Raw genomic sequence first — 55,466 nt, 5'->3', positions numbered from 1 at the left:
GGTTCAACGCCTTTTTTTATTGCTTGCTTCGCTTCCCTATTAATCCAGTTTTTAGAATCATTTAACGCTTCCTTACTTGGTTCGCTTCTAGTATTTAAAATAACCGTAACTTTCCCAACTTTTACAACGATCTGCTTGTTTGTATTCTTTAATATTTCCACAACAATTCCCCCTTTTTATACTTTCAAGGGAAAGTGTTGTAGGAATCATAACTATTGTGACGCTTTACGCCAAATTTCTTTCGAATCTCTTTGATCGACTTTCACTTGTTCGATTGATCGTTTGTTCGCTTCACACCAAAACGTAAATTCACGAAGTTCTTCAACCGTTAAATCATTTTATTCTGCGATATATGAAACAAGTGCATTCCAACGTTCTTCATTAATCTTGTCATGATTTGCTTCGAACCATACAAACGGATTTTTATGACGTTTACAACTATTCAAGGAAGCGTCCAACGGATATACATTTTCAATCGTTAAACCTCCATGTCCCCACGAAACAGGAATAAAATGATCGACCGTAAATTTTTTTGAATTGGTCAACGCACATTGTCCGCTAAAACGTTCAATAATCGAAACCTGATAGAACCGGAATAACGAATACTTAGAGCCGTGAAAATCGTCAATACTTTCGTAATTAAATTCAACTCCTGCGGCGTTTTTATGTCCGCCACCGCCAAGACGTTTTGCAATTTCACCCACGTCAATATTCGGTTTGCTACGCATTGAAATCTTTCGATTATTGGCATCAATCATGATAATTGCGTCCAAGTTCAAACGGTTCAATAATTCGTGACCCACTTCGGATAACGGTCAACAAATACAACACCAACTTGCTTATCACCTGTTAATTCATAGATAACGATTCCTTTTTCAAGTTTGTAAATATAACGTTCAATTGTTTTGTCTTCCAACTCAAGAAGTAGTTCTTCGGATTCCGTGAAATTGACAGGATTCGTAAGTCTAAAGCAACGATCTTCAAAACGATCTATTCCTAAAATATAAAAAAGACGATTTAATCGTTTTGAATCAGGGTGTGCATGTACCTAACGGGAATGCCTTTGATATAATTGTAGACTAACAATGTTCCGCTTGCATCTTCGTTAATAATTGCCCAATCGTATTTTTCCTGAATCCAACGATTCGTTTTATGATGATCAAGCAATATTTTTTCACCTATATAACGATCAATTCGTTCCGCCGTTTCAAGTTTGATTCCCAAGTCGGATATGATAATTTGTGGACGTTCATTTGTACGTCTTTCAATATGATCTAGTACTTTTACGATTTTTTCATCAACATGGTGATACCCGCAATAATAAACTTCACCACCGTATCCTGCGACCGATTGGAAAAGGATGCCACAACCAATTCTGTGGTTATGCGTAAACATGATTGCGATAGGTCTTAGTTTCATTGTGTTCAAAGTAAGTCACCCTTCGAAATGTTTTGTCTTACAACCGAAGGTGTTGTTTCGAAAGGGTGATATGTGACAGCTTAAATAAAAAAAATCGAAACCTAAGTTCCGATAATAAATTCAAATATATTTTCTTTTCGTAAAAATGTGAATTGGAAAAATGTTCGACAAATACGCGGATTTCGCATGACCACTGGGGGAAGACCATGCAATTCGTTTATTGATTTTATCGTTTGATAATACATTCAAGATATCCGTCAATTCACGGTGGAACTGCGGGGCGTCTTCAATCGTGACCCCCTTCGGAATCAAATTCCCTCCATTCTCGGGATTCATTTCTTCGGAAAAGTATTCATAAGCAAAGAACAACGAATCCTTTTCGCTTTGGTCAATTCGCTTCAATGCTTTTAATTCTTCGATATAATCAAGAAGTTGTGTTAATTGTCGTTCCTCAACTTCCCTTCGATCTTACGAAGACGGTTTAATAATTCGATTGCTTCCGCAATCAATTTCATTCGCTTCTTTCGTTCGTCACGATCTTCGATATATTTACGATCTATAATTCCAATCGGTTATTCCATTTAATCCCCCTCCTATCGGACAAATAAAAAGACGCCATTCCCGCCTTGTTTGGCATAAGAATAACATCTTGTTAAATTCGCTTAACTCATAATGAAGCAGCGCTAACATTTGTCAGTAGGATTTTGAGAATATCGGATAAAAAAAAGCGTCGATCGTAAGACCAACGCTTTGAAAGAAAATATGTTTATTAATTCTATTAAATTGTACTCTTTCCTTTAGCTCTGTACCTTAATAGGTCAAACATACTAAAAGTGAGTCAAATTTTATGCTTTGGATAAGACCGTAAAATTCCTAACCTCTTAAATTTTTGAATTTAACAGATATTACATCTAATTGTTATAATGAATCTATTCATAGAGCCCACCACTAATTGAGCCATCAGGAAAAACATAATGTAAATAAATTTTATTCTCACCAGATTTATTTGCAACGAAAATGCTATTAATTTTATCTTCTTTCAAACCAATATAAAGTTGAGCTTTAATATCACCTTTTTCCAAGCTTTCAATATCAGCAGTCCTAGATTTCTCTTCGAATTCATATCCTGAAATTGCTCCTATGTCATATCTCCATACCGTGTCAGAATTATCTTCATCATCAGAAAAAACTAAAGATGGTTCTTCTCCAAGAAGTTCTATTATATATTCTTTACTATATCCAACTTTCATAAGATATTTTATTTCCCAAACTTTTATTTCAGCTAAATCAGTATTATTCGGTTTTGACATGATAATAAGTTCGTTTGTATTATTTGAATAGATCACTCCTGCATCAAGGTTTTCGGATAAAAACTGAACAGGTAGATAATACTGACTGTTATAAAATAATGGTTTAATATTATCTGGATAATCAATGATATTTCCATTAATAAGTAGATTTACAGGTCGTTCCTTCACTCCCTTAGATTCTCCGTCTTCTGCTTCAATTATTTCTCTCTCTTCTGCTTCAATTATTTCTCTCTCTTCTGCTTCAATTAATTCTCCCTCTTCTACTTTTGTATAAGTATTTAAGGAAAATAGTGATGAAAAAAATAATGTTGATAATACCCCACCAATTAGAATTCCAAATAAAATTTTTTTCATATAGCCCTCTCCTCTCCTTAATTTGCTATAAGAAAACATTAAAAAAAGCATTAAGAAAAAATGTTAGGAGTCATTATTTTTCTTAATGCCAATACTATCACTACTTATCAGATTCCTTGCTTTCCTTTAATTTTTCCTTTTTTTCCTTTAATTTGTCCTCCTTTTCCTTTGACATAGGTTGTAATGTCGACTCTAAGCTTAATCCATATGCTAATTCATCTTTTAATTTTTGACCAGAAAGTTCTTTGAACTCCTTACTTGTTACATATATTCCTTTAGTTACTTCATTACACTCGCCTTCTTCACAAAGTAATGCTTCAGGTGACCACCTTGTAGGCGCATCCCTAAAATGTTTATCTACAATATCCTCATCAACAATGAATATACCTAATGCTTCTTGAGGTGCTTGCTCAATTCTTCTTGGTTCATATATTCCACTATATATAGGATGTACTGCGTTCTCATCAATTAAATGAGGGGAAAATGAACAATTAGCAATAACCTCAAGAGTAATACCCTCATATATACCTTTAAACTTATGATTTTGTTTAAATTTGTCTATTGATTGTTGTACCTTTTTTATCATTTTATCTGAGGTTAAGTTGTTACTGTTATCATGTGAAAAATTCTCAACACAAACAAGGTACTTATCTCTATTGGTTGTTTGCAAAATTCCAGATTTAAATTTACTTTTTTTATGCTCACTGCTAATTTCGTTAATTCCAACCAAAGTATTGTCATTTCCGAGTACATATCCTGCTGTCATAGTTAATATTAATACAACAATGCTAGTTAATAACAAATGTTTACGCATATTTATCCCCCCTTAATTAGATAGTATTTCTTGAGCTACAGTTTCCAGATCATTCGAAGTTGGTCTTGATGGATAATTACAAGCATAATGCATTGTGCTACCACCAGAAGGACAGGAACTATATCCATCTATCATTCCTAACAGATGCCCTAATTCATGATAAATAATCCCATCAGGAATTGTATTAATAGAGTACTCTCTAAAATTTATAATTCCGTAATCTGCATGCCATGTACCATCGGGTAAATATATTCCGCCTACACGATCAATACAATTAACTTGTTTACCGTCTACTAATCCACATTCTGCTGTTGTATCTTCCTCAATATAAAATCTGTAATTTATTGACGATAGATCACTAGAAGACTTTTTACTGCAATCACCAGAATCTATCAAAAAGTAAAGTTCACCATTAATCATTCCATCATAACCGGAATTATCATATAGGACATCTTCAAATAAAGATACGGCTGCTGAGTTAGTCATTCCAACTCTGGAATCAGATGTATCTATACACACAAGCTCAATAACTTGATTTTCATGAAAACCGCTTATATGCCTTTTAGGACTGTAAGGATGATGTGCAAATACTGTACTGCTAATTACAAAGAACAACAAAAAAAGAGAGACAATTAATTTTTTAGACAAGATTAAATACCTCCTAATTTAATAAAAATATATTGAAAACAGCGCTAGTTAACAAATGGGTTAATTTGTCGTAATATGTATAATTATAGTATTTATTCTATATCTTTTGTAATATTTTGTCTAGTATTATTTTCCTTAACATGTAAATAAATTTAATACTATTATGGGATAATTTAACTATATTTTATGGACAATAGTACCTCATTTGTATTACCTTCTTACTAAATTAATAAATTAGTAGGTTTGATATAAGAAGAATATTTAAAACCGTACTTAATATTTTATAATCATTTCAATGAATTTTAAAAAATTAACTGTCTATAAGATATTATGCATTATTAATCAAAAAAACACATTTATTTTACCGTAAATAAATGTATTTACTCAATTTTATTAATTGAAACTGCCTCTCTTTTTGAATTAAGCCTACGGAAAGTGAAGTTTGTAACATCAAATTTATTCAAATTTTTTTAAAACACAGATTATTTATCTTGATTAACTAAAAAAAATAAAAAAGAAAAGAACGCTTTTAACGTTCCTTCTCTATGTGTGCTTTCGCATTGTCCTTCTTACGTTATTACCAACCTGGATCATAACCGTTTAATGTTGGTGTTATTTCAATAAATTCAATAGGTAACGTACCTGTTGCAAGAAGAGTAACGAGAAGTAAGAACTTAATCATTCTTATTTTTTTCATTTTTTATCCCCCCTTCTTATTCTGAGGTATTCACTTTGTAATCAAGATTGTTGCCTAGTTTCTCAATAGTTGAGACGTCGATCATCTCTTTGTTATTAGTATATAAATCCATAATGAACTTTAAACATTCGCTTTCTCTAGCAATTAGGTCAACCTTGCCATATCGCTTCGCCGCTTCTAAATAGAAATTTATTCCTTCTTCTACTCTTTTTGTATGTATATAATAATCTCCTTTAAGTCTGAAATAGCGGGCTAACTCAGCCTTTTTAAATGGTGTAACATATGTAATAGATAACAGTCTTTCTTCCAGTTGAATAAGTTCTTCAATTGCTGATATATTTTTCGAATGCATGTATAGGTTGATTAATTGGTTCACATCATGTAGTAAGGTATTATCCCCACTATGAGGTAAATTCTCTTGGAGTAATGAAATAGCTAGAAGTTGATTTCCATTCGCAGAATTCCTTTTACATTGTCTTCCACTTCGGGAAGTGAAAATTCCTTATATTTTTCTAAGTATTCTTTTGTTTGTTCATAATTTTCTAAGAACTGCTCTTCACTCGTAAGGAATTCCTTAAAAAACAAAATACCTTTGCCCGATTCATACGTCGAACGAAGTTTGGAAAAATCATCTCGTTCGTAATAACTATTACATATAGCAAAAATAGTATTTGCCCTCATTCTAGTTTCCGTAATCGTTTCATTCAATGCATTTATGCCCATATCTACGCTATCTTTAAATAAACACAGGTTATAAGCATGAACCGAAAATTTATAATACATCACCCCAATAAGATAGGATTGCAACATACCCTTAGCAAGATAAGGCATGATTCCGTGTGCTCGTGAATATTCTATCATCACTTTATAGAGAGTTAACCTAATAGAAGGATTATTAATATGATCTATTTTATCATAAAACTTCTCTACTAATTCTAAACTATCTTCTACAGGAGATTGAAGGGCTTTCATAGCGACTTTAGTGATAATAGAAAGATTATTTTTTTCTACACTTTCATTAAGAATAGTAAATAAAACATCGGCTCTATCTTCAATCCCTATATATTGTTCAATCATTTCTTCATATGAAATGTTTAGTACAAAACCTAATTTTTTAATAGTTTCCCATGTTGGACGTTTAATTTGTCCCGATTAATTCGTGATATGCTAGCCTTGTCAACTTTAGATAATTCTTCTAATTGTACTAATGTCATTTCTTGATGTTACTCATTTTCTCGAGACATGATTTCTTATTTACAAATAAATCCAAAAAGTATATACTTACAATGAGTGATTACTCACTTTTTATAATAATTAGGGAGGGATGGTTAAATGACTGAATCTTGTATCCAAATAGAACAGCTTACTAAAAAGTTCAACAAAAAAACGATCCTTAATGAAATAACTTTAGACATTCCATGTGCTAAGATTACAGGACTATTAGGTCCATCAGGTGCAGGAAAAACAACTCTAATCAAGCAAATTGCCGGTATGGATACATCTGATCAAGGACATATTTACGTTTTATCCAAAAAAATGCCTTCATTAGATATAATTCATCGAATCGGGTATATGGCTCAATCGGATGCTTTGTACAATGAATTGTCTGCCTATGATAATTTAGATTTTTTCGCACAACTGTATGGTTTAAAAGGAAAAATTAAGAAGCAAAGAATCTATGAAGTCATAGAGCTAGTGGACTTAACTGCTGATTTAAGAAAAAAAGTAAGCAAATACTCAGGTGGGATGAAACGGCGTTTATCTTTAGCTATAGCTTTGGTGCATCAACCAGAAATTTTATTGCTAGATGAACCTACTGTAGGCATTGATCCAGTGTTGCGTCAATCCATATGGTCTGAACTTGAGATATTAAGTAATCAAGGAACAACGATTATCGTAACTACACATGTTATGGATGAAGCTGAAAAATGTCATCAATTAGCTATGCTTCGCAATGGAAGAATTATCGCTTTTGATACACCAAATAAGTTATTAGAAAATACCGAAACAAAAAGTATTGAAGAAGCCTTTCTTTATTATGGGGGGGTTAAAGCATGAGGATACGAGCTCTTGTATTACGTATAATAAAACAATTCATGAATGACAAAAGAACATTAGCCATGATCTTAATTGCCCCTATGTTTATATTATGGTTAATGTCACAAGTTTTTCATACTGATCAATATGAACCTACCATCGCTCTAGTAGATGTACCAGAACAAGTATCCATCCTTTTAAAAGAGGAGGATGTGGAATTATTATACTATACTTATTCAGACGCCGAGGTTGTCTTATCTAAGAGAGAAATAGATGCTATATTAACTTGGACATCCATAGGACCTGAAATTATGCTAGAAGGCAGTGATCCTTCTGCCAACAAATCTGTGTTAATGATCGTTCAAAATATAGCCAACGAAATTTCTCCAACATCAAATTCTTTACAAGCTTCTATCACTTACTTACACGGTTCTGAAGACATGACAGCATTTGACTCTTTTGGTCCGGTATTGATTGGAGTTTTTGCATTTTTCTTCGTATTTCTTACATCGGGTATTTCATTTTTAAGGGAACGAACAACAGGCACATTAGAACGTTTATTGGCAACACCTGTGAAACGATGGGAACTTGTAATAGGATATGTAATTGGATTTGGAATATTTTCTGTTATTCAAGCGGCACTCATTGCCTGGTTTTCCATTCAAGTACTTGATATGCTAATGATGGGGTCCATTTGGTTTGTTTTATTAGTCACTTTGTTATTAGCCTTAACTGCACTCACATTAGGCACTTTATTATCTGCATTTGCAAATAATGAGTTTCAAATGGTGCAATTTATCCCACTTGTGATTGTACCACAAGTATTTTTGTGTGGACTTTTCAATTTGGAAAGCATGTCAGAATGGTTGCAGTGGTTAAGTGTTTTGATGCCATTATCTTACGGTACAGATGCCCTGAGAGAAATTATGGTACGCGGAAGTGGATGGAGTGAAATCGCAATTGATGTTTATGTGCTCGTAGGATTTTCTATCACTATTATGATTACCAACATTTTTGTTCTAAAAAAATATAGAAAGATATGAAATACTCCAAAAAGTGAACAAAATTAAATAATGTATAGTCAGTTAAAAAAATTATAATACAAGGGAGGAAGCTTCGTGTCAGAATCAATGGAACAATGGATCGAAGAACTACTAAAAATCAACGATGAAGATGAAAAGAAAACAGATAAACAAATGAAAATTATTACTGCAGCCATTGAAATTTTTGCTAAGAAAGGATATTCCGCTTCCTCTACAAATGAAATAGCGAAGAAAGCAGGTGTAGCTGAGGGAACGATTTTTCGCCATTATAAAACGAAGAAAGAATTATTGATTTCGATTGTCGCACCAATGATGACAAAACTTGTAGCTCCATTCATATTACGAGATGTTGAAAAACTCTTAGCTAGTTCACACCACTCATATGAGCATTTTTTAAGAGAATTAATGAGCAATCGAATTCAGTTTATTAAAAAAAATACTTCTATAATAAAAATACTACTACAAGAAATTCCCTTTCAACCTGATTTACAAGCTTTATTTGTTAAATATGTAGCTTCAAACGTCTATACGAAACTTTATAAAATTGTAGAACATTTTCAAAGTAAAGGAGAAATTATATCAGTCCCCCCTCCATCCGTCGTTCGATTTACAGTAACCACAATCATGGGACATTTGTTAGTAAGATATTTTATTCTTCCTGATTTGAAGTGGGATGATGAAAAAGAAATAGATCATACGATACACTTTATTATGTATGGTATAAGTAATACCCCAAAAGAGGATGAAAGCTCTTAATTCAGTTTTATAAGGTAAAAAAAGAAGCTATCTTATTGGATAGCTTCTTTCTGGTTGAATATTAATTTAGGCAGGCTCAGTATTCATTTCTACTTTTTTGTAAGTTATTACAAGTTGAATTGCGGCAACACTTATAACTGCTCCTATAATAAAAGGTAAAGTTACGTTTATTGCGAATAAAGCCGAAGCAAAAAGGGGTCCTGCTATTCTACCTAAACTATCCATAGAAGAATTTAAACCTGTTGCAACCCCCTGACCTACTTTTGTTTTTTGAGTAATTAAAGAGATGACACAAGGCCTAATAAAAGCGTTACCTGCAGCAAAAACAGATAAATATAAAGAGGCTGTCCATAAATCTTTTGAAAAAAGCAATAATATAAAACCAAGTGCTGATAGTAATAATCCAAATTGTATAAATTTAGATTCAGAACCTGGTTTAACATATCTACGTATTACTCCACCTTGAATCAGAGCTCCAACAATTCCACTTATCAAAAACATAATGCCAATCTTTTCAGACGTTGCATCAAATCTAAGATCCACATAATAGATTAAAGTTCCCTCAAGCCCAGCTAAAGTAAACGTTACAAGAAAGGACATAATGTATAAATATTTCATCGGACCTGTAAATGCTGACCAACGTGAAACCTTTTCTTTTGCTTTATTCATCCTTTGCTCTTTAGATAAGGATTCTGTCAGATAAAGCAACACAAAGATAAAAGTTATAAAGGCAAGACCGGAAGAAACAAAAAATGGCGTTTGCGTGCTAATTGTACTTAATAATCCCCCGATAGCAGGTCCAAATATAAAACCAAGACCAATGGACATCCCAACGAGTCCCATTGCTTTTGTCCGTTTTTCATTTGTTGTAATATCCGCTACATACGCTACTGCACATGAGGTTACAGCACCAGAAAAGAATCCGCCCAATATTCTAGATATGTACATTAACCATAAACTTTCTATCGAAAGTGCAAAAATAAAAAAACTTATACTGAATCCTAGAATTCCAATTAAAATGATCGGCCTTCGACCCCAACGGTCAGAGAGTTTTCCCCAAATTGGAGACATAATAAAAGAAACCGCAGAATATAGGGCCAACATCATATTCATGTGAAACACAGTCACTATTTCTATTTTGGGTAGTACTGGGATAATAATAGCAAAGCCAATAAAAGTCGTAATCAGTAAAACCATGATGATACCAATCTTTTTCTGCAACTTAACTCCTCCAAGTTCCAATCAACATATAAAAAGCCTTATATTATCGTACCATATTTTTTTATTTTGTAAAAATGAATATGTGTTGAACAATCCCACCACTTAACACTTTGCGTTTAGAGTGGGGGATTCCTAAGTACAGAAACCTAGAAAAATTCATATAACCCCTCATCAAAATATTGAAACTCTTCATTCGATACCTTATAACGTTTATAACCCTCATAAAAAGCACTTTTGTATTCTTCATTATTCACAAAGCTACTAATCGCTAAGGATTCATCATATCGAGGGTCCCCAACCGTCATTCCAGCTACATCAATAAATAATCTGACTTCACCATCTAATACGAGTACATTATCAGTTGTACAATCTCCATGAATCATCGTTTGCTCTAATGATAGAGGTTTATTCAATTTTAATTGCTGCAACAGTTCTAAGCTACCCTCTGTTTGTCCACTTTCCACATAATTCTCAGCCTTTATCAACTGCTCAACTAACCAATCATTTTTACGATTTAGTGATTCAATTATATTTGTTTCATGAAGACAATAAAGTAGATGACCAAAGCTCCTAATTAAGGATTTCTTTTCTGTTTTATTTTTCGCTTTCTTTAAAGCAGAAGATAGTGTAATTCCATTCTCAAACGACATAATTAAATGAGAACTATCTCTTTCCTCAATTATTCCATAGTATATAGGGACTGGAATTTGGTTACTATTATTTAGCTTTTCTAATACCTGAGCTTCATTTATTAACCACTCTCGGTATTTTTCCTCAAACGAACTTTTTAATAAATAGGATCCATTATCTGTAATTATTTGACGTACTTCTGAAGTACAGCCTTGTTCATCAAGTACATTAACTCTATGTATTTGACCTACTATTTTTTTTAACTTCACTTCTAATTGTTTATTCACTGGTCCTACACCTCCACTTTACACTTGAGTATTAAAATGTAATGTTTTATATCTATTCTTTATTTCCCTCTATCATTTCAACTTCTCTTCAACTAACGCACTCTTTAGTTCAATAAGATGTTAATATGTATTCAGTCATTTTCCCATCTTCATTAAGCACCTTTTCTACCCTCATGAATATCCCCGCTCTTACTTAATTAATTAACTATATAAAAAACTACTATTATACCAACCTTAATTCATGTTTAGTTAGTATATTACATAGATAATCATTTAATCAAGCGTAAAAAAGAGCATACATGATTTATATACTAACTTAGTTTAACCTCTTATACTATTATGTATTTAACTCTATTATTATTAAAATCTATTATTACATATATAACTCGATCAATGAATATGGCAAGATGGGCATTCCCAGCATTTAGAACAAAATTGCCTTTAAGTGAATGTTGTAGATACAGCAATCACATCTTTGCCATACCATTTTGCTTTAAAACAAATAGATAGTTAAACTATTCAACATAAAGAAAACTCGCCGATTGACGAGTTCAAAACTTTTATTGAATGAACAATTAATATCTATCAGAGGTTGTTCAAGAAACCTTGAGATTTTTGAAAAAACATCATTATTGTGCTAATAATAGTTTTACTTCTATATTACCTCTCGTTGCTTTAGAATATGGACAGACTTGATGAGCAGCCTTAACGAACTCCAATGCACTTGCTTGGTCAATACCTTCAATTTTCACTAGTAATTCTACTGCTAATTTGAATCCCCCATCATCTGGATCCTTGCCGATTGAAACTTTTCCAGTCACTGCAGTTGATTTAACTTCCACTTCTTTCTTCCTAAGCACTACTTTTAATGCACTATCAAAACAGGCTGCATAACCAGCGGCAAATAATTGCTCTGGATTTGTAGCATGTCCCCCTGAACCTCCTAACTCTTTAGGAGCTGTTAACGGTATATTTAAAACACCATCATCTGAAACAACCTTTCCATCTCTTCCTTCTGTAGCAGTTACAGTCGCTGTGTACAATACATCCATGTTTGTTACCTCCAAAATATATTTACATCGTACAAATATCATTGTCTATTTTATGCAGTTTTCAAAGATCTACTCATTTGAAAGTACATCCTCCATGATCTGAAAAAAAGGTGAAAATTCATTTTATTTTTGGTATACTCTAGCTTGTTTAGTATTAATTTAAATTTTGAAGGAATGAAGCAAGTTGATGAATCAACAACATCGTACCCCTCTATTTACATCTTTAGTTAAACATGCACAAAAGAAACCTTATCAATTTCATATTCCTGGTCATAAGACAGGGGAAGGTATGGATGAAGAATTTAAGGACTTTATTGGAAACAACGCTCTTTCTATTGACTTAATTAATATTGCACCTTTGGATGATCTCCATCAACCTACTGGTATTATTCAGGAAGCACAGCAATTGGCAGCGGAAGCTTTTGGTGCAGATTATACCTTTTTTTCAGTACAAGGTACTAGTGGAGCGATAATGACGATGATTATGTCCGTATGTGGACATGGTGATAAAATCATTGTTCCAAGAAATGTTCATAAATCCATTTTGTCTGCAATTATTTTTGCAGGAGCGAAACCAGTTTTTATCTACCCTACTATGGATGAAAAATTAGGCATTGCACATGGGATAACAACTCAAGCAGTACAACGAGCATTAGAAATTCATCCGGATGCAAAAGCAGTGCTTGTTATCAATCCCACTTACTTTGGAATTGCAGCAAACCTAAAAGAAATTGTTAATATCGCACATTCTTATGCTATTCCAGTGCTAGTCGATGAAGCTCATGGCGTGCATATTCATTTTCATGACAAACTACCTCTATCTGCAATGCAAGCAGGAGCAGATATGGCTGCAACTAGTGTTCATAAACTCGGGGGATCTCTTACGCAGAGCTCTGTTTTGAATGTAAAGGAAGGACTGGTTGATGCGAAAAGAGTCCAATCCATTATGAGTATGTTAACTACAACATCTACCTCATATATTTTATTAGCATCATTAGATACTGCCCGTAAAAATTTAGCTATGAATGGAGCTCAGATGGCTGAGTTCAGTTTATCCTTAGCTGATTATGCGAGAAAACAAATTAATGAAATCAAAGGGTTTTATTGTTTTGGAGAAGAAATACTTGGAAGTGAGGCAACTTATGATTACGATCCGACTAAATTAACTATTCATCTGCAGGGAATTAAACTATCTGGATATGAAGTTGAAAATATATTGAGGGATAAATATAACATTGAAGTAGAATTAAGTGATATGTATAATATTCTTTGTATTATTACACCGGGTGATACGATTGAAAAAATAAATTGGTTGATTGAATCTCTTCGACATCTCTCTGTAAAACACTATAACCAAAACGAATTAAAAAATTTATTTGTAAAAACACCAGAAATCCCGCAGCTATCTCTCTCACCACGGGATGCCTTTTATGCAGACACTGAGGTAATACCGTTTCAAGAATCTGTAGGTAGAATAATTGCTGAATTTATTATGGTATATCCACCAGGGATTCCAATACTGTTACCAGGTGAAATTGTGACTCAGGAAAACATTGATTATATAAATGAACATTTAGAGGTTGGTTTACCTATTCAAGGACCTGAAGATAAAACAATTAAACATGTGAAAGTTATCGTAGAAACGTCAGCCATTCGTTAATGTTAATACCTTATAAAAGGTGAGGGGCTTTGAGGACATGAAACTAAATGATCAATATTGAGCAAGATTAGGTACAGAAGGTATTCTATGTTTTAAAAAGTCTGAAAGTTCCTCTGCCTCCACCTCATTGATGCCAAAAATACGTTGTAAATAATCTAAATTGTCTAAATCATCAAAGCATAGTAGTGAAGATCTACCTGTTTGCATACAAACTACAAGTGGTTTACCAAAAAAATTATCAGTGTAAACAAAAGCAAAATCGTATCGGAAATTTTCAGAAGTAAATCCAATAAAATTAACATGTGTATTTTCATTTACATCATATAATTTATCGAACATACTTTCACCTCCTATTATTTTCTGAAGATTGTTTACAATTCATTATATCATAAATCTATACATAATTTATAATTATTAATAAATAGTAACAATATATTCATATCTTCAATATATTCGTTGTAAATGTTACCATCTGATGTTATGATGTTTATGAAAAAAAGCTTGTAGTTAGGTATAAAATTAAGGCGGGTGTCTAATTTGAGTCAAAGCGCATACATAAAATTCAAAGAGAAATCAACGCTAACATCTATAACCTTAGATGAAGTAAAAGCGCAATTATTAACTTATAAAGAACAAGTCAATAATACGGGTCAACAATTGGGGTGGGATTATGGTGAGGCTGCATTTCCCTATACAATTGAAACAAAATCAGATTCTGAAGGAAAATGGTTTTATCTTAAAGGAATCAATCATCTGTATAAGTATATTATTGTAGGGGTTGGCAATATGACTCAAGATGATGATGAGCAATCATACATACAAGTTGTTTTACCCGATGGTTGTACCCATGGAGATAAAGCAAAAGGTAATGAATTATGTAAATATTTAGGAAAAAAATTCAAAGCTGAACTTCAATTATTTAATGGACGTAAAATGTACTTTAACCCACGTAAGTAGAGTAAAGTCTATATGAAAATATTCATTTAGCCATTTAATATGTATAAAAAACCGTTTAATGAAGTATAAACAGTTCATTAAACGGTTTTTATATTTATGATTTTTTATTTTCTTCTGCAACAATTTCCTCATAAATCGTTACAACTCGTTGCCATTCTTCATCACTCTCAATGGGTTCAAGAAAAGTTTCTTCATCTTCTTCAACCAGTTTAAAAATAACGCCATCACCTTCTGGATTGTTATTATCAATTAATACAGCATATTGATCATCAACTACCGAAAATGTATAAACAATTGACATTTCATATTCATTACCTTGGTCATCTGTAATAATAAAACTTTGTTCATCATCTTGATGGCTTAATTCTTCCGTCATTTTTACCTCTTTTCTAGTAGATGTTCATCATACTATGTGTTTTGTGTATTTTTCTAAAAATCACGTATGTACACACATATCGTACCATGAACAGTTAATGAAATCAATTTGCTTTATTCTGCAGTAAATACTTTTTGACCTACAAGAGAAAACTCATTGTTTGCAGACAATTTCATATAAACATTTACAGTATATTCGCCTGTGATTTTAGCTGTAAACTTAATATTCGGAGTGTACAACCACATATTTTCATTTTGTTCAGTCAAATCTGGCTCAGTATATTTATGCACAATAGTACCAAATGGATCAACAATTTCATATTTTAGAGAATCTATATCTTTTAATAAAGTATCAATTTGAGTAAAGATAAAAAACTCATTTTCATCGTTTTTAGGTACTGTTCCAAATGTACCTAATGACCCATCTTTTAGTCTGGTTAATAATGATACTTGGACATTTGGCTTGTAGATGGAAACAGTATCTGTATCTTTGTCATATTCAACCATTGCGTGAAGTTTATTCGCTATATCTCGAAGTGGCAACATGGTCGTCCCTTCAATATTTAAAGCGGGTTTGGATAACAGTTGCCCATTGACTTCTACAGAAATTTCCTTTCCGCTGTATTGTTTAATTTTACTGTCGGCAGCAACAGTTGCAGCCCCTAAAACGGATAGACCTATTATAAGTAAAAACGTACGTTTGAATTTCATACTTGTCAAACCTCCAAATAATTTCTTCTTAATAATGTTATACTCTCATATCAAACAAGAGTTGCGTAAATACCTAAATTTTTTTAAAAGAAGATTTAGAAAATATCAGATTTATATTAATCAGATATTTTATTAAAAAATGATATGACTTTATTTGTGTATTCTTCTGGATATTGTTGAAATGAACGAACATGTACTCCACATTTCGTTTTCCAAAATTCAAACTTATCAGGGTGTTTATTAAACATCTTTTCACTTTCTTTATAAGAAATAGATTGATCGCCCTCACTATGAATAAATAAAATAGGTCTTGGATAAACATCATCCACAGATTTGATGGGTGAAACTTCCTCTGGTTTAATCCTAACTAGAGGTCTTAATAAGTTTATAATTAAAGGTGTGAATATAAAATTTGGTAAATTAGACCATGTTGCTAAATTAGTTCTTAAATAAGTTTTCAGATCATGGTAAGGACTATCTGCTATTATTCCTGTCACAGAAGATTCTTTAGCCGCTGCTTGAATTGCAGTAGAAGCGCCCATGGATACACCAAGCAATCCAACTTTCCCTTTTTTATTTTGTTGTATCCAATCAATGGCTCCTAATACATCATACTTTTCAAATTGCCCTAATGTAGTTAAACTCCCACTAGAGTCACCAGAATTTCTTAAGTCAAATAAAAGAACATTATAACCTGCTTTAACTACCGATTGAGCTAAACATAAAAATGGAAAATTGTCTTGTTCCCTATTTTTTGTATAACCATGGACAAAAATGATGGTCATCTTGGCAGGTTCAGTTGAATGATTAGGTATAAACCATCCCTTTAGTTTAGTTATCTGATCTCTACTTTTAAACTCAACATTTGTATGATGAAGATCATAGCTTAGAGGAGAATCTAAGATGAGTTGCTTTTTAGGGTGAGTTAACTGCCACCCTACATACATGGCAATGAAAACACACCCTATCAACACGAATATAATAATAATACTTATAACTATAATCAATATGTTAACAACTCCCGTAGAATGTATTATTTAATCATTAAAGCATCTAATTTTTCTTCACATTTACTTTTTAATACGGCAGGCATAATCTCACAATGATGTTCATAACCTTCAAAAACATACATGACATGAACATTTTTGTTATTTAAAACTTCTTCAATCATAATTTTACAGCCAATCTGCTTTATTCTTTTTTTTATACGTATATGGTCATGAAGCACCACTTTATGTAATCGATCAAGAAATGTATTCCAAAAGCGATTTAACTTCATGAATTCAATTACTTTTTTATCAAAATCCATTGCTTTTAACAAATACAATGATACTATATATTCATGAATCATTCGATTGATATTTGATTCTTTCATTTTCATCCAACCTTAAAGTGTTTTCATCAATTATTATATAGAACATATGTTTGTTTTATCAATGTTAATATATGCTAATAAAAGGACTTTCATGTACTTAAAAAATTCTGTATTTTAAATATTATTATGGTAACTTTATAAAATGAACCTTTACGGGAGAAACAAATTGAAAAAATAAGTGGGGAGGGGACATATGATGAGCATACAAATACAAATGATTGGAACGGGAAGTGCTTTTTCAAAAAAATACTTTAATAACAATGCATTGGTCTACGCTGATGATTTTACCCTTTTAATTGATTGTGGCATCACAGCCCCTATGGCTTTACATCAATTAAACAAAACAGTTCAAGAAATCGATGGGATATTAATTACTCATTTGCATGCTGATCACGTAGGTGGATTAGAGGAATTAGCCTTTCAAGCGAAATACTTATACAATATAAAACCAAAACTTTTTATTTGCTCTAAATTGTTACCTATTTTATGGGAAAACAGTTTAAAAGCAGGGTTAAGTGATGGAAGAGGAAATAAGTTAGAAGATTTTTTTGAGGTCATTCCGATAATTGAAAATGAAAATACGATGATCACTCCGTCTTTAAATATAGAAATGATACAAACAAAGCATATTCCAAATAAATTAAGTTACTCATTATTTATTAATGATCACATATTTTATAGCGCAGATATGCAATTTGATCCTGACTTGCTTGCACAAATTCATAAAGAAAGACATTGCAAAACCATTCTTCATGATTGCAGTTTAGAGGAGCCTGGAAAAGTCGAAGTACATGCTAGCTTGAGCCAACTTTTAACTCTTCCCGAACAGATTCAAAATAAAATCTTACTTATGCATTATGGCGATAATATGGAGGAGTTTATTGAGAAAACAGGGAGTATGTCATTTATAGAGCAACAAAAAAAATATACAATTATTTAAATATTATTCATTTAAAAATTAACTAAAAGCCAGCTAATAGTTAGCTGGCTTTTTCAATATATTAAAATATAGGTAATTGATCTAAATTATTACTTGGATCACCATCCGCATCTCCACGTAAATAGGTTTCACCGTCTCTCCCTTTAAATGCATTCACTCCACTAATATTCCCATTTTGTACTTCTTGCAAGGCTTGTTGATAACCTAACGTTCTTCCATCGGATGTTTTAAATTCAGTTAAATCTCCATCTCCATTTTTTCTTACAGCTACAATTTCAACACGGTTTCCTTGATTTTGATTATTTTGCATTGAACTCATCCCCTTAGTTGAAAAATTGGTATTGCTGTTACATTTATATTTTTTACAGAAAGAAGAGATTTATGCTAGTATTTATTTCCGACTCTTTGTCATCTGTTGCCAAACAGTTCCAGCGGCTTCTTCACCGCTTTTTATTCTTTCCAAAGCCATTTTCACTTGTAAACTGACTTCAAATTCTGAATCATTTTCAGCCTCTTCCAATGCTTCTATAGCTGTTTCATTTCCTACTTCATACAAGAAACGAGCTGCTCTCCAACGAACTAATTTATTTACATCTTTTAATGCTTTTATCATGGGGTCAATTGCTTTTGGGTCTCCAATATCTGAAATTGTATCACCAGCTGTTCTTCTTACAGAAACAGACGTATCATTTAAAGCTTCAACCAACAAAGGCAATACCTTATCGTTTTGAATTTCTCCTAAATAAACAACAGATAAACGTCTAATTGAGGCTTTAGAATCCTTTAAAGTTTTTGAAATGATGGGGAGAATTTCAACAGCAGGTTCCATTTGATCTAAGGCAGCAAATCTTTTTCTCCAATCTGGGTCATTCAATGCTTTTTTTGCTTCCTCTAAAGTCAATTTACCAATAATCATTGGGGTATCATCAACATTCTTCTGTTGTGCTTGTTGTAATAACCCTTTTATTCTATCATCGTTATAAGTTGCTTCTAATTCATCTAATACTTCCATAGCGATTTCTTTAGGTTTTCCATAACGAATTCCCCATTCCTCCAACTTTCTTTCTTTTATTAAATTTGGAGAGGCTAAACCTGCTTCAATAGCAGCACTGGTAAATCTTTCAGGTAAGGTTTCACGAGCTTCTTCCATTTCGGATTTCACTCTAATTTGCATAGGAATCTTTCGAAAAGTTTGTACATAAACTTTCACTTCTCCAAAACCTTGATTCATTGAATCAAAATCATTTATAGCTTGTCCCTCTCCAAATATATCCTTTACTTGTTCTAATATTTTTTTCCAATCTGCGTTTGGTACTCGATCAACTGCCAAAAAATCCACAGTATGAAAAATGGAAATAACTCCTTCTATATCTAGTATTTGTTTCATCAATTCAGGTGCGTTTTCTTTATTTTCTGAAGTATAAGTTTTTCGTATCCCAGTTGGAAGAGACTCATCTATATTGATTTTCATAGAATTTGGACTTGGTGTAGGTTCTATTGAAATGATTTTCATTATATTCCTCCTCTAAAATTTAACAAAATTAATAGTGCCTAAATAAGACACGTATAAAAAAACTTACTGGTGTAAAAATAATATTTATCGCTGGGGAATAGCCAAGTGGCATGGTGTATATGACAATGATAGTCATTATCTAGGTTCAAATCCTAGTTCCCCAATTTAATTACATTAAAGTATTATTTTTACCTTATCATAATTATAAACAAAACAGAGGAGATAATAAAATGAATTCAAACGAATATCAGATTGCTCAATTAAGTAATGAACAGATTAAAGAAATAAAACAATTAGAAAGCAAAATTAAAAAGAAATCAGGAGATGAGGTAACTTTGATTGCCTATTCTAATACAATTGAAAAAACTCCATAAAACGTTATAACTTCTTAAATTAAAAAAAGTCCTTCAAAAGAAGAACTTCTTTAACAAAATAGATTGGACTTTCTGTCCAATATAATTGGAGTTTTTTATTTATGGTCTAACTACTATGTACAACAAAATCATTTAAAACGGTTTTAGTATATGCATAAAGCGCAGGGGAACCACCAGTATGAACAAAAAGAATTTGATCATCTGAATTAAAATATCCTTGTCTAATTAAATCAATCATTCCTGCCATTGTCTTTCCTGAATATACTGGGTCAAGTAAAATCCCCTCAGTTCTGGCAACTAATTGAACTGCCTCAATCATTTCATCTGTAGGTAAGGAATAGCCAGGTCCTACATAATTATCAAAACAAACAACCGTATCTCTAGGAAGTTCCTCTCGAATACCAACATGTTTTGCAACTTGTTTAGCAAGGTCATAAATCAAAGTTTCCTGTTCATCTTTATTTCGACTTACATTAATCCCTATAATTGGAATCTGACTATTTGTTCCAAAAAAACCTGCAATAAGCCCAGCATGGGTACCTCCACTACCACTAGCTGTAATGACATGGTCAATTTGTATCCCTTTTTGAAAAGATTGATTTTGAATTTCTTCTGCACAAGCTACATACCCCGTTGTCCCGATTTCATTTGAACCTCCCCCAGGGATAATATAAGGTGTTTTTCCCTGTTGCTCAAGATTCTCTTTTACTTCCTCCATGACTTCTTGAAGATTAGATCCCTTAGGTACAACAGTAACATGATCCACTCCTAACAGTTTATATAAAAAATTGTTGCCACTAGCATCTGGATCGTATGTATTAGGTACATGTTCTTCTAACACAAGATGACAACCCATCTCTTCCTTCACAGCTGCTGCTAATGTTAGTCTACAATGGTTGGATTGAATCGCTCCACATGTAATTAAAGTATCAGCTCCATTAAATAATGCATCTGCCACTAAAAATTCAAGTTTTCTTGTTTTATTCCCACCAGAAGTAAGACCAAGTAAATCATCTCTCTTCATGAATATAGCAGGGCCACCCAAGTGTTTTGATAAATTATTTAATGGTTCAATCGGTGTATCAAAATGCGTATATCTTCTTCTAGGAAATTTAGCTAAATTCATCTTTCTTTACTCCTTTACTTAGGAAATTTTTGAATCGATAAAATATTAAGTTTTTCCATTTTTGTAATCTTAAGCCTTATGATTATTTTAATGTGAACAAGCTAAATTTTCTAATAATAACTACTTATAGTCATTATAAGAAATTATTTTTATACCGATGGTTGAATAAAAATAACATGAAAAACTAAATGACTATTTGAGTATACTATAATATAATTAGATTAATTAAATATAGGAGGAACCTAAGATGGAAGCATTAGAGGTAATGAACCCAATTAGTGGTGATACGATTGGCTTTGTGAATACTACTCCACTCCATACTACGACTCTTATGTATGATCAAGCCAGAAAAGCATTTAATATTTGGCAAAATAAATCAATTAAAGAACGTTTGCATTACATATCAAAATTAAAACATACTATCGTTGAACAATTAGAAGAGGGTATTGATATCATACATCAAGATGCGGGAAAACCTAAAGTAGAAGCGATTACAGCAGATTTATTTACTGTATTAGATACGATTGCCTACCTAGAAAAACATGCAGAAAAAACTTTGAAAATACAAAAAGCAAAAACACCTATTGCACTTATTGGGAAAAAATCCTACACTTCTTATCATCCCCGAGGAGTTGTTTTAGTCATCTCCCCTTGGAATTACCCCTTCCAGCTTGCAATGAATCCAGTCATAAATGCACTGCTAGCAGGCAATTGTGTCATACTTAAACCTTCAGAAGTTACTCCACTTGTGGGACAGTGGATGGAAAGTTTATTTGAACAAGCAGGATTTCCAGAACATGTCATACAAGTGGCACATGGAGGAAAAGAATTAGGTGCGAAACTAGTCTCTGAAAAACCTGATTATATCTTTTTTACAGGTTCAGACCGAACAGGAAAAATGATACAACAAGAAGCAGCAAAGCACCTCATACCAACATCCTTAGAATTAGGAGGAAAAGACCCTATGATTGTGTTCCAAGATGCTCATTTTGATCGAGCTGTTAGAGGTGCATTGTGGGGATCATTAACGAATTACGGTCAAGTATGTATGTCTGTTGAACGTATTTATGTAGAAAAAAAAATTTATGAATCATTTATTTTAGAATTAAAAAATGAGCTTCAGAAATTAAAAACAGAACCCTCAGATGATGCTGACTTAGGGTCAATGACATTTGAGAACCAACTTCAAGTTGTACAAAATCATGTTACTTCTGCTGTTTCAAAAGGGGCTAAAATCTTTAGCGGAAACCGTTCTACACTACATGAGCAAAAAGGGATGAGAATTGAACCGGTAATATTAACTAATGTTAACCACGAAATGGAAGCCATACAAGAAGAAACCTTTGGTCCAGTAATTAATGTCATTCCGTTTGAAAATGAAGCGGAAGTGATTCAGTTGGCAAATGACACTCGTTATGGACTCAGTGCCAGTGTTTGGAGTAAAGATCTAAATAAAGCCAAAAGAGTAGCAGGGAGATTAGCTGCTGGGAGTGTTGTAGTTAATGATGTCATTATAACCATTGCAAATCCATATCTACCTTTTGGCGGCATAAAAGATAGTGGTATAGGAAGGTATCACGCGCAGGTTGGTTTACAAATTTTTTGTCATCAAAAATCAATAATGGTTGATAGGGGCATCAAAAAATCTGAAGTGAACTGGTTTCCCTATGAAGGAAAACTACCTCATTTTAAAAATTTTATAACGAGCTGGTATGGAAAAAGAAAAAATGTGATTAAATTTCTCTCATCTTATTTTCAACTACTTAGAAAATCAAAATGATCGAGCCTCAAAGGAATTGCCAGTTATGGTTAATAAAAAAAGTTGGAGGTTAATATGATGAAATATATTAAAGAGTTTTTTAGTATCAGAGACATTCAGATTACTTCTATTACTTTTCTTACCTTACTCCTCATCACAGTGCTTAATTTAACAAACGGTAGATTGTGGATAGCTATGCTTCTTGGGATTATTGGATATGCCATCACTGAATATTTGATACATCGATTTTTGTTTCATATGAAACCCCCCCGAAAAAACTTTCTTTTAAACTTAATGAAGCGCATACATTATCACCACCATGCTCATCCAAATGATTTGAACTTATTATTCCTTCCTGTATGGTATAGCTTTCCTATTTTTATAACTGCTGGGATCATTGTATTTCTTATCACATTTGAACTATTGATAGCGATTGCATTTACTACTGGAGTCCTATTTTATTTATTATATTATGAATGGTCACATTATGTTGCACATCGCCCAATCACACCCATTACTCCTTGGGGGAAATTTATGAAACGAATGCATTTATGGCATCATTATAAAAATGAACAGTATTGGTTTGGCGTCACTCACCCCACATTTGACGTGTTATTTAACACGTACAAAAATGAAAAAAAAGTAGAAAAAAGTGACACCGTGCGTGATTTGGAAAAACGTGATTTAAAAGCTTAAACTTAAAAAACATGGTAGATATATAACTTATTAATGCCAAACTCTATCTAGTTTATCAGAATAAAAATCAATAGCCCTTTTATACTCACCAATTTTATGATCATTTGTAGTTTCTGTTATATTTTTCAGAAGAATTTCCATGGCTTTATGATGTTCGTTTAAGTTATACAAAGTCATACTATAAAACACTTTTAACGCATTATTATTTGGGAATTCTTCTATTGCTTTTTGAAAAAGATATTTGGACTTTTCATATTCACCTAGTGTTCTGTATGTACTTCCTAAACCAAGGTATGCATCCTCTAATTCTTCTTTAGACAATCCTAGAGCAATGGCCTTTTCATAATAAGGTACCGCTTCTCTCTCTTTCCCCATCACATCAAAACTCCATGCTACCTGATAGTTTATTGTAGCATCATTGGGATGCAACACAACCAACTGCATTAATATGCCATTGGACTCTTCATTTTTACCCTCTTTTCGTAGTTGAATTGCTTTTTCAATATTCATATTATTTTTAATACCTCAGCTTTTTATGTTTTTTTATAATTTCTCCATAATAAAATCAAATATTTTTTGTTCAAGGGAAACTTTATGTTTTTGGATGCCTTGATTTCCAAATAAAATATTAAATTCTAAAATATATGGTTTTTCATTATCGAAAATCACATCAAAACCAGCATGATTAATCCCAAGTTTCTGAGACACGTCTAATACTAGTTGAATTGTTTCATCTGGTATATTGTCATACAATACCATTCCACCTTGTGCTACATTATGATGAAAACCGCCAGTTTCCACCACTCTCCAATAAGCAGTCACAACTTCGTTCCCAATCACACAAATTCGTAAATCTCGATCATTAGGTATGTATTCTTGTATGTATAAAACATCTACTTTCTCTGCGTATTTCTGTAAATCTTGTTCATTCCGTATCAAAAACACACCTTGCCCCATTGAGTTTTTAATTTCTTTAGCAACAAATGGAAGAGGAAAGGTTTCCATTATATAACGTCTATTTTCATCTGAGTTACTTAATATTTCTGTATATGGGATCTGTTCAGGGCAAATGGCCTTCAATACACGAGTCATCTCAATTTTGTTATGACCTAAATGGTAAGACTCAATGCTAGGGAAAATCTTTTTTTTCAAACCATAAACTAGAGAATTCACCTGCCAGTATTCAGGAAATAACAGAAAATCCGCCTCTTTAATTTTTTCAATATCCTTATACATATTTAGTGGTTTTATATAGGAAATATTAGGAATACCTATCGTTCTCAGGGGGTTAAAAGTAACTAGTTTCATATTTTGTTGTATCCTCTCTTAAAGCTTTCCTTCAAATTTTAACAGAAAGAAATCGTGTCAGCAATGGAGGTTTTGCTATTGAATTTATTGTTCCTAAAAAAAGAAGTAGCCAGTAATGTCAAGACTACTTTTCCCCTATATTCTTGTTTTTATCTCCTCAATATATATAATTATCAATTTGCTTTATTAAATGAAGATATTCTAAATAATTTCTGCCACCATCTTTTCTTCTTATTTCTTGTTGGTTTTTTCATTGAGGTTTCTTCAATAACTTCTGTCTTTAATTTTTCTTCAGAATCTATAGTTTCTTTAGCTTTTGTTACTAATTTCTTTGGATATTTATTAGTAGTTTCTATATTCTCTTGTTTTATTTTTTTTGATATAGATAAATTTAGAGCCTTTTGATTCTCATTCATTTCCTTCAAAACTGTTAAAAAAAGTTCATCTCTTCTATTTATTGTTTTGTCTAAATTTTTCAACTGATAATCAAGTTTATCAACTATTTTACTCATTTCCTTAGAAAATCTTACATCGTTAACTTTAGTATTACGTCGTCCTTGTAGTTGAATATTTTCAGTTGCAGTTGGTTCAAACGTCTCTATACGATCCCTATTTTTAGTTTTTATAGACCTAATTTCTGTATCGTAAAATGAGTGCCTTCTTATATCATGATTTACTTTTTCCCGATCAAGTTTAGTACAAACTGTGAAAACAAAATCAAGTTGAACAGTACCTGTACAGTTGTCTGTATTAGAGCCCATGCATACTATATCCACTCGTATGATATCCGCTAATGTAGTTGTAAAGGATGATCTTGGTTCAATTTCTGTAATTAGAGGTGTCATGGAGTATAAAATTTCAATTGCTACTTGCATCGTACATGTATCGCTTGTATTCACAATCGTAATGGCACCTGAAGGCAATGATATTCCACTTGTTTTTTCTCCTACAAAAATAGGTGTAGGCATAATATCGTCACAGGCTTTGTTGATAGGAATACAACGACTGATCTGTAAGGTTCTTTTACTTGGTTTTTTTTTGCATTTTTTTCTACACTTTCGTTTTTTACGAGTAGATTTTGTAGAGCAGTGAACATTGACGTTTACACTACAATTATTTTTCCTCATTCTACTCAAAGCAATCACCTCCTAGATGACTGAATTGGTTATTATGTACCATACTATTATGCTTATCACTTATTTGATTTAGGACAATCGCACATTTGTTAAAAAATTGGCGAATGACGCATGGGAATTGCCCTGTATTTTAGTAGCAATAGAGATTTATAGGAATATATTATATTAAATAAACAAGCACTCACTTTACTAGAAACTAAAAAGTAAGAATAATCGATGAGATAGGAGTGAAATAACATGTTCATAAATCGATTTACAACAAATACTTGTGGTGCGATGACTTTTACTGGAAATACCTTGGGTTTAAGCCAAGAAACAAATATGAATGCAGCCGGTACAGCAGGAAGTATCGGAGCTTTTATTACATTAGATACTAGTCAGCCTATGGTAGATGCCTTTCCTATAGATCCAGTCCCACCTGGTGCAACTACAACACTTTCTATTGATATAAATAGTTCTGCAGCAAATTTAGTAATTCCAGCGGGGAGTACGGTACTTTATGCAGAATTAATCTGGGGGGGAAACTATTTATCAAGAGATGAAGATATCACTAGTTTAATTAATAACGATGTTCTATTTACTGTACCAGGTGGAAGTGTTTTTTCAATTACACCTGACCCTCTAACAGCAAATGAACCCACTTTTGACCCTCTTCTAGCAGTTGATCCCTTTTTTTTAAATGCAAGCGTTAATCTTCGAGGTTTTTATATGCGATCAGCAGATGTAACAAATATGGTACAGAACTTTGGCGCAGGTCAATATGCTGTTGGTCAAGTTCCTGGTTTATTAGATCCGTTAATTGCTTCTACAAATAATACAAATCATGCTGGTTGGACACTAGCAGTTATATATGAAAATTTTACTTCTTTTCCTTTTCGTAATATGACCCTTTTTGTAGGTGCACAAGGAATAGTAAACGCAAGCACAAATCCAATCATTGATGTAGCTGTATCTGGTTTTACTACTCCTACCGCTGGAATGGTCTCTGCTAGAGCACTAATAAGTGCTGGAGAAGGAGACGCTAATATTTCAGGAGATCAATGTCTGTTTGGTCCAAATGTAGGGACTTTAGTTAATTTATTTGGAGCAAACAATCCCGCAATGAACTTTTTTGGATCACAAATTGAGGATGATACAGGAGCGGTAGATACATCTGGTACTTATGGATCTAGCAATCAGGTGCCTGGAACCCCAGGAATGAATATAAGTGCTGGGCGTCAAGGATGGGATATAGCAAATGTAGATGCTTCAAGTGCACTAGTAAACAATCAGAATTCCGGCGTTTTTCGTTTCACATCTACACAAGATGCCTATATGCCTAATGCGCTAGGATTGCAAATTGATCAACTAGATAGCGTATTAAACGTAGAAAAAAGTGTAGATATATTTCTTGCTAAAAAAGGAGATATTTTAACCTACACAATTGAAATTACTAATCCAGGTCCTTCAATAGCAACCAATATAATATTAACTGATGTAGAACCTATAGGGAGTGACTTTATTGAAAATAGTGTAACTATTAATGGGGTTTTACAGCCAGGAGCTGATCCAAACGCTGGAATACAGTTAGGGGATCTTGTAGCTGGAGAAACAACCACAGTTCAATTCAGAGTTAGAGTTACAGCAGGTAAATGTTTTGTCACCAATGTAGCAATCGTGAGATTTAGCTGTAATCAAATATCAGAAAGCAATCAGGCTCTGACCACGATTTGTCATCATTGTCCAGGTTGTGCAAGTTGTCAAAAAAAAGGGCATTAAATTATTCTAATAAGTAGATTATTATTTTCTGTAATCCTGTATAACACTCTGATTATATATGAAAATGTGCATTTCAATCAGTAGATTCGCACAGACAGCAAGTACCTCAATCACATATATTAAAACATAAGGGGTTTCAATAACACCTTAAATACAATATAAACATTAGGAGTTGTTTTTACAATGAGTTGTTATAGTTCTAAAAGTGACGTTTGTTGCCCTATATCGTGTGCAGGTATTGAGTTAATTCCAAAACAACTAATTTTAATTAAAAGATGTACCCCAATTCGTAATCCTTGTGATGATGCTACTGTTGCTACATTATTCACAACAGAAATATCAACAACATCTTCACAACTTCCAAAAGGCATAATTACGATAGTAAATACAAGTACGGATTGTACCATGGACGTTAATGTGACTGAAAATGGAAACGCCGCAGTCCCTTACACAGTATTGGCTCAATCATCTATCAATATCGAGGTAAATAACTTAGTATTAGTTGACTTGACATGTACTGGTCCAGTTACAACAGATTTCTGTACAGGTACATTCGATGCAGATTTACAATATTCTATTAATAAATAAACTGTCTGATCAAGATAAATTTTAGTTTAAAATTAAGTAAAAAATTTCTACTGACTTCATCCCCTGTTTATGAAATAGGGGATTTTTAGAATCTATACATATTGATAATGATATGAATGTATCTAATTTTTTTAATTTTGGTAAAATAAAGATCTTTTCTTCATATAATTAATGTTAAAATCAATCAAATGAATGATCAACTCAACTAGGGAGGGTGTTACCATGAGCAATGGGATAAATACAATAGAACGAGTTCGATCCATTATTAAACGAAGTTCTAATATTGTTTTTTTGGGTGGGGCAGGTGTATCTACGGAAAGCAACATCCCTGACTTTAAATCCAATAAAGGTTTGTTTCAACAAGGACGTTCAGTTGAAGAGATTGTAAGTTCTAGTTTTTTCAAAAAATACCCAGAAGAATTCTATTCATTTTATAGAAAGCATTTGATTCATGAAAATGCTCAGCCTAATTTAGCTCATCAGTCTCTAGCACGTTTAGAACAGCAAGGAAAAATTAAAGCAATAATCACACAGAACATTGATGGGCTACATCAGCATGCTGGAAGTCATATCGTTCTAGAATTACACGGTTCTGTGCATCGAAACTTTTGTATAGATTGTGATATGTTCTATGGACTAGATAAAATATTAAATAATGAAGAAACTATTCCTAGATGTGAACAATGTGAAGGGATTATTAAACCCGACGTTGTTTTATATGAGGAAAGATTAGACGAAGATATTCTTGATAGTGCTGTAGACTTTATTTCAAAAGCCGAGATCCTCATCGTTGGAGGGACTTCACTTAGTGTATACCCGGCTGCTGGATTAATTGAATATTATAGAGGGGATTACTTTATTCTAATTAATAAAGCACCAACCCCCTATGATTCTATGGCGAATTATGTTATTCATGATCATATCGGAAAGGTTATGAGTAAACTCGTTTAGCGGAGGATTAGAATTCCAACAATTGTAACGATCATCGCTCCAAAAGCTACTACAACGCCTGCCCATGCTGGAACAATGGACTTATTGTTTCTTTTATCCTGGCGTAAATCATCAATTTGTGAGTTCAAATCATCAATTTCTTTATCTCTTGCTTTGAACATTTCATTAAGTTCTGGTCTTGGAACAAAACTCTTATTCCAAGTATCTAGCTTAGTATCCATTTTAACAACTACGTCACGTATTGATTTGAGCTCAGCTTCCAATTTTGCCATGCGTTCAATATCTTCTTTCTCCACGTTCATCTCCCCCGTTTCTATTAAAATTTCATTAGTTTTTATATACTGATATACTTTATCATATGATACTTATGAATGAATGGACTGGATGGATGTCCAATAGAATTAAAAATCCGCTAATATCATTTTTCATAACCACAATTTTTTACATCACAAAGTTATACATATTAAAAAATGCTTCCCCAGTATTGGAAAAGCATTTTTAACGTTTAGATTTTCAATTCAATGAATGTACCAACTGTTTACGCACTATGAAATTGAGCTTCCTCAGTTGATCCTTTTAATGCTGTAGTAGATGATGTACCACCAGAAATCACTTGTGATACTTCATCAAAATATCCTGTCCCTACTTCTCTTTGATGTTTAGTTGCTGTATAACCATATTGTTCGTTCGCAAATTCTGCTTGCTGCAGTTTGGAATAAGCAGCCATACCGTTTTCTTTGTATCCTTTTGCAAGTTCAAACATACTGTGATTTAATGCATGGAAACCTGCTAGTGTTACAAATTGGAACTTATATCCCATTTTCCCTAATTCCTGCTGAAACTTTGCAATGGTAGCATCATCAAGCTTTGCTTTCCAATTAAAAGATGGGGAGCAGTTATATGCAAGTAATTTATTTGGATATTTTTCATGGATAGCATCTGCGAATCGTTTCGCCTGATCTAGGTCTGGAGTGGAAGTTTCACACCATATTAGATCTGCATAAGGTGCATAAGATAGACCTCTTGCTATCGCCTGTTCCAATCCCGGTTTTGTTTTAAAGAATCCTTCTGATGTTCGCTCACCTGTAATAAATGGTTTGTCAGCATCATCAATATCACTTGTTATCATATCTGCAGCATCAGCATCTGTTCTCGCAATTAAGATTGTTGGAACCCCCATTACATCTGCTGCTAGTCTAGCTGAGATTAAATTACGTACAGCCGTTTGTGTAGGCAATAATACTTTACCACCTAAATGACCACATTTTTTTTCTGATGAAAGCTGATCCTCAAAATGCACACCAGAAGCACCTGCTTCAATCATTCCTTTCATTAATTCAAATACATTTAACTGACCTCCAAAACCTGCTTCAGCATCTGCAACAATGGGTGCGAACCAATCTATACTATTATCCTCTTCTAAATGACTTATTTGGTCTGCACGCTGTAAAGCTTGATTAATTCTTTTTACCACATGAGGTACACTATTTGCTGGGTATAAACTTTGATCAGGATACATTTGTCCAGCTAAATTAGCATCTGCTGCGACCTGCCATCCACTTAAATATATCGCTTTTAACCCTGCTTTCACTTGTTGAACAGCTTGATTTCCTGTTAATGCTCCTAATGCATTAACATAACTTTCAGACTGCATTAATTTCCAAAGTTTTTTTGACCCTTCTTTTGCTAATGTGTATTCAACATCCATAGACCCACGTAATTTGATTACCTCTTCTGCTGTATATGGTCTTGTTATATCATTCCAACGTTCATCAATTTGCCAACTTAATTCTAAATTTTGTATTCTTTTCATCATTTCTAATTCCTCCAATTTGTTTTTTTATTTTATATATAAAATTATTTCTTTATAAATTTTCATAACCAGGTAACGTTAAGAAGTCAGTAAATTCATTATTTTCAATTAATTGATTAAATAGTTGTACAGCTTCCTTTATAAAACTATTTTCAAATCTATCAACACCTCGCTCAGCTTTAATTTTATCCAACTCCTCTTCTTGTAATTGCTGAACAAGTTCCAAAGTTAATTTTCTTCCATCATCGAGAATACCTTTTGGATGTCTAATCCACTGCCATAACTGTGCTCGTGAAATTTCAGCAGTTGCTGCATCTTCCATCAAATTGTGAATAGGGGCAGCACCTTGACCTGAAAGCCAGGATTCAATATATTGAATACCAACATTAATATTGGTACGTACACCAGCCTCTGTAATCTTTCCTTCTGGAACAGCAAGTAAATCCTGCGCTGTTACTTTAATATCATCTCGTTTTCTGTGTATCTGATTTGCATTCGACATGATTTTATCAAACATTTCTAATGCAACAGGAACCAATCCAGGATGGGCAACCCAGGTTCCATCATGACCATCTAAAGCTTCTCTTTCTTTATCTGCTCTTACTTTTTGGAACGCTTCTTCATTTGCCTTTGGATTATTTTTTATTGGAATTTGAGCAGCCATCCCTCCGATTGCTGGTGCATTTCTTCGGTGACATGTCTGAATTACTAATTGTGAGTAGGCTCTCATAAAGGGTACCGTCATCGTTACTTCAGAACGATCTGGTAAAATCATTTCATCATGATTTCTGAATTTTTTTATATAGCTAAAAATATAATCCCATCGTCCGCAATTTAATCCTGCTGAGTGTTCTCTTAATTCATATAAAATCTCGTTCATTTCAAAGGAAGCTAATATCGTTTCAATAAGTACTGTTGCTTTTATCGTTCCTTGCGGAATTTGCAACTCATTTTGAGCATAGACAAATACCTCATTCCAGAGTCTTGCCTCTAGATGATTTTCTAACTTAGGCAAATAATAATAAGGGCCACTTCCGTTTTCAATACACTTTTTAACATTATGATAAAAGTATAAACCAAAATCTACTAAACTTGCTGATGCTGGTTCTCCATCCACAATGATATGTTTCTCTTCTAAATGCCATCCTCTAGGACGAACGATTAGTACAGCTATTTGTTCATTTAAACTATATTTTTTTCCATTCGCGTTTTCGAATGTAATCGTTCTATTTACTGCATCACGAAGATTTATTTGACCCTCCATACAATTTTCCCATTTGGGTGAGTTTGCATCTTCAAAATCTGCCATAAATACCTTTGCTCCTGAATTCAATGCATTAATAATCATTTTGCGATCAACTGGACCTGTAATTTCTACTCTTCTATCTTGAAGATCTTTAGGTAAAGGATCAATCGTCCAATCACCAGTACGAATATGTTCTGTCTCCATTATAAATTCAGGCATTTCACCTTCATCTATTCTCTGTTGACGTAAAGTTCTGTTGTATAACAATTCTTTTCTTTTTTTCCTAAATTGTCGTTCTAATTTTAAAATAAATTGCAATGATCCGTCTGTTAAGACTTCTTCAAACTTTTCATTTACTTCACTAAGAACCTCAATCCCTGATATAGCAGTATTCATAAGAAAAATTCACCCTCTCAACCATTTGTTATAGTACAGTTTAATAAATTTAATTGTATTATATAACAGATGGAACAAAAAGAGAACCCCTTTTTTAAAAATTTCTCATTTTTTTATTTAAGTGGGAATTTTAGTATCATTCTTAAATTGAACTGAAAGAGGAGAATATATGAAAGTAAAAGAATATATGAAAAAATCAAATATATCGTAATTATTCACATCAGTTATTGAAAGATGATATAGCAAGGTAAAAAAAAATTATTGAAGAGGGAATAAATTTCCAAGAATATATAGAAAATTCATATCAACAAATTAAACCATTATTATTAAAATTACCACGATGCTACAGTCGTTTATTACATCAACCAAATGATCAGACTTTTGAAATCAAATTCAATTTTAAACGTAGTCTTTCTCCAAATAAGGGAAAATTCTGTAGAGGTGTTAAGGAAATTCAAATTCATAAAGACCTAGACCTAAATTTCAGTGTAATTGGAGTAATCAATTCTGAATACCTCAAGTATTGGTAAGTTTGAATTTGCAGGTTATATTACAGTAGGCTGGAAAGTTATGAATTTAAAGTAATCGCAGTCCAAATTCATTAATTTGATGCAGCGTTTAATATATTTTAACTTTCTTATTAACATAAGCTTTAGGGTACTTTCCTTGTAGAACATTTACAATGTTATGAACCGTTAATTCCATCATTTTAGTTCTAGTTTCAATGGTAGCACTTCCTATATGAGGAACAACCACAACCTGATTAAATTTTAGTAAAGGATGCTGATTGGATATTGGTTCTTCTCTAAATACGTCTAATCCAGCACCTGCTATTTCCCCTTTCTGTAATGCTTGAACCAAATCTTCTTCTACAACGGACATGCCTCGTCCCACATTAATAAAAATTGCCGAGTTTTTCATCTTTGAAAAAGCAATTTCATTAAACTTATTTTTTGTATCATCTGTTAAAGGAAGTAAGTTAACAATAAAATCAGCTTTTTCTAACAATTCATCAAAAGAACAATATGTTGTATTTAAAGCTTTCTCTACACTTTCTCTTCTTGATCGATTATGATACAACACTTCCATATCAAATCCGCTAGCTCTTTTTGCTACTTTTTCTCCAATCCGTCCCATTCCAACTATTCCAAGAGTTTTATGATGAATATCTCTACCAACCATTAATAAAGGTCCCCAATTCTTCCAACAACCATCCATAACAAAATGATAACCTTCTACAATTCGTCTAGCAGTTGACATTAATAAGGCAAAAGCTAAATCTGCAGTAGTATCATTTAATATATCTGGTGTATTACATACAAAGATACTATGTTTTGTAGCTGTTGAAATATCTATGTTGTCGTACCCTACAGCCATGTTAGCAATTACTTTTAATTGTGGAGAATTCTCAATGATAGACTGGTCAATGATGTCATCTAGAGTTGTAAATATAGCTGTTGATTTTGCAGCCTCTGTTTTTAAAATTTGTACAGGTACCTTTTCATTTTCTGCATCCCACATTTTCACCGTAGCCATTTTCTCTAGTGGTTCTATGACTTCTCTTGGTATTTTTTTAGTGATATATACTTGAGGTTGCTTCATATATTCATCTCCTAACAAAAAATATTGAAATACAATAAAAAAAAGAATCCCTACTAGTATTTTAACTATAGGGATATAAATTTATAATATGTTATCAGCTTTTATTTTATCCTAGTATTACTCGATCATCATTTAATTCCTCACCTTTAATTGCTGTAAATTCATGAAGTAAATCTTCTACTGTGAGTCCCTGCTTTTTACTAGGTGGGATGTCCATAATAACCTGGCCCTTGTCCATCATGATCAAACGATTCCCCAATTGAATTGCTTGAGCCATATTATGTGTGACCATTAATGTTGTTAGATTAAACTCTCTAACCACTTTTTCAGTTAAATTTGAAATTAATTCCGCTCGAGATGGGTCTAACGCGGCTGTATGTTCATCTAATAGTAATATTTTAGGTTTTGTAAAAGTAGCCATGAGTAAACTCAAAGCTTGCCTTTCCCCACCAGATAATAGACCAACTTTTGCATTTAAACGGTTTTCTAATCCGATACCTAACCTTTCTAGCTGCTCTTTAAAAAAGTGCTTTTTCTTTTTATTTAACCCCCAATTCAAAGTACGTTTATACCCTCTCAAGTATGCTATAGATAAATTTTCAGCAATAGTCATATTAGGAGATGTTCCCGCCATTGGATCTTGGAAGACTCTTGCAATCCATTGGCTTCTTTGGTATTCATGAAGTTTGTTTACCTCAACATCATCTATGATTACATTTCCATCATCTGGCTTTAAAACCCCTGATATTACATTCATTAAAGTTGACTTTCCAGCACCGTTACTACCGATGACAGTTACAAAATCAGAAGGGGCGAGAGATAAATTCACATTTGATAATGCCAGCTTTTCATCAACCGTATTTGCATTAAACAATTTTGTTACATGATTGATCTTAAGCATTTATATCCCTCCCATTATTTTCTACTTTATTGTTTACTTCTCGAATTCTTTCTAAAATTTTTCTTTTTTGACCTAAACTCTTTTGTATTTTAGGCAAAATGAGTGCAGCAACGACAATTAGAGCTGTAATTAATTTTAAATCCTCTGCATTCATATTCAGCTGTAATGCTAATGCAATCACCATACGATAAACAATGGCACCTAATAATACAGCTAACGTAGCTCTAAATACCGTTTTATGTCCAAAGATTGCTTCTCCAATAATAACAGAAGCAAGCCCGATAACAATCATACCTACACCCATAGAAATATCTGCAAATCCTTGATATTGAGCTACTAAAGCCCCTGACATAGCGACAAGTCCATTGGATAAAGCAATTCCTAAAATAATAGTAAAATCTGTATTCACACCAAAACTACGAATCATTCTCTGATTATCACCAGTAGCTCTCAATGCAAAGCCGATATCTGTATGAAGAAATGCATCTACAAGCAGTTTTAAAATAATAATTACAACTGGAACAATCACTAAAAAATAATCCTCTGGAATTACACTAAATACCGTATTTTCACCAAATAAAGGTGTATTCGGTTTTCCCATTATTCTTAAATTAATAGAGTAAAGTGCAATCATCATCACAATTCCAGAAAGCAGATTATTAATTTTCCCTTTTGTGTGAAGTAAACCTGTTATCGTACCTGCCACAGCACCTGCTAAAAAGCCAGATAATGTGGCTAATAGTGGAGCATACCCGTGTGTAATCATTACAGCAGATACAGCAGCTCCTGTTGTAAAACTCCCGTCTACAGTTAGATCAGGAAAATCTAAAATTCGAAAAGAAATATATACACCAAGTGCCATTAGCACATATAATAACCCTAGTTCAATTGAACCTTCTAATGCTATAAACATATACATAATGTCGTTTGCCCCCTAACTAAGTTTATAAAGTGCCTGGTGGTCAACCTCACCCTGAAATATTTTAATATACTTTATCACGTACTAACAGTCCGTTAACAAGTTATTTACGGGCTGTTAATACAAGAAAAAGTTAGGTTAGAAGATAGTGGAAGATACCTCCCCCACTATCTAGAAACAAATTATTCTTTAATAATATTTTCTTCTTTCACTTGCTTCAATAACTCTTCACTTACAGTAATACCCTGCTCTTCAGCTGCTTTAAGGTTGATAACAAGATCAAGCTTATCAGGGTAACGAATAGCTAATTCTTCAGGTGATTTTTCACCATCAATAATCTCTAATGCCATTTGACCTGTTTCGTAACCAATCGTAAAATAATCAACACTAAAGGAAACGAAAGCTCCACTAGCCACTGTATCTTTCTCACTAGCAAATACAGGAAGATCATTTTCATTGGCAACTTGTAAAAGTGCCGGAAGTCCTGATACTACCATGTTGTCCTTCGGAATGAACAATGCATCAACTTTTCCTAATAAAGATTCTGTTGCTTGTTTTAGCTCACTTGTATTCGTTATATTTGCTTCCACCATGGCAATTCCTAATTCTTCAGCTTTTGTTTTTGCACGTTCAACTGAAACAGAAGAATTTTGTTCCCCTGCATTGTACACTACACCTAAACTTTTCACATCCGAGAACTCCTTTGCAACAAAGTTCATTAACTCTTCTAATCCTGATGGATGTGTATCTGACATGCCCGTCACATTTCCTACAGGATCATTGGATTCGTTTACTAAACCTGCTCCGAGAGGGTCCGTTACAGCCGTAAATAATACTGGAATGTTCTTAACTTCTTGTTTCATTACTTGAGCGGTTGGTGTTGTAATAGCTAGAATAAGATCATTGTCTGAAGCTTCAAATTTTTGAGCAATGGTTGTATTATTTGGCATCTCGCCTTGTGCATTTTGGTAATCCAACTCTAAATTTGTACCATCTTCATACCCTGCATCTTCCAAGGCTTGGATAAAACCTTCTCTTGTTAAATCCAAGGATGGATGTTCTATCAATTGTGCAATTCCAACCTTCACTACTTTCTGTTCTTCATTACTAGTAGTTCCGTCTGAATCACTTGAAGAATCATTTGTTGCTTCTCCATTCGTATCATTCGTTTCTGGCTGATCATCACTAGGATTGCTTCCACATGCTGCTAACGCAAAAACCATTAACACTGCGATTAAAACTACACTAATTTTCTTCATTTCTTTCCCCCCATATTGAATTCATGTTTAAAAGATTTAAAACGGTAAAGAACTCTTATATCAAACTATCATATAATGGGTTTATTTTTTAGTCAATGCTAGAAGTTGCAAGATAAATCATTCTATCGGTAACTTTAAAATCAATATAAAACTCTATATTAAAACTCTCTTTTTAAACTAGATTTCATGATTACACCAAAAGTTAGATCTGTTAATGATATAGAATTTGTCAGCAATACAAAGGTTAGAGAAGGAATCAGAATCTGATTTCATTTGTGAGCTTTGAACAACAGAAAAGCTTCTCCATTAAGGAAGAAGCTTTTCTGGGGATTCCTTGACTTATTCATTTGTGACTGCTCACTTTCAGTATACTCACCTAAAACAAATTTGACACAAATATTTAGGAAATTTCTTCTTTTTATTTTAACTTAGTATGACTGCTTTAAATTCTAAACTTCTTCTTGTTCAATTATGAATTGTATCGGAGTATATTTTTCGATTGGAATTTTAAATTCCTTCATATTTTCAACTAAGTTAAAGAACTCATTTTTAGAGTTACAGTCATATGTCCATACACTTGTTTCAAAGCCTTTTAACTCCTGATTAGACTTAAAGAAAATTGTTATTTCTAATTGCTCCATATAATCATACTCACCATCTATTTCAAATATGAATTGTCTTACATATCCTAGAGTAAAAAACTCTTCACCTCTGAAATTATATGATTCACATTGAAATAACATAGCATCATCAGAGCATTTTACTTTGATATTTGAAAATTTTTTAAAAACTCCCCATATCTCTAAGCAATCAGGTTTATTAAATCTAACATTTGCTTTTTTCAACATTTCTTCTAATGTTTGCTTTGCCATATTAGATTTTATCAATTAAATTCCTCCATTATAACTAATTAATCTTCCCTTCATTTCACTCAATAAGTAATTTTCTAAGTTCTTTTTTATTTATTGTTCATCCTATTTTATGAACAATCTATAAAATTTGCTTGGACTGGTGTCTCTAGACATTCGTGCAAAAAAAACAAGAAAAAGTAATACTTCATTGGACAAATGATTTAAAAAAGTGCGTAAAAGAAAAGACACTAATCATAGTGTCCAATATTCTTATTTCCTTTTGATTTTCAAAGGAATAAGCTACTTATATTTTTTTAGATTTTGCTTTTTTAAATTTTTTGATCCGTATTTTTGTAACTTTCAAAAACCTAGCTTTCTCATCATAATCTATAGCACTTTCCTTAATGAAGTTTTAATCTATCTAATAAAGTTGATAGTGCAATTAAGTTAAATTTTTTCTGTTGAATAATTAACAGAAGTTTGATCAATAGTGTCTAGCATAACATCTTGAAAAACATTAGAAGCTACTCCGTTAAAGTTTTGATAAAAATCGGAAATATCATCATCAAAAAATTGTATCACTTCTGCAGAAATAATTGGGAAGACTATAAAACTATCAAATCTTTTAGCCACTATAACTCTTTTATATAATTGATTTGTTTCTAATGCAAGTACAACTAATTCAGCAATTTTTTCAGGTGTTTGTATAAAAGGGGACGGAGCTTTTAAACCTCTCCCCAACCCTTCTTCTATTTCAACAAGTAAACGAACGTTTCCATAAATATATTCTTTAACAATTAACGTATTTAAGGCCTGCGCTTTCGCCTCATCGTGCACAATTACTTTGAGAACATAATCTCCTGAAACTTGTTTAAGCGGTTCAATATGAACAAGATCATCGTCACCAATTGTATTTATAATTTTTTGAGACTGTATAACCCAAGGTGGTGATAACATTGGGTCCTGCTCACTGCTGTTATTATTGGACATAATATGACATCCCCTCTCTTTTCTACCCCCATTATATTCATTAAATAAAAAATTGGTTCTTATGTAAAATAATTACATAAATAGATATAAGGAAATAATGACTCTTGAAAGCTGTTGAAATCAGTATGAGGTATCCACCTCTAACAAGTGTTTAACAATCAAATTGTTTTAAGTTCTTGTATTGTTGGCTTTCTACGCTTTGAATGGACTACATATTGACCTAGCATTAGCGGATATTTGAATCTAGGGTACACACATCCAGTCAAATCCACACAATTATGAATACGCTAATAAAAAACTAAAAGGCGTGATTTTATGGGTGTTTTTAATAGAACAATTTGTGATTGTTGTATTTGTCCGTTGCAATCTGTAATGAAACAATTAGTTAATCAAACAGATGTACTCATATGTACTCCTGTAAGTGCAGAATTTAACCTTACCATCAATTCAGTGGATAATTTCATTGCAGAAACCTCTGCAGGTTTTTATGCTTTATGTAATGTTACATCTGTTTCTAGTAGTGTACTAGGAGCTAGCACTAATTTAAAACCAGTCCAACAAGATGTTAAAGGAGAATGCAACTGTTGTGAAGATCCATCTACAAATCAATTAATTTCATTAGGAGTAGGTACATCAGTTCAAATTGAATATGCATGTGAATCAGCATTAGGATCTCTGCCTCCTTTATCAGGAAATATCCTAAAGATAGGAGAAGGTATTGTTATTTTAGAGAATGTCGTAAGTGATAATACTGGTTTGATTTTAGACAATACAGCCATTTCAACTTGTCAACTTACAAGAATACGACAGATAACTTAATCATACGAATAGGGCTTAAACACATACTAAAGAATCTTACAAATGTCAAAACTATTTGCAATCAATCGTTTATAAATTTTCTTGTCAGGAAAGACAAAAAAAACCAGTTGTTATCCAAAATACGAGTGAAAACATCACAATTTAATATAAACAGTACAAACGTCTAGTCAAAACATAATTTCAACTCATACAATATAAAAAATTGAAGGGATATGTTAATTATGGGTGTTTTTGATGAATCTATATGTGATTGTTGCGTTTGCCCTATGCAGTGTGTTTTAGAACAGTTGGAAGGGCAACTAGTAGGTTTAAGAACTACTGCAGGGAATTTTGATGCAATCTTGGATAATGTTAATAACTTCATTGTAAATTACACTGATGGAGTTTCTTCTAATCGTAATTTAGCAATTAGTCAAATTATCGCTTTTGAATTCGATCCTGAATTAAACCCTAATGGTATTAGATTAAAACCACTAAAAAACAGTGTGGGGGAATGTAAATGCATTGAAGACCCAATAACAAATCTGCTGAATTCCCTAAAAGGAAAAGAAGAAGTTGAAATTATTTTTTTAAATGGTTCTATTTCTGGAATTATTACAAATGTTGGGAATGGGGTCGTATTGGTTGGTGATAATGTAATCATCTCAACTTGTAATATAATAATAGTAACTCCCATACCCACATAATAGTCAAACACATTTTCTTGCATAATAAAAAGCACTACTTTGAGTGCTTAAATTAATTTAACATAAAAATTTATTTTTTCTTTTTTGCCATTATTCAACTACTCTAATACCATTTTAAATAAATAAAAAAGGAAACACATTATCTTCGATTCCGAAATTATCCTGAGTGTCATCTTTCACATCAGCATCAATGGTGTTTGTTGTGCTCACAAAATTATTCGTTCTTGGCAAATCGCCTCTATTAAAACAACCACTACCAGCATATGCTTTTGTATATTCTACAGGTGTGATCTGCACTGTATCTCCTGCACGTAACTTCGCACCACCAGAAACATTAATTATTTTAGCTATTCCTAAAATTGATGGCAATCCTTCATCACTCCTTGTAATTATGAGAATGGGTTAAATTAAATCCCTTATACACCATATGTAGATATTAGACTAAGCGAGTGGGCATCTACCTATGAAACTTAATTCTTTTCATGAAAGATATTCTTGAATCTCAACATAAATAAGGATTATCCTCTAATAAATTATTCTCATTCATAACTTAAAAAAATATCAATGTTTTTCATCCTAGCTCCCTCCCCTAGTCAATCTTGGATGATTATACCCACAAAAAAAGAGCGCTACATTCGCCCTTCCTTTTATCACTTTATTATAATAATGATATGGATTTAATATATTTTATGGTCAAAAAACGGTCACTTTTTTATGTGAAAATAATACATATAAATAATTAGAATTAGTGCTTTTTCACTTTTTTAATCTTTTTCCACTGAGAAAAAATATCAAAAAAAGACAATAAAAAAATAATCCAGAAGAAACCATTATCAAATGAAATCCCTAGAGTTGATTTACCACCTAAAATAGTTAATAACCCCATTAAGAAAATAACATAAATATTTATAAAGATTTGTATTATTACTTCATTTATATTATCTTTTACCTTCTTTCGTCCAAATATAATACTAACGATAATAATAGCAATGAATATCCATGTAAATATTTTTGTGATTTCAAGTGAAATAACTGGAAAATAATCAAATATTAAGAGTATTGTTATATAAAGAGTAACAATTATGCGCATAGGATTTATATGTTTCAGATGCATTATACCTCCATTGTTATAATAAAATGTTAATAAACTATCTACTTTTCTTTTTGATGAAAATAATATCTTTTCTTGATTTACCACTTTCATAAAACTTTACCATTTGTTGTTTGAATTCGGTCGTGAATGTTCTTCTTTCTCGTTTGGTCATTGTAGATTTCTCTCCTCTAAATATATTAGTTTTAGTCTACTTGACCTCAATTTTTCTGTCTAGTTAAGTGTAACCTGTCCACTTTTAATTAATGTTATTACTCTAGGAATTTTGTTTGGAAAAATAAATTTAAGGATAATCAATTAAAAATTAAATATGAACAAGCAATTAGAAGATATTACCAAAATGGATTAGATTTATATCCAGCATAAAATATGTATTTTATGCTCAAATAGCATTTTCTGAGCTAAAGTCTGATTTATTCGTAAAGAAATTGAATTTGATACTTTTTATAATGAAGTTGAGAATTTAAATTTTGAAACATCAAGCCTGTATAATTAACAAATTTATTTATTAGTTTCAAAAGCTGATATAATTAATCCTTAAAGAGCTAATTTGACAACAAGAAATAACCAGATCCTATAAAAATCACTGTATAGATCACGTACAAATACTTTAACTCAAGTTTGAATATATTACAAAAGTGTTTGAATTTTTCAACAACTTCAGATCTATCTAATATATAGGAAAGAAGGGTTCCGATAGTTCCAGCAATAAGTATTTTAATCCACATTTTTTCAATAAATAAGTCAGAGATTAAATATATCATTGAAGTAAAAGTAAAAAGTATATAAATCATGAACTGCCTATACTTTTTATTGCTTTCAATTTCTTTTTTTTTCATAAAATTAAGATGACTCCTTTAAAAACTTCTCTTTTGTACAGAAGAACATATTAACATAAAATTTGATCAATGTTAATATGTTCTATCATTAATATCAAATTTCTATCTATCCTTTGGGATATTTTTTAAAAGGAGAATCAAAATCCCTAGTAGATATAATTTTATTTTTATATTCTGAGGATACAGACACTGACTTTATGAGGTCACTGCATAATTGTTGGTGATTAATTTTATAACTTTTACACTATTTACATTAGTTATAAATTGTGAAAAGATCTAAACCTACTAACAAAATGGGATGGGAATTATATGGGATAATTTATATTTTTATACTTAAGCTACTATTGGTAGGCTGTACTGAAACCATAACAGTAAATTCTACAAAAGAAGAAGTCAATACCACGAATCATCAAGAGGAAAACACCTTATAGGTGTAACAATAAATGATGTGGTCGATGGGGATACAATCAAAGTTAATTTAGAAGGTAAATAAGAAAACGATTTAATTGCTATTAGTAGTGGACTGTCAACACTAAACTAGACAACTTTTTTAAGGTCAGCTAGTTTATATTTTACAGGGCTCATATAACCCAATATTCCATAGATTCGAATGTGATTTGGACGTAATCCGCTAATTGAATCTTTAAATCTTCTAAACTTTCAAAATTTCTATTCCTGACAAACTCTGTTTTGAATATTTTTGTAAGTTGCCTCAGCAACTGCATTATCAAACGGACAGCTTTTTGAACTTAATGACCGTTTAATTCATCTCATCTATCAGCTTATTTTTAAATTCATTTCCACGGTTTGTATGGAATAGTGTGATCTTATCTAAACGCGTTTTCACACTTGACATCGCTTGCCATACAAGTAGTGAGTCTTTGTTAGGACGTGCACTGTATCCTATCATTTCTCGATTATAAAGATCAATAAATAAGCATACGTACTGCCATTTATTCTCCACCCTCACGTAGGTTAAATCACTAACAACGACAGCATATTCTGTTCTTGATCTAATTGACGATTGAGTTCGTTAGCTACTTGTTGTTCGTTACATTTCGCTTTTTTGAGGTTTGAACCCTGCAACGGTATAATTGGATACCAAACCGTTTTTTTTTCATGATACGACCAATACGAAATAATGATAGTAATGATAGAGTTATGACTGGATGGAGTATAGGAGATCAACGTTTTTATTTCCCTGACTCTAATTAAAGCTGTAGAAGCAATCACGATATGGTCAGGAGACTTTTCAAGAGGTATATGGTCAGATGTTCTATATTGGACAGAGCAAAATATTTGGAATAACAACGTCTATCCAGCCCAATTAATTAATGCAGATCATGTCATAGTTGATATATAAGGATAAATAAATTTAATATAAATATGTCTTATTTTCAAAATAAGTAAAATATTGTTGTAATATAGAAATTACTAGAATATAATATCTTTATCGGCCGATTAAACCAATTTTTGGAGGCATATATAAATTGAAAAAAACATTTATATTTATATTAATTGTTATGTTAGTAGCTATTACTTCTAGCAATGCTTTTGCCATTAATGATAATAGTAGTAATAAATTTAAAGAAAAAGATATATATAAAGAAGAAAAGAAAATTGAAGGTAAGAATCTAAAACTAGAAAAAGTTCTTCCAGAAGATAAAAAAAGACTTAAAAAATACTTCAAAGAAAAATATGATAAAGCCAATTGGGAAAGCGTAACAAAAACTAAAGTGTATTTTGTACTTAATGAGGAAAATCAACTTGTTCCTTTAACTAATGAAATGAATGAGAAATTAAATAAAGAATTGAATGATAATCAGCAGAGTTCAAAAAAATCTAGTGTTCAAGTAGCATCTTGTAGAGAAAACTGCTCACAAAAATATGGTTTAACAATATATTCTACAGCTGGCGGATGGCCTGGTACAGAATACCCTGTAATGAAGATATTCGGACATGCTTTTTATTGGGATGATAGACCTCCATTAGATGCTGGTTTGAGCGTTGATGCTTGGGCTGTAACATGGGGTGGGAATCTAGCAATAGATGAATATGACTTTTTTATTAATTATGATGAGGAACATGTAAGCAATATTTCTCCAGCTACAATTACACCAAATGCAGGAATTGCATGGGAATTTAATGAAGCTATAAACAAAACATGGCCAAAAAACAATTGGTATGCTGAAGATGGTGGGGGAACAATTATTGCTGTAGCTTCAAGGGAAAAAGGAGAAGTAGCAAATTCAGTTGTTCATTATCTTCACACTTATGAAGAGAAAGTAGTAACTTCGTTGGGATTAAATATTTCTGCAACTGGTGGTGGCGGATCTATAGGATGGCAGACCAATACCATAGTCCAAAATGTTTCAGCAAAGGATATATTTAATTATTAGAACAGTTAAAAGCGCCTTTCATAAGGCGTTTTTTCTTTAGGTGAAGATAATTGGTTTATCTTATTCATGAAACAATAATATAACTTTATATGAACAACATAGCCAAATACTTTAAATGAGTTAATAAAGATTGTAATATAATTATATATATTTGGATAAAGGAGCGCATAAATGCGGATTATAAAATACTTATTATTAGTCACTATGATTATCATTTTAGCAAGTTGTAACAATGATGACCTAAACTTACAAGGAAGCTTATATGAAATTGAGGAATATGATTCTATTCCAAAAGATCTTGAAGAATTATTTCCTGATACAAATAAAGCGTTACTAAGTGATTGGAATATATACAGTGAAAACACAGTTATTAATCAAATAAAGACAACCAAAATGAAATTTATAGAAAAAAATGAGAAATTAATCCCTGTTCCAATAGATCAATCAGATAAAGATATCAAATCGTACGATCTTACTTTATTCCATTTTACTGGAGATTATATGAATAACGAGAATAAGACATGGAAAGTGTTTATAGGCTCATATGAATGGGATACATATCCACTAGATAAATATTCTGCTACACCCATAGACACTTTTTCTATTCAGTTTAGTTCTAATTTAGCAATAGAAAACGAAGTTGCTTTCATTCATTATGAAAATAGTGATAGTAATACCACTGCGCCTGCATCAATTAATAATGGTGTAATTTGGGATGTAGAACATCAAAACAGACCCGTGTCAGGAAGTTTTATGGTAAGTGCTTTTCAAACAAAGAAAACAGATGACAATAGTATAAGTACTATTAAATATGTATTTAACTCATTACAAAGTGATCGAAATAAAAGTCAAGAACAAGTGCCTACTATTAGTAGTCAACTTTCTTATTAGAAAGAATAATAGTTCCTAGTAATTGATATAGAAGGAGGATAAAGTGATACATATTAAAAAGGATATTTTTTAAAAGGAGAATCATAGTCCCTAGTCATTATAATCTTTATATTTTGAGTGTTTCCATCTTTACATTCTATATATCCACCTTTAACAAGTCCGTTTAATACTGAACGGACTGTTTTCGTCTTTTCCTGTTTTGGTTTCGAGTTCTCGAATGGTTGGCATTCTACGTCTTGTAGGTGAGTAATTGTAAGGGATTCGCAATACTTTTCTTTGTAGGTCTGTAACCATTAGGTTATTTTTCGTTATTATTAGAAATCTTCAAGAAAAAAATAAATGCTATTATCACCCTGCCAGCTACACTCATGGAAGTGCCAAATACAAATATCCATATATATAAAAATAATATAATTGTTTCACGATTGACCTTTCAGATACGCTTGGCATTAACGTCCTCCCAACTCGTACATAATGGAATGGCTTTGAAAGTAGCAACTCAAAGAACAACGAATCCTTTTCACTTTGGTCAATTCACTTCAATGCTTTTAATTCTTCGAAATAATCAAGAAGTTGTGTCAATTGTCGTTCCTTCAACTTCCCTTAGATCTTACGAAGACGGTTTAATAATTCGATTGCTTCCGCAATCAATTTCATTCGCTTCTTTCGTTCGTCACGGTCTTCGATATATTTACGATCTATAATTCCAATCGATTGTTCCATTTAATCCCCCCTTTCGGAAAAATAAAAAGACGCTACCCCACCTTGTTTGGCATAAGGAAAACGTCTTGTTAAATTAACTTAATTCATAACATTTGTCAGTAAGATTGGGAGAATTACGCACAAAAAAAGCGTCGATCGTTAGACCAACGCTTTCGCTCTTCAAAATGTATGTTTATGGCCCATAGTTGGTTGATTTTTTTTATTTTAAATACAATTTACCAAATATTTTTTTTAAAGTATAATTTAGGAAAACGATTTGAGAGGAGTTGTATAATGAGAAAAATAATTTCAACCTTTGTATTTGCCATAATAATAATGTCATCAGTAAGTTGTACTAACAATTTTGACCCAGATAATGAAACTTTATTTTTTAAATCAATAGGATCGTCAGAAACAGATACAAAAAAGATATTTGCATTAGTTCTTTATCCAAATAAGGAATTAGGTGAAAAAGATATACCTGGAATTAGTTCAATAACTCCTTATAATGATTATAACCCTATTAATGAAGAACTATATGAATTTAAGACGGTTTTGAGTAACAATAATAGAACATCCTCATTCTTTCTATCTGCCGATGATATTGGTCTACCTTCAAAAATAAATATTGAGGATACCTATACTTTTGTTTTTATAACCGACAAACAAGAAGAAATAAATATTAATAAATACAAAATAACATTTAATCAAGAGTTTGAAGGAGTTTCAAATTTCGAAAATGCTTTTTTTTAACGCTAAATGAAGTTTTAATAATAAAGTTTGCCAAAAATATAATAGTTGTCCAAAAGTTGTCCAAGACGAAAAAATCACAACTTCACACCATAATATTATTTTCAAAACAAAACAAAAACCCCTTGTGCGTCAAGGAGTTTGGACATTTTAATTATGGTGACCTGAACAGGGTTCGAACCTGTGACCTCCACCCTGTCAAATAGATGTGGGGTATGATCTACATACCCCCTACACCTCTAATAAGCTGGTTTTATGGGGTTTTTATTTTTTATTTGATATACATTTCCCTAAATTTTTATATAAATATATACAATCCGTCCCCAATTCGTCCCCAATTAAAAATTTATTTTATGATTTTATTTCAATATGTTCTCTTTATTTTTTATTGCATCTATGTTTTGAATTACTTCCTTACAAATACAATCACGTATTTCACTAATAAAAAAATTAATATCGACAGGAGTTTCTAAATGTTCTCCTACTATTAATTCATTATTTTTTTCCAATATATAACCCTCTCTCTTTAAGCATTTATTTTAATTTTTATTATTTTCATGTAAAATTTGATCAAAATTTTTAAAAGTGACTTATTAAACAAAGTTGTTTATAATTAGAGTGAATTATTATTTTTTATTTGTCCCTGGTAGTTGTTGCGAGCAATTATCAGGGATGTTCTATGTATCACCATCCTTTTTCTCAGCCAATTTAAAACCTAATCTTGTAATTGATTTCACCCCTCCTGAATTTTCAAAATAAATACAAAAATCATAATATTTTGGGTTTTTCTTGAAGTTATATACATATCATTATAATACCTATTGACCAAAATTCGCGTTTTTAAATTTTTTGGTCAATTTTTGTAAATAAAAATAAAAAAACCTCTCCATAAAAGGAAAGGTTTTTTTGTTTTTCTACCAGCCTCCGTCACCTACACTTAATAAAGTTACGGCTTTAGTGATTTCGGGTGATATGACTAATGTAAAGGCAAAAAATTTTAAACACTTGAATAATTTTTTCATGATTTTAACCCTCTTTCTCTAAATAGATATTAAATTTTTCCATACCTTTAAAAGAATCCGTTTCTTTATTTGTAACATGAATATTCGAAATTATCCATAAACATTCTTTTTCTTTTTTAACTAAGTCAATCATAGAGTAACGTTTTGCTGCTTCCAAACAATAATTTATGCCTTTTTCTATTTCATCTATTTGGATGAAATATTTTCCCTTGAGTTTAAAATATCGACCTAATTCAGCTTTTTTAAATGGTGTAACACATGGGATGGATAATAGTTTCTCTTCTAACTCGAAGAGTATCTCTTGAATTTTCGGTAGATTATTTGTTTTAAAATATAAATCTATTAATTGATTCACTGCATGGATCAAAGCAAAATCCCCACAATTTGGCAGGTTATCTTCTAGGATGGAAATAGCAAGCTTATGTTCACCAGTTGCACCATATAATTCTGCTTCGTTTAACTTTACGTTATCATTCACTTCGGGAAGATCAAATTCTCTATAACGATCTAAATAAGCTTTTGATTCTTCATAATTACTTAAAAAAAAGTAACCGTTAGATAAGACATAAATGGTATTTGCCAGCGTTCTAGTGTCAGAAATTGTTTCATTCAATGCTTTTAAGCCCATTTCCACACTCTCTTCAAACTGATTTGTGTAGAAAGCATGAACTTGTAGCCTATAATAGAATTCGCCTCGTTCTTCACTTGTAAGGAAATCATTAAAAAATAGATTCGCTTTTCCAGATTCATATGTTGAACGAAGCTTAGTAAAATCATCTCGTTCAATGAGATAAATTTCCAATAAACATTTGGCAATATAAGGCATCATTCCATGTGACTTTGAGTAGCCAGTAATTGCCTTATATAGGGTCAATCTAACAGATCGACATTTTATACCCTTTGCCTTGTTATAAAGTTCTTTGACCACCTCTAGGCTTTCATCTGTTGGTGATTGAAGTATCTTTGTGGAAACTTTTTCAATTAAGTGGATATTTACTCCTTCTTTGTGTACTAAACCATCCAATTTTGAAAATAGAATATCAACATTGTCTACGTTTTCTATATATGGTTCTAGTAATTCATCTTCTGGGATGTTTAATACAGAGATAATTTTCTGGAGAGTTTCCCATGCTGGTCGTTTCACTTTTCCAGTCTCAACTCTACACAAGCCTGCTTTATCAACATTCACCTTTTCCGCTAATTTCTCTTGCGTCATATCTGCTTTTTCACGATAAAGTTTGATCAGTTCCCCCAAAGATAGTCGATTTTCAACAGCTTTAATCATGGATTAAACCCCTCTCAATCTATCCTTTTCAACTAAAAAAAATGGTAATTTTTATTTTTATTTGTAATATTTAAGCAAATTATGGTATTAGGTAATTATTATACCATCGGAAAAAAGTTTTTAATATTGGGAAACATATTGTAAAACACGCCTATTATTTAATAGATTTTGCTTTATCAAAGCAACTTCTGAAAAATTATGTTATATATGATTACTTAATAACCTACAAAAATCCCTTAATCATTTTTATTAGCCTCAATAATCCTTGATTAATGATATGGATATATAATTTAAAATCAATCGTAACTTTAAGTTCTTTTTTCATTATCAATCCCTCCTTTGTTTAAAGCCTATGTGGCTTGGATTGTCCATTATTATGTTTTTTTGACACGATTTAAGTTTATTTTTTTTACTACTTGTCCATGATATTGCTAAAAGGAGTGATATTATGGGGATTTGGGGTAAAGGTTTAGGTCGCCCAAGGTCAAGGTTAGGAAAGTATTTAGATGATAATGAGATACCTCAAAAATCAATGGAAGAAAAAACTGGCATCAACAAAGATACTATGTCAAAGTTATGTAACAAAAAGGACTATTCTCCAAATGAAAAAACAAAACAAAAAGTTATAAAAGTATTGAAAGAAAAAGATAAAAAGGCAGATATTAATACATTTTGGTAGAAGGAAAGTTAGGAGGGAGAGTCATGCAGGATATTAATAAAGTTCAGTTTTCGGATGAAACACTTAAAGCTCTTCATAAAATTGTTTATGAATCCATCACAAGAGCAATTAAAAATGGTACTTACACTAAATTGTTAGAGAATGAAAAAAACTAAAAAATGAATAACTTGTAAAATATTAGGTGTTTGATATACTAGAATAGTACTACGTACCACATTGTTCGTAGTCTCCTTTTTATAGTTTCGACAAAACTAATTTTTTGTGTGTTTATGGGAAAATGGTCTCATGGGGATGAGACCGAACCACTGACTTAGGTTGGTGGTTTTTTGTTTGTCAAAATCAACTGAAACTTCTTCTTTAATGAGAACGAAAAGAAACCCAAAGATTATTGGGTTTCTTTTCTATTTTTTTCTATTAAGTTCCAACACTTAGCAACTTTTTCCTGTTCCTTCCTCTTGAGGGTAGTCGTATTTATCTTCTAATTCAGTATTTATTAAATCACCATCATCATTATAATAATCTAAATATATTGTTACATACACTTGGTATAGATTATACCATTCACCTGCAGAACAATATTCTAGTTGATGTTCCCTATACTTAACTTGTCTTTCAGTCACATACCCTGCAAATACACTACTGATTGGTATAGTTAATAATAAAACTACTAAAACTAAGATAATTGCTTTTTTCATAATTATGCCTCCTGCTTAATTTTATACAGTTGATATTCTACAAAAAACGAGGATTTCCTCCATAATATTTTATTTTTTTACAATTTGATTAACTTACTGTTATATTTAAGTTTTTTTTGGACTTTTACACTATTTACTTCTACTACTGTATATGAAAAAATAAAGTACAAAATGATATATGGAGAGATAGAATGAGGATAACTATTCTGATACTGATTCTCATGTTTGTTGTGGGATGTTCAGAAAATACAAACATAGAACCTGTTCCAAAAGAATTAACAAACAGTGAAAAATTCGGTGAAGTAGATACATCTGACATTACATATGATGAGGTTTTGGTTTTTCCTGCTGATAGATACCCCGAAACAGCAACACATATTGAATCAGCAATTACAAACGGTGAATCAGCTATATGTACCATAGATCGTGATGACTCTGATAATAACCGTGATGAGTGGCCGATGGCAATGTGTGCCGAAGGCGGTGCAGGTGCTAGTGTAGCTTATGTTGATCCTTCTGACAATAGAGGTGCTGGATCATGGGTGGGAAATGAATTAGAAAATTATCCTAATGGAACTAAGGTATTATTTGTTATTATTGATGGAGATAGACTGGACAGTGTTCAGAGAGCTAACAATGAAGAGAAAACGACTACTACTATCCTACCTTTTGCAAACTGCACTCAAGCTAAAGAAGCAGGAGCTGCTCCAGTACTTATAGGTGATCCAGGATATAGCACAAAACTAGACAGAGATGGTGATGGGGTGGCTTGTGAGTGATGCTTTTTAAACCGTATCTTATACTCTTATTGTAAAATATTAGGTGTTTGATATAATAGAGGTACCATTCCAAACCCCTTTAAATATGCATTTCCAAAACTGATTTTTTATGGGCAAATGGCCTCATTAGGGATGAGACCGAACCACTGGCTTAATTGTCGGTGGTTTTTTATGTATCATCAGTATCTTTGTCTAAGCTTATAGAGAAGGGGTTCTGCAATCGATATTACTAAGCAATGGAAATAGAAATAAAAGCCCTAAGTGAAGTAAAAATTATTCAATTAGAGCAGATTAAACTTTGTATTTACTCCCTCAATAGCTTTTTCTAACGAAAAAAGATAAAAAACCATTCAGAAGAAAAACAAAGGGGTGGTGGATTAGTTATAAACAATATTAATATTTGTTTACTTTACTATAAAGATTAGTGATCATTTATTTCTAAATTCATCTTCTTACTTTCTTTCTCAAGACCATCCATAAACTGAACTAACCATTTTTGTCTATCCTCATCAAATGTTAAATCTTTCAAAATAAATACTTCAATTTGTGGACTTCTATTTATTGCCTCACGTATAACTTCTTCAACCGTTAAATTTGTGGTAGTAGGTGACTTCATTTTAACGATTTTTATTTCATCAAGTTCAACACTACCCGGATAAGTAGTCATGGTTAATCCTTTTGTTGTATATTCTACTTTTTGACCTATTTTTAGTGTTTTTAGGTCACTACTTTCTACATTATAAAGCCAAGTGGCATTATAATATTCCTTAACTCCCCCCGAAGAACTAAAGTCTTGGGGTATATTACTTACAACAAGAATCTTTTCATTTTCAATTTTTGTAATAAACTCCCCTTGTATGTCCACTTTTATCAGTCCTTTATCATTATTCATTTCTTCAGAACACGCACTTAATGTTAGTAAAATTAAGATCATCAACGATAAAAATTTACTTTTCATATAGATTAATTTCTCCCTTCTCTATTATTAAATAATTGAATAATTATACTCCTCTCCTCCCTTTATAATAGTAGACGCAAAAACTACATGTTATGTTTCACTTATAATGAATAATTTTTATAATAAGGTAAAATATGCTAAGGGAGGAATAAAATAATACGCTCTATACTAATAGTGAAGTTAAATGATCTACAATTATAAAAAGCCGTCAGTTATCAATTAACGGACGGCTAAATATTCATTATTCCACTATTTATTATGGGTTACTAAGACCTAATGAAGAGAAAATTTTATCAACTCTTGTGAACAATGTATAGGAGTCAGATGTCCAATTTCCATTTGTTAAAGCACTTGCACTTTGCACGCCCATAACAACATAGTCAGCAGATCCAGAACCTTTATACAAATACGTAGCAACTGCTGCTCCACTATCTCCTTTGATAGCTTTATAACTTGATTTTACAATGTTAGTCATAGTTTTACCGGCATATATTTCAGTGTGATATGCTACTAAAATTTTTCCAGTTTGCTTCCCTGAAACTTGACCATAAGCATAAATTGTTTTACCTTGCACTAAATCACTGCTACTTGTCGTTGCATATTCATATACATTGCCATTAGTGAATTTTTTTGTTGGTGTGTAATCTGTTACAAAAATTCCTGATTGAGCTTTAACAAAAGCAGCATCTACACTACTACCAAATTTTTTGCTTTGTAGAGTCCCTACAGTTTTATTATTAATTTTGGCAGAAGATCCAGTAGAAGCAGATAAATGTCCCGCGGTTACAAATCCTTCATTCCCAGAAGAATCTTTAGCAGCAAAACCTACCGTAAGTGCGCCACCACCAATTACTGCCTTACTTCCATTGATAATATCTGCTGTAGTTACAACTTCAAGCTTTTGTTCTTGAATCTCAACAGCACCTTTTTCAACCAATTTATTTATCTTCTTAATCGCCTTTTCATCAGGTTGTTTTAAGTAAATAACAACTTTGTTTTTCATCTCATCAAGACTCAATGAAGTAATACCCAATTCATTCATTCTAGGAGTTAAAAATTTCATAGTTTGATCTAACTTTTTAAAAGAGTTTTTAACTTTGTTATATTTCACTTCATTACTGTCAATAAGATTACTTACTTCCTCTACATTATTTACTAAGTTAATATTAAGAATACCATCATCATCTATATAGACTCCTGCATAATCATCTTCATACTTCTTATTATCTTTTACCTTCTTTTTAACATCTTTGTTGATTTTCAGAGCTTTGCTTTCCTTGATCAAAAGAACATTCAATTCATCGTTTGGGGATTTTTCGGCATAAACACTCCCGCTAACAATGGATACCACTAGTAAAACTGCTACTAGAAACGAAACAATTTTTTTTGACTTCATTACTTTCATCCTCTCTTTATGTATATATTATTTTGAGTACAGTATAGTATAGTAATATTGTATTCATTATTAGTCAATAGGAATATTTGACTATAAATTTATATTAGTTAACATTTAATTAAGGGTGACAAGATAATGTCATGAACTAAACTGACGAGAAAAGATTCTATGACAGTACTTCGTACCTGGTACCTATATCAGTGAGGATTCCCAGAAGAGGAAGGCTAGTTAAATTTTTTGTCTAAAACTTGACCAATTTCAATAGCTAATCTATTATCTATATTAGAGTTTATTTTTCTTGATTTTTTTCTTTTATTTTTTTAATTTTTTTAATTTTTTATCTTTTAATTTCTTTTTTCTTTTAGTTTTTTTAGACGATATATTTTTTCTTGGTACTTACTAACCATAAGAGTTAGTAAGTACCTCTTTTTTATTCGAGCTCTTAAAACTGAATTGGATCGCGTCCCTCAAGTCCATGATAGTTCATTCCTTCGGTTAATGAATAAGTAATCACTACACGTTCATCAACTCCGTGATAGTTCATTCCTTGGATTAAAAATGTTAGCATAGATACAACCAAAATAAGTAAAGACTTTTTCATAAAATATCATTCCTTTCTATGTTTTTGAGATTATTGGCTTCTAATGAAAATCCTACCAATCCTTACTCATTTCTGCAATGTATTCTTTGCACCACTCCATAACCCACTAGCCGCTAACCCCATTACAATACCAACGAGTATAGCTTGCTTTGGATCACCTGGAGCCACATAAAAAATACCAGTTGCTATCCCCAATACGAGAGAAAAAACTGGTTGATACTTAGCACTTAACCCTATTTGTTTTGCTAACTGAACTAAAGCAACAATGATAGGAACGATTGCAAAATCATAAACTTGAAATTCCATTTTAATTTCCACCTTTCAATCTAGTTAATATAACAGCTAACTGCTCACGTGTGACTGGTTCAGCCGGTCTGAAAGT

Annotated in this window: 60 protein-coding genes and 2 pseudogenes; 21 read left to right on the top strand and 41 right to left on the bottom strand. The window is 32.1% G+C overall.

Annotated elements, in window-relative coordinates:
- Positions 1-338: 338 nt before the first annotated feature.
- The 8 genes from ERL59_RS20740 to ERL59_RS08810 form a co-directional block, all read right to left on the bottom strand.
- Positions 339-758, bottom strand: a complete 420-nt coding sequence (locus ERL59_RS20740; protein WP_201763514.1) for a DHH family phosphoesterase — start codon at positions 756-758, stop codon at positions 339-341.
- A gap of 26 nt (positions 759-784) precedes the next feature.
- Positions 785-916: a hypothetical protein gene (locus ERL59_RS21295; RefSeq protein WP_268894506.1), complete on the bottom strand. Its 132-nt coding sequence runs from the start codon at positions 914-916 to the stop codon at positions 785-787.
- A 101-nt stretch (positions 917-1,017) separates the two neighbouring features.
- On the bottom strand, positions 1,018-1,428 hold the full coding sequence (locus ERL59_RS08835; protein ID WP_160645843.1) for a hypothetical protein: 411 nt from the start codon (positions 1,426-1,428) through the stop codon (positions 1,018-1,020).
- Between the two features lie 920 nt (positions 1,429-2,348).
- Positions 2,349-3,083, bottom strand: a complete 735-nt coding sequence (locus ERL59_RS08830) for a hypothetical protein (protein WP_160645842.1) — start codon at positions 3,081-3,083, stop codon at positions 2,349-2,351.
- A 100-nt stretch (positions 3,084-3,183) separates the two neighbouring features.
- Positions 3,184-3,897 (bottom strand): hypothetical protein, encoded by a 714-nt coding sequence (locus tag ERL59_RS08825; RefSeq protein WP_160645841.1) that lies wholly within the window; start codon positions 3,895-3,897, stop codon positions 3,184-3,186.
- Between the two features lie 12 nt (positions 3,898-3,909).
- Positions 3,910-4,545 carry a hypothetical protein gene (locus ERL59_RS08820; protein ID WP_160645840.1) on the bottom strand — a complete coding sequence of 212 codons (636 nt, stop codon included), beginning with the start codon at positions 4,543-4,545 and terminating at the stop codon, positions 3,910-3,912.
- A 713-nt stretch (positions 4,546-5,258) separates the two neighbouring features.
- The gene (locus tag ERL59_RS08815; RefSeq protein ID WP_160645839.1) at positions 5,259-5,594 is read right to left on the bottom strand and encodes a hypothetical protein; all 336 of its coding nucleotides are present in this window, start codon (positions 5,592-5,594) and stop codon (positions 5,259-5,261) included.
- Between the two features lie 83 nt (positions 5,595-5,677).
- Positions 5,678-6,319: a hypothetical protein gene (locus tag ERL59_RS08810; protein WP_160645838.1), complete on the bottom strand. Its 642-nt coding sequence runs from the start codon at positions 6,317-6,319 to the stop codon at positions 5,678-5,680.
- A 255-nt stretch (positions 6,320-6,574) separates the two neighbouring features.
- Between ERL59_RS08810 and ERL59_RS08805 the strand changes: the two genes are divergently transcribed.
- The 3 genes from ERL59_RS08805 to ERL59_RS08795 all read left to right on the top strand — a co-directional run bounded on the left by ERL59_RS08805 (position 6,575) and on the right by ERL59_RS08795 (position 9,078).
- On the top strand, positions 6,575-7,300 hold the full coding sequence (locus ERL59_RS08805) for an ABC transporter ATP-binding protein (protein ID WP_160645837.1): 726 nt from the start codon (positions 6,575-6,577) through the stop codon (positions 7,298-7,300).
- A complete protein-coding gene (locus tag ERL59_RS08800; protein WP_160645836.1) occupies positions 7,297-8,322 on the top strand; it encodes an ABC transporter permease in 1,026 nt (341 codons plus the stop codon). The genes ERL59_RS08805 and ERL59_RS08800 overlap by 4 nt, the downstream gene beginning before the upstream one ends.
- Before the next feature lie 75 nt (positions 8,323-8,397).
- Positions 8,398-9,078, top strand: a complete 681-nt coding sequence (locus tag ERL59_RS08795) for a TetR/AcrR family transcriptional regulator (protein WP_328699922.1) — start codon at positions 8,398-8,400, stop codon at positions 9,076-9,078.
- A 66-nt stretch (positions 9,079-9,144) separates the two neighbouring features.
- Here the strand turns inward: ERL59_RS08795 and ERL59_RS08790 are convergent, their stop codons facing one another.
- From ERL59_RS08790 to ERL59_RS08780, 3 genes are all read right to left on the bottom strand, one after another.
- Positions 9,145-10,299, bottom strand: coding sequence for an MFS transporter (locus tag ERL59_RS08790; RefSeq protein ID WP_160645835.1), 1,155 nt, complete (start codon positions 10,297-10,299; stop codon positions 9,145-9,147).
- Between the two features lie 146 nt (positions 10,300-10,445).
- A complete protein-coding gene (locus tag ERL59_RS08785; RefSeq protein WP_160645834.1) occupies positions 10,446-11,216 on the bottom strand; it encodes an aminoglycoside phosphotransferase family protein in 771 nt (256 codons plus the stop codon).
- Positions 11,217-11,845: 629 nt separating this feature from the next.
- Positions 11,846-12,268 carry an organic hydroperoxide resistance protein gene (locus ERL59_RS08780; protein ID WP_160645833.1) on the bottom strand — a complete coding sequence of 141 codons (423 nt, stop codon included), beginning with the start codon at positions 12,266-12,268 and terminating at the stop codon, positions 11,846-11,848.
- Positions 12,269-12,455: 187 nt separating this feature from the next.
- Between ERL59_RS08780 and ERL59_RS08775 the strand changes: the two genes are divergently transcribed.
- Entirely contained in the window at positions 12,456-13,928 is a 1,473-nt protein-coding gene (locus ERL59_RS08775) for an aminotransferase class I/II-fold pyridoxal phosphate-dependent enzyme (RefSeq protein WP_160645848.1), read from the top strand.
- A 51-nt stretch (positions 13,929-13,979) separates the two neighbouring features.
- Here ERL59_RS08775 and ERL59_RS08770 read toward each other — a convergent pair whose 3' ends face one another.
- Positions 13,980-14,267, bottom strand: a complete 288-nt coding sequence (locus tag ERL59_RS08770; RefSeq protein WP_160645832.1) for a DUF3055 domain-containing protein — start codon at positions 14,265-14,267, stop codon at positions 13,980-13,982.
- Between the two features lie 198 nt (positions 14,268-14,465).
- On the opposite strand from ERL59_RS08770, the gene ERL59_RS08765 reads away from it, so the two are divergent.
- Positions 14,466-14,885 (top strand): DUF1885 family protein, encoded by a 420-nt coding sequence (locus ERL59_RS08765; protein ID WP_160645831.1) that lies wholly within the window; start codon positions 14,466-14,468, stop codon positions 14,883-14,885.
- A gap of 94 nt (positions 14,886-14,979) precedes the next feature.
- Here the strand turns inward: ERL59_RS08765 and ERL59_RS08760 are convergent, their stop codons facing one another.
- From ERL59_RS08760 to ERL59_RS08745, 4 genes are all read right to left on the bottom strand, one after another.
- On the bottom strand, positions 14,980-15,261 hold the full coding sequence (locus ERL59_RS08760; protein ID WP_160645830.1) for a DUF1292 domain-containing protein: 282 nt from the start codon (positions 15,259-15,261) through the stop codon (positions 14,980-14,982).
- A 113-nt stretch (positions 15,262-15,374) separates the two neighbouring features.
- A complete protein-coding gene (locus ERL59_RS08755; RefSeq protein WP_160645829.1) occupies positions 15,375-15,971 on the bottom strand; it encodes a stalk domain-containing protein in 597 nt (198 codons plus the stop codon).
- A 116-nt stretch (positions 15,972-16,087) separates the two neighbouring features.
- The gene (locus tag ERL59_RS08750; RefSeq protein WP_160645828.1) at positions 16,088-16,978 is read right to left on the bottom strand and encodes an alpha/beta hydrolase; all 891 of its coding nucleotides are present in this window, start codon (positions 16,976-16,978) and stop codon (positions 16,088-16,090) included.
- Positions 16,979-17,004: 26 nt separating this feature from the next.
- Positions 17,005-17,346 carry a hypothetical protein gene (locus ERL59_RS08745; protein ID WP_160645827.1) on the bottom strand — a complete coding sequence of 114 codons (342 nt, stop codon included), beginning with the start codon at positions 17,344-17,346 and terminating at the stop codon, positions 17,005-17,007.
- 196 nt (positions 17,347-17,542) lie between these two features.
- On the opposite strand from ERL59_RS08745, the gene ERL59_RS08740 reads away from it, so the two are divergent.
- Positions 17,543-18,286, top strand: a complete 744-nt coding sequence (locus tag ERL59_RS08740) for an MBL fold metallo-hydrolase (protein ID WP_160645826.1) — start codon at positions 17,543-17,545, stop codon at positions 18,284-18,286.
- Positions 18,287-18,347: 61 nt separating this feature from the next.
- Here the strand turns inward: ERL59_RS08740 and ERL59_RS08735 are convergent, their stop codons facing one another.
- On the bottom strand, positions 18,348-18,605 hold the full coding sequence (locus ERL59_RS08735) for a DUF3892 domain-containing protein (RefSeq protein WP_407925696.1): 258 nt from the start codon (positions 18,603-18,605) through the stop codon (positions 18,348-18,350).
- 72 nt (positions 18,606-18,677) lie between these two features.
- Entirely contained in the window at positions 18,678-19,799 is a 1,122-nt protein-coding gene (locus ERL59_RS08730) for a conserved virulence factor C family protein (RefSeq protein WP_160645824.1), read from the bottom strand.
- 230 nt (positions 19,800-20,029) lie between these two features.
- Here ERL59_RS08730 and ERL59_RS08725 point away from each other — a divergent pair, with 230 nt between their 5' ends.
- Positions 20,030-20,173, top strand: coding sequence for a hypothetical protein (locus ERL59_RS08725; RefSeq protein ID WP_160645823.1), 144 nt, complete (start codon positions 20,030-20,032; stop codon positions 20,171-20,173).
- 106 nt (positions 20,174-20,279) lie between these two features.
- Here ERL59_RS08725 and cuyA read toward each other — a convergent pair whose 3' ends face one another.
- Positions 20,280-21,299, bottom strand: coding sequence for a D-cysteate sulfo-lyase (gene cuyA / locus ERL59_RS08720; protein ID WP_160645822.1), 1,020 nt, complete (start codon positions 21,297-21,299; stop codon positions 20,280-20,282).
- A 247-nt stretch (positions 21,300-21,546) separates the two neighbouring features.
- On the opposite strand from cuyA, the gene ERL59_RS08715 reads away from it, so the two are divergent.
- Both ERL59_RS08715 and ERL59_RS08710 read left to right on the top strand, forming a co-directional pair.
- The gene (locus tag ERL59_RS08715; RefSeq protein ID WP_160645821.1) at positions 21,547-23,079 is read left to right on the top strand and encodes an aldehyde dehydrogenase family protein; all 1,533 of its coding nucleotides are present in this window, start codon (positions 21,547-21,549) and stop codon (positions 23,077-23,079) included.
- 54 nt (positions 23,080-23,133) lie between these two features.
- Complete coding sequence (locus ERL59_RS08710; protein WP_160645820.1) at positions 23,134-23,754, top strand: sterol desaturase family protein; 621 nt, start codon at positions 23,134-23,136, stop codon at positions 23,752-23,754.
- A 30-nt stretch (positions 23,755-23,784) separates the two neighbouring features.
- Here the strand turns inward: ERL59_RS08710 and ERL59_RS08705 are convergent, their stop codons facing one another.
- The 3 genes from ERL59_RS08705 to ERL59_RS08695 form a co-directional block, all read right to left on the bottom strand.
- Positions 23,785-24,264 (bottom strand): tetratricopeptide repeat protein, encoded by a 480-nt coding sequence (locus ERL59_RS08705; RefSeq protein ID WP_160645819.1) that lies wholly within the window; start codon positions 24,262-24,264, stop codon positions 23,785-23,787.
- A gap of 33 nt (positions 24,265-24,297) precedes the next feature.
- Positions 24,298-25,062 (bottom strand): ATP-grasp domain-containing protein, encoded by a 765-nt coding sequence (locus ERL59_RS08700; RefSeq protein ID WP_160645818.1) that lies wholly within the window; start codon positions 25,060-25,062, stop codon positions 24,298-24,300.
- 173 nt (positions 25,063-25,235) lie between these two features.
- Complete coding sequence (locus tag ERL59_RS08695; RefSeq protein WP_160645817.1) at positions 25,236-26,198, bottom strand: S-Ena type endospore appendage; 963 nt, start codon at positions 26,196-26,198, stop codon at positions 25,236-25,238.
- Between the two features lie 237 nt (positions 26,199-26,435).
- Between ERL59_RS08695 and ERL59_RS08690 the strand changes: the two genes are divergently transcribed.
- The 3 genes from ERL59_RS08690 to ERL59_RS08680 all read left to right on the top strand — a co-directional run bounded on the left by ERL59_RS08690 (position 26,436) and on the right by ERL59_RS08680 (position 29,495).
- The gene (locus tag ERL59_RS08690) at positions 26,436-27,956 is read left to right on the top strand and encodes a DUF11 domain-containing protein (protein WP_160645816.1); all 1,521 of its coding nucleotides are present in this window, start codon (positions 26,436-26,438) and stop codon (positions 27,954-27,956) included.
- Positions 27,957-28,139: 183 nt separating this feature from the next.
- Positions 28,140-28,544, top strand: a complete 405-nt coding sequence (locus ERL59_RS08685) for an S-Ena type endospore appendage (RefSeq protein WP_160645815.1) — start codon at positions 28,140-28,142, stop codon at positions 28,542-28,544.
- Positions 28,545-28,766: 222 nt separating this feature from the next.
- Positions 28,767-29,495, top strand: coding sequence for an NAD-dependent protein deacylase (locus tag ERL59_RS08680; protein WP_160645814.1), 729 nt, complete (start codon positions 28,767-28,769; stop codon positions 29,493-29,495).
- On the opposite strand, the gene ERL59_RS08675 is transcribed toward ERL59_RS08680, so the two are convergent.
- The 9 genes from ERL59_RS08675 to ERL59_RS08635 all read right to left on the bottom strand — a co-directional run bounded on the left by ERL59_RS08675 (position 29,492) and on the right by ERL59_RS08635 (position 39,472).
- A complete protein-coding gene (locus tag ERL59_RS08675; protein WP_160645813.1) occupies positions 29,492-29,791 on the bottom strand; it encodes a hypothetical protein in 300 nt (99 codons plus the stop codon). The genes ERL59_RS08680 and ERL59_RS08675 overlap by 4 nt on opposite strands.
- Before the next feature lie 242 nt (positions 29,792-30,033).
- Positions 30,034-31,311, bottom strand: a complete 1,278-nt coding sequence (aceA, locus tag ERL59_RS08670) for an isocitrate lyase (RefSeq protein ID WP_160645812.1) — start codon at positions 31,309-31,311, stop codon at positions 30,034-30,036.
- 49 nt (positions 31,312-31,360) lie between these two features.
- On the bottom strand, positions 31,361-32,950 hold the full coding sequence (gene aceB / locus ERL59_RS08665) for a malate synthase A (protein WP_160645811.1): 1,590 nt from the start codon (positions 32,948-32,950) through the stop codon (positions 31,361-31,363).
- Positions 32,951-33,568: 618 nt separating this feature from the next.
- Positions 33,569-34,552 carry a 2-hydroxyacid dehydrogenase gene (locus ERL59_RS08660; RefSeq protein WP_160645810.1) on the bottom strand — a complete coding sequence of 328 codons (984 nt, stop codon included), beginning with the start codon at positions 34,550-34,552 and terminating at the stop codon, positions 33,569-33,571.
- A gap of 106 nt (positions 34,553-34,658) precedes the next feature.
- Positions 34,659-35,453: an ABC transporter ATP-binding protein gene (locus tag ERL59_RS08655; RefSeq protein WP_160645809.1), complete on the bottom strand. Its 795-nt coding sequence runs from the start codon at positions 35,451-35,453 to the stop codon at positions 34,659-34,661.
- Positions 35,446-36,366, bottom strand: a complete 921-nt coding sequence (locus ERL59_RS08650; protein ID WP_160645847.1) for an ABC transporter permease — start codon at positions 36,364-36,366, stop codon at positions 35,446-35,448. The genes ERL59_RS08655 and ERL59_RS08650 overlap by 8 nt, the downstream gene beginning before the upstream one ends.
- A gap of 188 nt (positions 36,367-36,554) precedes the next feature.
- Positions 36,555-37,631 (bottom strand): ABC transporter substrate-binding protein, encoded by a 1,077-nt coding sequence (locus ERL59_RS08645; RefSeq protein ID WP_160645808.1) that lies wholly within the window; start codon positions 37,629-37,631, stop codon positions 36,555-36,557.
- 449 nt (positions 37,632-38,080) lie between these two features.
- Positions 38,081-38,518, bottom strand: a complete 438-nt coding sequence (locus ERL59_RS08640; RefSeq protein WP_160645807.1) for a hypothetical protein — start codon at positions 38,516-38,518, stop codon at positions 38,081-38,083.
- Positions 38,519-38,929: 411 nt separating this feature from the next.
- The gene (locus ERL59_RS08635) at positions 38,930-39,472 is read right to left on the bottom strand and encodes a hypothetical protein (RefSeq protein ID WP_160645806.1); all 543 of its coding nucleotides are present in this window, start codon (positions 39,470-39,472) and stop codon (positions 38,930-38,932) included.
- A gap of 315 nt (positions 39,473-39,787) precedes the next feature.
- On the opposite strand from ERL59_RS08635, the gene ERL59_RS08630 reads away from it, so the two are divergent.
- Both ERL59_RS08630 and ERL59_RS08625 read left to right on the top strand, forming a co-directional pair.
- The gene (locus ERL59_RS08630; protein WP_160645805.1) at positions 39,788-40,291 is read left to right on the top strand and encodes a hypothetical protein; all 504 of its coding nucleotides are present in this window, start codon (positions 39,788-39,790) and stop codon (positions 40,289-40,291) included.
- Between the two features lie 221 nt (positions 40,292-40,512).
- Positions 40,513-40,977, top strand: a complete 465-nt coding sequence (locus tag ERL59_RS08625) for a hypothetical protein (RefSeq protein WP_160645804.1) — start codon at positions 40,513-40,515, stop codon at positions 40,975-40,977.
- A gap of 114 nt (positions 40,978-41,091) precedes the next feature.
- Here the strand turns inward: ERL59_RS08625 and ERL59_RS08620 are convergent, their stop codons facing one another.
- The 3 genes and pseudogenes from ERL59_RS08620 to ERL59_RS21055 form a co-directional block, all read right to left on the bottom strand.
- Positions 41,092-41,346 (bottom strand): spore germination protein, encoded by a 255-nt coding sequence (locus ERL59_RS08620; protein WP_160645803.1) that lies wholly within the window; start codon positions 41,344-41,346, stop codon positions 41,092-41,094.
- 376 nt (positions 41,347-41,722) lie between these two features.
- The gene (locus ERL59_RS08615; protein WP_235929841.1) at positions 41,723-42,091 is read right to left on the bottom strand and encodes a hypothetical protein; all 369 of its coding nucleotides are present in this window, start codon (positions 42,089-42,091) and stop codon (positions 41,723-41,725) included.
- 1,373 nt (positions 42,092-43,464) lie between these two features.
- A pseudogene (locus tag ERL59_RS21055) lies at positions 43,465-44,063 on the bottom strand (IS3 family transposase); the annotation flags it as partial.
- 354 nt (positions 44,064-44,417) lie between these two features.
- Between ERL59_RS21055 and ERL59_RS08595 the strand changes: the two are divergent.
- The 3 genes from ERL59_RS08595 to ERL59_RS08585 all read left to right on the top strand — a co-directional run bounded on the left by ERL59_RS08595 (position 44,418) and on the right by ERL59_RS08585 (position 47,672).
- Complete coding sequence (locus ERL59_RS08595; RefSeq protein WP_160645799.1) at positions 44,418-45,326, top strand: hypothetical protein; 909 nt, start codon at positions 44,418-44,420, stop codon at positions 45,324-45,326.
- Between the two features lie 171 nt (positions 45,327-45,497).
- Positions 45,498-46,217: a hypothetical protein gene (locus tag ERL59_RS08590; RefSeq protein ID WP_160645798.1), complete on the top strand. Its 720-nt coding sequence runs from the start codon at positions 45,498-45,500 to the stop codon at positions 46,215-46,217.
- A gap of 996 nt (positions 46,218-47,213) precedes the next feature.
- Entirely contained in the window at positions 47,214-47,672 is a 459-nt protein-coding gene (locus ERL59_RS08585; protein WP_160645797.1) for a hypothetical protein, read from the top strand.
- A 356-nt stretch (positions 47,673-48,028) separates the two neighbouring features.
- Here the strand turns inward: ERL59_RS08585 and ERL59_RS08580 are convergent, their stop codons facing one another.
- Both ERL59_RS08580 and ERL59_RS08575 read right to left on the bottom strand, forming a co-directional pair.
- Positions 48,029-48,178 carry a hypothetical protein gene (locus ERL59_RS08580; protein WP_160645796.1) on the bottom strand — a complete coding sequence of 50 codons (150 nt, stop codon included), beginning with the start codon at positions 48,176-48,178 and terminating at the stop codon, positions 48,029-48,031.
- Positions 48,179-48,695: 517 nt separating this feature from the next.
- The gene (locus tag ERL59_RS08575; RefSeq protein WP_160645795.1) at positions 48,696-49,976 is read right to left on the bottom strand and encodes a helix-turn-helix domain-containing protein; all 1,281 of its coding nucleotides are present in this window, start codon (positions 49,974-49,976) and stop codon (positions 48,696-48,698) included.
- Positions 49,977-50,424: 448 nt separating this feature from the next.
- Here ERL59_RS08575 and ERL59_RS08570 point away from each other — a divergent pair, with 448 nt between their 5' ends.
- The gene (locus tag ERL59_RS08570; RefSeq protein WP_160645794.1) at positions 50,425-50,655 is read left to right on the top strand and encodes a helix-turn-helix domain-containing protein; all 231 of its coding nucleotides are present in this window, start codon (positions 50,425-50,427) and stop codon (positions 50,653-50,655) included.
- 23 nt (positions 50,656-50,678) lie between these two features.
- Entirely contained in the window at positions 50,679-50,810 is a 132-nt protein-coding gene (locus ERL59_RS21290) for a hypothetical protein (protein WP_268894505.1), read from the top strand.
- Between the two features lie 273 nt (positions 50,811-51,083).
- Here ERL59_RS21290 and ERL59_RS08565 read toward each other — a convergent pair whose 3' ends face one another.
- Positions 51,084-51,350 (bottom strand): hypothetical protein, encoded by a 267-nt coding sequence (locus ERL59_RS08565; protein WP_160645793.1) that lies wholly within the window; start codon positions 51,348-51,350, stop codon positions 51,084-51,086.
- A gap of 191 nt (positions 51,351-51,541) precedes the next feature.
- Here ERL59_RS08565 and ERL59_RS21050 point away from each other — a divergent pair.
- Both ERL59_RS21050 and ERL59_RS21045 read left to right on the top strand, forming a co-directional pair.
- Positions 51,542-51,946, top strand: a pseudogene (locus ERL59_RS21050) (NucA/NucB deoxyribonuclease domain-containing protein); the annotation flags it as partial.
- Entirely contained in the window at positions 51,944-52,129 is a 186-nt protein-coding gene (locus tag ERL59_RS21045; protein ID WP_328699923.1) for an excalibur calcium-binding domain-containing protein, read from the top strand. The pseudogene ERL59_RS21050 and the gene ERL59_RS21045, both read left to right, overlap by 3 nt.
- Positions 52,130-52,550: 421 nt before the next feature.
- Here the strand turns inward: ERL59_RS21045 and ERL59_RS08555 are convergent, their stop codons facing one another.
- From ERL59_RS08555 to ERL59_RS08540, 4 genes are all read right to left on the bottom strand, one after another.
- A complete protein-coding gene (locus tag ERL59_RS08555; protein WP_160645792.1) occupies positions 52,551-53,087 on the bottom strand; it encodes a DUF3221 domain-containing protein in 537 nt (178 codons plus the stop codon).
- A 256-nt stretch (positions 53,088-53,343) separates the two neighbouring features.
- A complete protein-coding gene (locus ERL59_RS08550; RefSeq protein ID WP_160645791.1) occupies positions 53,344-54,483 on the bottom strand; it encodes a S1 family peptidase in 1,140 nt (379 codons plus the stop codon).
- 442 nt (positions 54,484-54,925) lie between these two features.
- Complete coding sequence (locus tag ERL59_RS08545; RefSeq protein ID WP_160645790.1) at positions 54,926-55,084, bottom strand: hypothetical protein; 159 nt, start codon at positions 55,082-55,084, stop codon at positions 54,926-54,928.
- A 66-nt stretch (positions 55,085-55,150) separates the two neighbouring features.
- Positions 55,151-55,390 carry a hypothetical protein gene (locus tag ERL59_RS08540; protein WP_160645789.1) on the bottom strand — a complete coding sequence of 80 codons (240 nt, stop codon included), beginning with the start codon at positions 55,388-55,390 and terminating at the stop codon, positions 55,151-55,153.
- Positions 55,391-55,466: the final 76 nt, after the last annotated feature.

It is taken from the genome of Chengkuizengella marina (assembly GCF_009910845.1).
GTDB lineage: Bacteria > Bacillota > Bacilli > Paenibacillales > KCTC-33759 > Chengkuizengella > Chengkuizengella marina.
Note: the sequence above shows the minus strand (reverse complement) of the source record. Positions and strands in the feature narration are given on the sequence as shown.

What these genes read in the sequence shown, in the direction of transcription:
- ERL59_RS20740 (WP_201763514.1), bottom strand. Translation starts at nt 758, where the DNA reads ATGATTGATGCCAATAATCGAAAGATTTCAATGCGTAGCAAACCGAAT.
- ERL59_RS08830 (WP_160645842.1), bottom strand. Translation starts at nt 3,083, where the DNA reads ATGAAAAAAATTTTATTTGGAATTCTAATTGGTGGGGTATTATCAACA.
- ERL59_RS08825 (WP_160645841.1), bottom strand. Translation starts at nt 3,897, where the DNA reads ATGCGTAAACATTTGTTATTAACTAGCATTGTTGTATTAATATTAACT.
- ERL59_RS08815 (WP_160645839.1), bottom strand. Translation starts at nt 5,594, where the DNA reads ATGCATTCGAAAAATATATCAGCAATTGAAGAACTTATTCAACTGGAA.
- ERL59_RS08810 (WP_160645838.1), bottom strand. Translation starts at nt 6,319, where the DNA reads ATGATTGAACAATATATAGGGATTGAAGATAGAGCCGATGTTTTATTT.
- ERL59_RS08805 (WP_160645837.1), top strand. Translation starts at nt 6,575, where the DNA reads ATGACTGAATCTTGTATCCAAATAGAACAGCTTACTAAAAAGTTCAAC.
- ERL59_RS08800 (WP_160645836.1), top strand. Translation starts at nt 7,297, where the DNA reads ATGAGGATACGAGCTCTTGTATTACGTATAATAAAACAATTCATGAAT.
- ERL59_RS08780 (WP_160645833.1), bottom strand. Translation starts at nt 12,268, where the DNA reads ATGGATGTATTGTACACAGCGACTGTAACTGCTACAGAAGGAAGAGAT.
- ERL59_RS08775 (WP_160645848.1), top strand. Translation starts at nt 12,456, where the DNA reads ATGAATCAACAACATCGTACCCCTCTATTTACATCTTTAGTTAAACAT.
- ERL59_RS08770 (WP_160645832.1), bottom strand. Translation starts at nt 14,267, where the DNA reads ATGTTCGATAAATTATATGATGTAAATGAAAATACACATGTTAATTTT.
- ERL59_RS08760 (WP_160645830.1), bottom strand. Translation starts at nt 15,261, where the DNA reads ATGACGGAAGAATTAAGCCATCAAGATGATGAACAAAGTTTTATTATT.
- ERL59_RS08755 (WP_160645829.1), bottom strand. Translation starts at nt 15,971, where the DNA reads ATGAAATTCAAACGTACGTTTTTACTTATAATAGGTCTATCCGTTTTA.
- ERL59_RS08745 (WP_160645827.1), bottom strand. Translation starts at nt 17,346, where the DNA reads ATGAAAGAATCAAATATCAATCGAATGATTCATGAATATATAGTATCA.
- ERL59_RS08740 (WP_160645826.1), top strand. Translation starts at nt 17,543, where the DNA reads ATGAGCATACAAATACAAATGATTGGAACGGGAAGTGCTTTTTCAAAA.
- ERL59_RS08735 (WP_407925696.1), bottom strand. Translation starts at nt 18,605, where the DNA reads ATGAGTTCAATGCAAAATAATCAAAATCAAGGAAACCGTGTTGAAATT.
- ERL59_RS08730 (WP_160645824.1), bottom strand. Translation starts at nt 19,799, where the DNA reads ATGAAAATCATTTCAATAGAACCTACACCAAGTCCAAATTCTATGAAA.
- ERL59_RS08725 (WP_160645823.1), top strand. Translation starts at nt 20,030, where the DNA reads ATGAATTCAAACGAATATCAGATTGCTCAATTAAGTAATGAACAGATT.
- cuyA (WP_160645822.1), bottom strand. Translation starts at nt 21,299, where the DNA reads ATGAATTTAGCTAAATTTCCTAGAAGAAGATATACGCATTTTGATACA.
- ERL59_RS08715 (WP_160645821.1), top strand. Translation starts at nt 21,547, where the DNA reads ATGGAAGCATTAGAGGTAATGAACCCAATTAGTGGTGATACGATTGGC.
- ERL59_RS08710 (WP_160645820.1), top strand. Translation starts at nt 23,134, where the DNA reads ATGATGAAATATATTAAAGAGTTTTTTAGTATCAGAGACATTCAGATT.
- ERL59_RS08705 (WP_160645819.1), bottom strand. Translation starts at nt 24,264, where the DNA reads ATGAATATTGAAAAAGCAATTCAACTACGAAAAGAGGGTAAAAATGAA.
- ERL59_RS08700 (WP_160645818.1), bottom strand. Translation starts at nt 25,062, where the DNA reads ATGAAACTAGTTACTTTTAACCCCCTGAGAACGATAGGTATTCCTAAT.
- ERL59_RS08690 (WP_160645816.1), top strand. Translation starts at nt 26,436, where the DNA reads ATGTTCATAAATCGATTTACAACAAATACTTGTGGTGCGATGACTTTT.
- ERL59_RS08685 (WP_160645815.1), top strand. Translation starts at nt 28,140, where the DNA reads ATGAGTTGTTATAGTTCTAAAAGTGACGTTTGTTGCCCTATATCGTGT.
- ERL59_RS08680 (WP_160645814.1), top strand. Translation starts at nt 28,767, where the DNA reads ATGAGCAATGGGATAAATACAATAGAACGAGTTCGATCCATTATTAAA.
- aceA (WP_160645812.1), bottom strand. Translation starts at nt 31,311, where the DNA reads ATGATGAAAAGAATACAAAATTTAGAATTAAGTTGGCAAATTGATGAA.
- aceB (WP_160645811.1), bottom strand. Translation starts at nt 32,950, where the DNA reads ATGAATACTGCTATATCAGGGATTGAGGTTCTTAGTGAAGTAAATGAA.
- ERL59_RS08660 (WP_160645810.1), bottom strand. Translation starts at nt 34,552, where the DNA reads ATGAAGCAACCTCAAGTATATATCACTAAAAAAATACCAAGAGAAGTC.
- ERL59_RS08655 (WP_160645809.1), bottom strand. Translation starts at nt 35,453, where the DNA reads ATGCTTAAGATCAATCATGTAACAAAATTGTTTAATGCAAATACGGTT.
- ERL59_RS08650 (WP_160645847.1), bottom strand. Translation starts at nt 36,366, where the DNA reads ATGTTTATAGCATTAGAAGGTTCAATTGAACTAGGGTTATTATATGTG.
- ERL59_RS08645 (WP_160645808.1), bottom strand. Translation starts at nt 37,631, where the DNA reads ATGAAGAAAATTAGTGTAGTTTTAATCGCAGTGTTAATGGTTTTTGCG.
- ERL59_RS08635 (WP_160645806.1), bottom strand. Translation starts at nt 39,472, where the DNA reads ATGTCCAATAATAACAGCAGTGAGCAGGACCCAATGTTATCACCACCT.
- ERL59_RS08630 (WP_160645805.1), top strand. Translation starts at nt 39,788, where the DNA reads ATGGGTGTTTTTAATAGAACAATTTGTGATTGTTGTATTTGTCCGTTG.
- ERL59_RS08625 (WP_160645804.1), top strand. Translation starts at nt 40,513, where the DNA reads ATGGGTGTTTTTGATGAATCTATATGTGATTGTTGCGTTTGCCCTATG.
- ERL59_RS08615 (WP_235929841.1), bottom strand. Translation starts at nt 42,091, where the DNA reads ATGCATCTGAAACATATAAATCCTATGCGCATAATTGTTACTCTTTAT.
- ERL59_RS08590 (WP_160645798.1), top strand. Translation starts at nt 45,498, where the DNA reads ATGCGGATTATAAAATACTTATTATTAGTCACTATGATTATCATTTTA.
- ERL59_RS08585 (WP_160645797.1), top strand. Translation starts at nt 47,214, where the DNA reads ATGAGAAAAATAATTTCAACCTTTGTATTTGCCATAATAATAATGTCA.
- ERL59_RS08575 (WP_160645795.1), bottom strand. Translation starts at nt 49,976, where the DNA reads ATGATTAAAGCTGTTGAAAATCGACTATCTTTGGGGGAACTGATCAAA.
- ERL59_RS08570 (WP_160645794.1), top strand. Translation starts at nt 50,425, where the DNA reads ATGGGGATTTGGGGTAAAGGTTTAGGTCGCCCAAGGTCAAGGTTAGGA.
- ERL59_RS21290 (WP_268894505.1), top strand. Translation starts at nt 50,679, where the DNA reads ATGCAGGATATTAATAAAGTTCAGTTTTCGGATGAAACACTTAAAGCT.
- ERL59_RS08565 (WP_160645793.1), bottom strand. Translation starts at nt 51,350, where the DNA reads ATGAAAAAAGCAATTATCTTAGTTTTAGTAGTTTTATTATTAACTATA.
- ERL59_RS08555 (WP_160645792.1), bottom strand. Translation starts at nt 53,087, where the DNA reads ATGAAAAGTAAATTTTTATCGTTGATGATCTTAATTTTACTAACATTA.
- ERL59_RS08550 (WP_160645791.1), bottom strand. Translation starts at nt 54,483, where the DNA reads ATGAAGTCAAAAAAAATTGTTTCGTTTCTAGTAGCAGTTTTACTAGTG.
- ERL59_RS08545 (WP_160645790.1), bottom strand. Translation starts at nt 55,084, where the DNA reads ATGAAAAAGTCTTTACTTATTTTGGTTGTATCTATGCTAACATTTTTA.
- ERL59_RS08540 (WP_160645789.1), bottom strand. Translation starts at nt 55,390, where the DNA reads ATGGAATTTCAAGTTTATGATTTTGCAATCGTTCCTATCATTGTTGCT.